The sequence below is a fragment of the Microbacterium sp. RURRCA19A genome, from assembly GCF_900156455.1.
In the GTDB taxonomy this organism is placed as follows: domain Bacteria; phylum Actinomycetota; class Actinomycetes; order Actinomycetales; family Microbacteriaceae; genus Microbacterium.
On the sequence record NZ_FTNQ01000006.1, the window covers coordinates 1 to 55,871 of the forward strand.

General features: G+C 69.6%; 57 protein-coding genes, 1 tRNA gene and 1 pseudogene. 36 read left to right on the top strand and 23 right to left on the bottom strand.

The genetic code is table 11. The annotated features are described in order from the left end of the window. Positions 1-154: 154 nt before the first annotated feature. The 8 genes from BW982_RS16255 to BW982_RS16290 form a co-directional block, all read right to left on the bottom strand. Positions 155-394, bottom strand: coding sequence for a hypothetical protein (locus BW982_RS16255; RefSeq protein ID WP_139327515.1), 240 nt, complete (start codon positions 392-394; stop codon positions 155-157). 324 nt (positions 395-718) lie between these two features. Continuing rightward, positions 719-1,468 (bottom strand): hypothetical protein, encoded by a 750-nt coding sequence (locus tag BW982_RS16260; protein ID WP_254845636.1) that lies wholly within the window; start codon positions 1,466-1,468, stop codon positions 719-721. A gap of 183 nt (positions 1,469-1,651) precedes the next feature. Next, the gene (locus BW982_RS16265; RefSeq protein WP_175611134.1) at positions 1,652-2,200 is read right to left on the bottom strand and encodes a DUF3846 domain-containing protein; all 549 of its coding nucleotides are present in this window, start codon (positions 2,198-2,200) and stop codon (positions 1,652-1,654) included. Beyond that, positions 2,197-2,739, bottom strand: coding sequence for a DUF3846 domain-containing protein (locus BW982_RS16270; protein ID WP_076495110.1), 543 nt, complete (start codon positions 2,737-2,739; stop codon positions 2,197-2,199). Before BW982_RS16270 ends, BW982_RS16265 begins: the two co-directional genes overlap by 4 nt. 208 nt (positions 2,740-2,947) lie before the next feature. After that, entirely contained in the window at positions 2,948-3,277 is a 330-nt protein-coding gene (locus BW982_RS16275) for a hypothetical protein (RefSeq protein WP_076495112.1), read from the bottom strand. Positions 3,278-3,426: 149 nt separating this feature from the next. Then, positions 3,427-3,744, bottom strand: a complete 318-nt coding sequence (locus tag BW982_RS16280; protein ID WP_076495114.1) for a hypothetical protein — start codon at positions 3,742-3,744, stop codon at positions 3,427-3,429. Positions 3,745-3,801: 57 nt separating this feature from the next. Further along, positions 3,802-4,287, bottom strand: coding sequence for a hypothetical protein (locus BW982_RS16285; protein WP_076495116.1), 486 nt, complete (start codon positions 4,285-4,287; stop codon positions 3,802-3,804). Between the two features lie 5 nt (positions 4,288-4,292). Then, positions 4,293-4,994, bottom strand: coding sequence for a TIGR02391 family protein (locus tag BW982_RS16290; RefSeq protein ID WP_076495118.1), 702 nt, complete (start codon positions 4,992-4,994; stop codon positions 4,293-4,295). A 148-nt stretch (positions 4,995-5,142) separates the two neighbouring features. On the opposite strand from BW982_RS16290, the gene BW982_RS16295 reads away from it, so the two are divergent. Continuing rightward, positions 5,143-5,955 (top strand): GIY-YIG nuclease family protein, encoded by an 813-nt coding sequence (locus BW982_RS16295; RefSeq protein ID WP_076495120.1) that lies wholly within the window; start codon positions 5,143-5,145, stop codon positions 5,953-5,955. A 194-nt stretch (positions 5,956-6,149) separates the two neighbouring features. Here BW982_RS16295 and BW982_RS16300 read toward each other — a convergent pair whose 3' ends face one another. The 3 genes from BW982_RS16300 to BW982_RS16310 form a co-directional block, all read right to left on the bottom strand. Next, positions 6,150-6,317 carry a helix-turn-helix domain-containing protein gene (locus BW982_RS16300; protein WP_175611135.1) on the bottom strand — a complete coding sequence of 56 codons (168 nt, stop codon included), beginning with the start codon at positions 6,315-6,317 and terminating at the stop codon, positions 6,150-6,152. Positions 6,318-6,698: 381 nt separating this feature from the next. After that, complete coding sequence (locus BW982_RS16305; protein ID WP_139327516.1) at positions 6,699-7,061, bottom strand: hypothetical protein; 363 nt, start codon at positions 7,059-7,061, stop codon at positions 6,699-6,701. A gap of 449 nt (positions 7,062-7,510) precedes the next feature. After that, positions 7,511-7,798 carry a helix-turn-helix transcriptional regulator gene (locus tag BW982_RS16310; RefSeq protein WP_076495126.1) on the bottom strand — a complete coding sequence of 96 codons (288 nt, stop codon included), beginning with the start codon at positions 7,796-7,798 and terminating at the stop codon, positions 7,511-7,513. A gap of 164 nt (positions 7,799-7,962) precedes the next feature. Between BW982_RS16310 and BW982_RS16315 the strand changes: the two genes are divergently transcribed. Next, positions 7,963-9,045 (top strand): hypothetical protein, encoded by a 1,083-nt coding sequence (locus BW982_RS16315; RefSeq protein ID WP_076495128.1) that lies wholly within the window; start codon positions 7,963-7,965, stop codon positions 9,043-9,045. A 268-nt stretch (positions 9,046-9,313) separates the two neighbouring features. Beyond that, positions 9,314-9,874 (top strand): hypothetical protein, encoded by a 561-nt coding sequence (locus tag BW982_RS16320; protein ID WP_076495130.1) that lies wholly within the window; start codon positions 9,314-9,316, stop codon positions 9,872-9,874. Positions 9,875-10,091: 217 nt separating this feature from the next. Here BW982_RS16320 and BW982_RS16325 read toward each other — a convergent pair whose 3' ends face one another. After that, complete coding sequence (locus BW982_RS16325; RefSeq protein ID WP_139327517.1) at positions 10,092-11,687, bottom strand: hypothetical protein; 1,596 nt, start codon at positions 11,685-11,687, stop codon at positions 10,092-10,094. Positions 11,688-11,954: 267 nt separating this feature from the next. On the opposite strand from BW982_RS16325, the gene BW982_RS16330 reads away from it, so the two are divergent. The 13 genes and pseudogenes from BW982_RS16330 to BW982_RS18710 all read left to right on the top strand — a co-directional run. After that, on the top strand, positions 11,955-12,476 hold the full coding sequence (locus BW982_RS16330) for a hypothetical protein (protein ID WP_076495134.1): 522 nt from the start codon (positions 11,955-11,957) through the stop codon (positions 12,474-12,476). Positions 12,477-12,562: 86 nt separating this feature from the next. Further along, positions 12,563-13,342, top strand: a complete 780-nt coding sequence (locus tag BW982_RS16335; protein ID WP_076495136.1) for a hypothetical protein — start codon at positions 12,563-12,565, stop codon at positions 13,340-13,342. Between the two features lie 2 nt (positions 13,343-13,344). Then, entirely contained in the window at positions 13,345-14,415 is a 1,071-nt protein-coding gene (locus BW982_RS16340) for a hypothetical protein (RefSeq protein WP_076495138.1), read from the top strand. After that, positions 14,412-15,134 (top strand): vWA domain-containing protein, encoded by a 723-nt coding sequence (locus BW982_RS16345; RefSeq protein WP_076495140.1) that lies wholly within the window; start codon positions 14,412-14,414, stop codon positions 15,132-15,134. The genes BW982_RS16340 and BW982_RS16345 overlap by 4 nt, the downstream gene beginning before the upstream one ends. Then, positions 15,131-15,754: a hypothetical protein gene (locus BW982_RS16350; protein WP_076495142.1), complete on the top strand. Its 624-nt coding sequence runs from the start codon at positions 15,131-15,133 to the stop codon at positions 15,752-15,754. Before BW982_RS16345 ends, BW982_RS16350 begins: the two co-directional genes overlap by 4 nt. Positions 15,755-15,979: 225 nt before the next feature. Beyond that, positions 15,980-16,642, top strand: coding sequence for an MT-A70 family methyltransferase (locus BW982_RS16355; RefSeq protein WP_083696775.1), 663 nt, complete (start codon positions 15,980-15,982; stop codon positions 16,640-16,642). A 3-nt stretch (positions 16,643-16,645) separates the two neighbouring features. After that, on the top strand, positions 16,646-16,864 hold the full coding sequence (locus BW982_RS16360) for a hypothetical protein (RefSeq protein ID WP_076495144.1): 219 nt from the start codon (positions 16,646-16,648) through the stop codon (positions 16,862-16,864). 163 nt (positions 16,865-17,027) lie between these two features. After that, a complete protein-coding gene (locus tag BW982_RS16365; RefSeq protein WP_076495146.1) occupies positions 17,028-17,264 on the top strand; it encodes a hypothetical protein in 237 nt (78 codons plus the stop codon). After that, positions 17,257-19,416: a type IV secretory system conjugative DNA transfer family protein gene (locus BW982_RS18330; protein ID WP_175611136.1), complete on the top strand. Its 2,160-nt coding sequence runs from the start codon at positions 17,257-17,259 to the stop codon at positions 19,414-19,416. The genes BW982_RS16365 and BW982_RS18330 overlap by 8 nt, the downstream gene beginning before the upstream one ends. A 187-nt stretch (positions 19,417-19,603) precedes the next feature. Continuing rightward, the gene (locus BW982_RS16375) at positions 19,604-20,470 is read left to right on the top strand and encodes a replication-relaxation family protein (protein ID WP_076495150.1); all 867 of its coding nucleotides are present in this window, start codon (positions 19,604-19,606) and stop codon (positions 20,468-20,470) included. Next, the gene (locus BW982_RS16380) at positions 20,467-20,784 is read left to right on the top strand and encodes a hypothetical protein (RefSeq protein ID WP_076495152.1); all 318 of its coding nucleotides are present in this window, start codon (positions 20,467-20,469) and stop codon (positions 20,782-20,784) included. The genes BW982_RS16375 and BW982_RS16380 overlap by 4 nt, the downstream gene beginning before the upstream one ends. Next, entirely contained in the window at positions 20,781-21,605 is an 825-nt protein-coding gene (locus BW982_RS16385) for a hypothetical protein (RefSeq protein ID WP_139327518.1), read from the top strand. Before BW982_RS16380 ends, BW982_RS16385 begins: the two co-directional genes overlap by 4 nt. A gap of 333 nt (positions 21,606-21,938) precedes the next feature. Beyond that, a pseudogene (locus BW982_RS18710) lies at positions 21,939-22,781 on the top strand (recombinase family protein); the annotation flags it as partial. A gap of 198 nt (positions 22,782-22,979) precedes the next feature. Here BW982_RS18710 and BW982_RS18425 read toward each other — a convergent pair. Both BW982_RS18425 and BW982_RS16395 read right to left on the bottom strand, forming a co-directional pair. After that, positions 22,980-23,603: a hypothetical protein gene (locus BW982_RS18425; RefSeq protein WP_139327520.1), complete on the bottom strand. Its 624-nt coding sequence runs from the start codon at positions 23,601-23,603 to the stop codon at positions 22,980-22,982. 115 nt (positions 23,604-23,718) lie between these two features. Further along, positions 23,719-23,794, bottom strand: a tRNA-Arg gene (locus BW982_RS16395). Positions 23,795-23,941: 147 nt separating this feature from the next. Between BW982_RS16395 and BW982_RS16400 the strand changes: the two genes are divergently transcribed. Beyond that, positions 23,942-25,438, top strand: coding sequence for an L-serine ammonia-lyase, iron-sulfur-dependent, subunit alpha (locus tag BW982_RS16400; RefSeq protein ID WP_076495156.1), 1,497 nt, complete (start codon positions 23,942-23,944; stop codon positions 25,436-25,438). Between the two features lie 106 nt (positions 25,439-25,544). Here BW982_RS16400 and BW982_RS16405 read toward each other — a convergent pair whose 3' ends face one another. The 3 genes from BW982_RS16405 to BW982_RS16415 all read right to left on the bottom strand — a co-directional run bounded on the left by BW982_RS16405 (position 25,545) and on the right by BW982_RS16415 (position 27,634). Next, complete coding sequence (locus BW982_RS16405; protein ID WP_076495158.1) at positions 25,545-25,976, bottom strand: MarR family winged helix-turn-helix transcriptional regulator; 432 nt, start codon at positions 25,974-25,976, stop codon at positions 25,545-25,547. A 228-nt stretch (positions 25,977-26,204) separates the two neighbouring features. Continuing rightward, positions 26,205-26,825: a histidine phosphatase family protein gene (locus BW982_RS16410; RefSeq protein ID WP_076495160.1), complete on the bottom strand. Its 621-nt coding sequence runs from the start codon at positions 26,823-26,825 to the stop codon at positions 26,205-26,207. A 245-nt stretch (positions 26,826-27,070) separates the two neighbouring features. Further along, the gene (locus BW982_RS16415) at positions 27,071-27,634 is read right to left on the bottom strand and encodes a hypothetical protein (RefSeq protein WP_076495162.1); all 564 of its coding nucleotides are present in this window, start codon (positions 27,632-27,634) and stop codon (positions 27,071-27,073) included. A gap of 475 nt (positions 27,635-28,109) precedes the next feature. Between BW982_RS16415 and BW982_RS16420 the strand changes: the two genes are divergently transcribed. After that, positions 28,110-29,501, top strand: a complete 1,392-nt coding sequence (locus BW982_RS16420; RefSeq protein WP_254845640.1) for an amino acid permease — start codon at positions 28,110-28,112, stop codon at positions 29,499-29,501. Positions 29,502-29,531: 30 nt separating this feature from the next. On the opposite strand, the gene BW982_RS18615 is transcribed toward BW982_RS16420, so the two are convergent. Further along, the gene (locus BW982_RS18615; RefSeq protein WP_139327521.1) at positions 29,532-31,976 is read right to left on the bottom strand and encodes a LuxR C-terminal-related transcriptional regulator; all 2,445 of its coding nucleotides are present in this window, start codon (positions 31,974-31,976) and stop codon (positions 29,532-29,534) included. A gap of 356 nt (positions 31,977-32,332) precedes the next feature. On the opposite strand from BW982_RS18615, the gene BW982_RS16430 reads away from it, so the two are divergent. From BW982_RS16430 to BW982_RS16445, 4 genes are read left to right on the top strand one after another with little or no spacing between them, the layout of a single operon-like run. Continuing rightward, positions 32,333-33,019, top strand: coding sequence for a SipW-dependent-type signal peptide-containing protein (locus BW982_RS16430; RefSeq protein WP_254845638.1), 687 nt, complete (start codon positions 32,333-32,335; stop codon positions 33,017-33,019). Beyond that, positions 33,016-33,651, top strand: a complete 636-nt coding sequence (locus BW982_RS16435; RefSeq protein WP_076495167.1) for a S24/S26 family peptidase — start codon at positions 33,016-33,018, stop codon at positions 33,649-33,651. The genes BW982_RS16430 and BW982_RS16435 overlap by 4 nt, the downstream gene beginning before the upstream one ends. A 13-nt stretch (positions 33,652-33,664) precedes the next feature. After that, positions 33,665-34,393: a hypothetical protein gene (locus tag BW982_RS16440; RefSeq protein WP_076495169.1), complete on the top strand. Its 729-nt coding sequence runs from the start codon at positions 33,665-33,667 to the stop codon at positions 34,391-34,393. Then, positions 34,390-36,129, top strand: coding sequence for a choice-of-anchor G family protein (locus BW982_RS16445; RefSeq protein WP_076495171.1), 1,740 nt, complete (start codon positions 34,390-34,392; stop codon positions 36,127-36,129). Before BW982_RS16440 ends, BW982_RS16445 begins: the two co-directional genes overlap by 4 nt. 33 nt (positions 36,130-36,162) lie before the next feature. Here the strand turns inward: BW982_RS16445 and BW982_RS16450 are convergent, their stop codons facing one another. Next, positions 36,163-36,795 carry a LysE family translocator gene (locus tag BW982_RS16450; RefSeq protein ID WP_076495173.1) on the bottom strand — a complete coding sequence of 211 codons (633 nt, stop codon included), beginning with the start codon at positions 36,793-36,795 and terminating at the stop codon, positions 36,163-36,165. Positions 36,796-36,870: 75 nt separating this feature from the next. On the opposite strand from BW982_RS16450, the gene BW982_RS16455 reads away from it, so the two are divergent. Further along, positions 36,871-38,196, top strand: a complete 1,326-nt coding sequence (locus BW982_RS16455; RefSeq protein ID WP_076495175.1) for a flavin monoamine oxidase family protein — start codon at positions 36,871-36,873, stop codon at positions 38,194-38,196. A gap of 1 nt (position 38,197) precedes the next feature. Here the strand turns inward: BW982_RS16455 and BW982_RS16460 are convergent, their stop codons facing one another. Beyond that, positions 38,198-39,058, bottom strand: coding sequence for a sulfurtransferase (locus tag BW982_RS16460; RefSeq protein WP_076495176.1), 861 nt, complete (start codon positions 39,056-39,058; stop codon positions 38,198-38,200). Next, positions 39,051-39,413 (bottom strand): carboxymuconolactone decarboxylase family protein, encoded by a 363-nt coding sequence (locus BW982_RS16465; protein ID WP_076495178.1) that lies wholly within the window; start codon positions 39,411-39,413, stop codon positions 39,051-39,053. The genes BW982_RS16460 and BW982_RS16465 overlap by 8 nt, the downstream gene beginning before the upstream one ends. A 180-nt stretch (positions 39,414-39,593) precedes the next feature. Here BW982_RS16465 and BW982_RS16470 point away from each other — a divergent pair, with 180 nt between their 5' ends. The 10 genes from BW982_RS16470 (at position 39,594) to BW982_RS16515 (ending at position 51,533) form a co-directional block, all read left to right on the top strand. Further along, on the top strand, positions 39,594-40,469 hold the full coding sequence (locus BW982_RS16470; RefSeq protein ID WP_076495354.1) for a LysR family transcriptional regulator: 876 nt from the start codon (positions 39,594-39,596) through the stop codon (positions 40,467-40,469). A gap of 85 nt (positions 40,470-40,554) precedes the next feature. Then, positions 40,555-41,697, top strand: a complete 1,143-nt coding sequence (locus BW982_RS16475; RefSeq protein WP_076495180.1) for an acyl-CoA dehydrogenase family protein — start codon at positions 40,555-40,557, stop codon at positions 41,695-41,697. 226 nt (positions 41,698-41,923) lie between these two features. Next, entirely contained in the window at positions 41,924-43,570 is a 1,647-nt protein-coding gene (locus BW982_RS16480; RefSeq protein ID WP_076495182.1) for an ABC transporter substrate-binding protein, read from the top strand. A gap of 9 nt (positions 43,571-43,579) precedes the next feature. Then, entirely contained in the window at positions 43,580-44,587 is a 1,008-nt protein-coding gene (locus BW982_RS16485; RefSeq protein ID WP_076495183.1) for an ABC transporter permease, read from the top strand. Continuing rightward, on the top strand, positions 44,584-45,432 hold the full coding sequence (locus tag BW982_RS16490) for an ABC transporter permease (protein WP_076495185.1): 849 nt from the start codon (positions 44,584-44,586) through the stop codon (positions 45,430-45,432). Before BW982_RS16485 ends, BW982_RS16490 begins: the two co-directional genes overlap by 4 nt. A 3-nt stretch (positions 45,433-45,435) precedes the next feature. Next, positions 45,436-47,055: a dipeptide ABC transporter ATP-binding protein gene (locus BW982_RS16495; protein WP_076495187.1), complete on the top strand. Its 1,620-nt coding sequence runs from the start codon at positions 45,436-45,438 to the stop codon at positions 47,053-47,055. Positions 47,056-47,084: 29 nt separating this feature from the next. Continuing rightward, complete coding sequence (locus BW982_RS16500; protein ID WP_076495190.1) at positions 47,085-48,197, top strand: LLM class flavin-dependent oxidoreductase; 1,113 nt, start codon at positions 47,085-47,087, stop codon at positions 48,195-48,197. Further along, positions 48,194-49,180: a ketopantoate reductase family protein gene (locus BW982_RS16505; RefSeq protein WP_076495192.1), complete on the top strand. Its 987-nt coding sequence runs from the start codon at positions 48,194-48,196 to the stop codon at positions 49,178-49,180. Before BW982_RS16500 ends, BW982_RS16505 begins: the two co-directional genes overlap by 4 nt. Continuing rightward, positions 49,177-50,226, top strand: coding sequence for an LLM class flavin-dependent oxidoreductase (locus BW982_RS16510; protein WP_076495194.1), 1,050 nt, complete (start codon positions 49,177-49,179; stop codon positions 50,224-50,226). The genes BW982_RS16505 and BW982_RS16510 overlap by 4 nt, the downstream gene beginning before the upstream one ends. After that, positions 50,223-51,533, top strand: a complete 1,311-nt coding sequence (locus BW982_RS16515) for an FAD-binding oxidoreductase (RefSeq protein ID WP_076495195.1) — start codon at positions 50,223-50,225, stop codon at positions 51,531-51,533. The genes BW982_RS16510 and BW982_RS16515 overlap by 4 nt, the downstream gene beginning before the upstream one ends. Here BW982_RS16515 and BW982_RS16520 read toward each other — a convergent pair. Beyond that, positions 51,527-52,036, bottom strand: coding sequence for a DUF4188 domain-containing protein (locus tag BW982_RS16520; protein ID WP_076495196.1), 510 nt, complete (start codon positions 52,034-52,036; stop codon positions 51,527-51,529). The two genes, BW982_RS16515 and BW982_RS16520, sit on opposite strands and share 7 nt — an antisense overlap. Before the next feature lie 71 nt (positions 52,037-52,107). On the opposite strand from BW982_RS16520, the gene BW982_RS16525 reads away from it, so the two are divergent. Next, complete coding sequence (locus BW982_RS16525) at positions 52,108-52,719, top strand: MerR family transcriptional regulator (protein ID WP_076495197.1); 612 nt, start codon at positions 52,108-52,110, stop codon at positions 52,717-52,719. A 9-nt stretch (positions 52,720-52,728) separates the two neighbouring features. Here the strand turns inward: BW982_RS16525 and BW982_RS16530 are convergent, their stop codons facing one another. Further along, positions 52,729-53,019: a DUF4287 domain-containing protein gene (locus tag BW982_RS16530; RefSeq protein WP_076495199.1), complete on the bottom strand. Its 291-nt coding sequence runs from the start codon at positions 53,017-53,019 to the stop codon at positions 52,729-52,731. An 89-nt stretch (positions 53,020-53,108) separates the two neighbouring features. On the opposite strand from BW982_RS16530, the gene BW982_RS18715 reads away from it, so the two are divergent. Both BW982_RS18715 and BW982_RS16540 read left to right on the top strand, forming a co-directional pair. Continuing rightward, complete coding sequence (locus BW982_RS18715; protein ID WP_083696777.1) at positions 53,109-54,080, top strand: GNAT family N-acetyltransferase; 972 nt, start codon at positions 53,109-53,111, stop codon at positions 54,078-54,080. Then, the gene (locus BW982_RS16540) at positions 54,077-55,870 is read left to right on the top strand and encodes a S16 family serine protease (RefSeq protein WP_076495200.1); all 1,794 of its coding nucleotides are present in this window, start codon (positions 54,077-54,079) and stop codon (positions 55,868-55,870) included. Before BW982_RS18715 ends, BW982_RS16540 begins: the two co-directional genes overlap by 4 nt. Position 55,871 lies beyond the last annotated feature (1 nt).

Genomic DNA, 55,871 nt, shown 5'->3' on the forward strand with positions numbered 1-55,871 from the left:
ATCCGCAACGCCCGCTCACGCATCTCCGGCGAGTACTTCCTGTTCATCGAGTTCCATCCTTGCTTGAAGAACGGAACGAAAGTCAGGCCGATTCAGACTCCGTAAGACGAGTAGCAAACGCGCCACAAGACCAGCGACGCTCGACAAACCACTTTCAGTCCCAAGCCGCAACACGCAGCCACCGCTCGCCGATGCGTTCGACGTCGACGACCACCGTCCGGTGGTCCCGATCAGACCGGGCGGTGAAGCGCCAGGCGTCCCAGAGAACGCCGTCGGCCTGCAGGGTGGGCGTATCAATGACCCGCCAACGCTCCTGCCGCCAGACGAGGCGGTGGGGTACGCCTGCCTCACACCAGAGTTGAATCTTCTCGCGGACCGGTACTCGCATCGTCATCCCCATCGCCGTAGAGATATTCGATGCTAGGACCCGTCTCGGACACCGCGGTCGTCTGTTCGGATAAGTGCGCCGCCAGGCACGACGAGCACCACCAGCCAAAGCTCCGCGCTTCGAGTGGCGATAGGCAGCCCGGGCAGTTCATCGTGGACAGCGCGAGCGGGTCGCCGGGGAACTGGATGAGCACGACATCACCGTACGCCGGGAGGCAGGTGCCCGCGGAGGTTATTCACAGCCTCTTGGCGACTCTCGAAAGTACCGCCCTCGCAGGGAGTCCGGCGCTGACGGCTGACGCCGTACTCGCACGAAACCCGAAGCGAATGGTCAAGGCTGCGTGCGCCGCCGCTCCTGCTTCAAGTTGGCGAATGGGAGTCTGCCGTAGTGCGCGGTGAACTCGCGAGTCAGCTTGGCCTCGACCGCTCCAGGATCCTCCGCTTCGACGCGCCATGCAACGAGCAGCTCATCGCTGTCCGCGAGGCACCAGATGTAGCGACCGCCCCAATGTCCGATCGGCTCCCCCGCGCCGTGGCGACGAAACTCGTCGAGGCGCTTGGAGATCCCGCGTCGGCCATTGGCACCGGGCGTGGCGACGCCGATGTAGATGACTTCGGCATCGCGCAGCCACTTGCTCTGTAGCTTCTCGAGCGGCACGGATGGGTCGCGGCGTTGGAACCACCCAGCCGGACTGACCTCACGAAACTCCGGCGGCTCGTCGTCTCGGGGACGCATGACGAGGTAGACACCACCTGCCTTGGGAACATCTGTTGCTGGTAGGTCGGCGAAGCGGACAAAGCCGTTGAAGCCGTCAGCGCGTAGTCCATCGATCGTCCAGCGGCTGGAGTCGGCGATCCACTGCCGCATGCGTCCCGTGAGTTCTGCGGGTGCGGCCTGCCGCTGGGTGATGAAGATGTTGACGAGTTGGTTGTCGGCCATCCAGTGCACGTCGCTCGACTCCTCGGGCACCGCGATGAGAAGCTCGGCGACGAACTCGTCGTAGGCCAGCGCGCGATCGAGAGAGTCGAGATGGTCGGCCGCTGCGGTGAGATCGGACACAAGCTGCCTGTTGGAGGTCACTTCCGCACTGTAGCGGCGCGAACGGACACCGCGTTCGCGCGACTGTGGCCTGTCTTGTCCATGGGACCGTACAGCGTGGCGGCGAGCGCGACGTGAAAGAAGCGGCGACCGCGCCGAACCGAGTACTCGTGGTGCTCAAGGTCCGGGCAGTCGCCGCCGCGGTGGTGGGTGTGCCTGAGTCCGTCAGGTGGCGGGTGGGTGTTCCAGGTCGACCGCGTCGGTGGCGCGAATCGGCTGGATGGTGATGCCGCTGCCCACGGGAACGACGCGGACGTCTTCTGCGTGCCTCCATCGTTCAAGCGTGACCATCGCCCAGACGAGCGCCTCGAAGTAGTCGGTGTGGGTCGCCGGGATCTGCATCCAGTCCTTCTCACCCTTTACCTTCGCTTCGACGCGCCATCTGCCCGGTTCGGTGAGGAGCCGAGCGACGTCGTTCGGGATGCTCGTGCTGTCGCCGTTTCGGTCCGGCAGCCCGACGATGAGCGCCGGACCGACGAGCATCGCCTTATGGCGGGCCTCAGGAATGAAGTACCACCAGAGGAAGGTGGCGCGGGAGTTGAATGGCAACCCGAGCACCAAGCCTTCCTCGTGGACGTAGATCGTGATCCCGAGCTCCGGGATGTCGACCGGCTCGATCCAGCCGCCCACCGCGGCCTGGTAGTCCTCCAGCTGGTGGACCTCCAGCGCGGTGATCGGCTCGTCTTGGTCGGCGGGGAGGCGCAGTGCCCTCACCACAGCAGCTCACCTCCGGAAGCGCGGAGGCCTGCGAGCAGGTCGGTGCCCGAGGTTTCCCCGACGATGCGGAAGCGGGACGCCCCGCCCATGGTCGCCCGAAACAGCGAGCACCAGACGGCGGCATCGAACACGTTGTCGAAGCGTGCCATGGTGTCGAGCCAGGTTCGCTGGTCGCCTCGTCTCGTGGCCTGCACGAGGATGCTACTCGTGCCGAGGAACCGTTCCACGAGTACCGGGACGTCACCGCCGTCTTCGTCGAAGTGCTGACCGTTGCCGGACAGCACCACGTCGCCGAGGATCAGCGGATACTCGGTCGGCACCGCGCTGCAGTACCACCAGAGCGCCGAGGCGCGGACGTTGAGCGGTTGATGTTCCCGACGTGCGCCCTCGTTCATGTAGACGGTGACGTCGAGGGTAGGGATCTCGAGCGGTTCCAGATTGCCGTCAACGGCGGTCTGGAACGCGCCCAGATCGGGTAGCTCGCACACGCGAGCGGGCCGCCGTATGTCATGCGGGATGACGATGCTTCGCACCACCTCCCACCTCCTTACTGTTGTCGCGACCGAGAACCCCGATGGGTTCCCTGACAAGTCGCGGGGCAGCAACGAGATGGGTTGCTTCAGGCGACCGGCCCGGAGGCAGTGCGCTGAAGCACTCGACCTCCGGGACAGCCGCCCTCTCCCGAACCCCCAGTGACAAGGGAGGGAGTGCTGGCCGCTCAACCGAGCGCGGACGAATGTCGTCCTACGCGGGAGCAGCCTTTCCGCGACTCGACGGAGCTTTCGCTCCGGAATCGGCGGCGCCGAAGATGGCCTCGATCGCGCTCTGCTTGGTCTGTGCCTCGCGCTCGATCTCTGCCCGCACCGTCTCGGCGCGCTGGAGCACCTTCGGATCGGACTTGGAAGCCTCGATCCAGGACTCCAGTGCCAGACGGATCTCTTCGGTGACGGTGCGGTCGTTCAACTGGGCGATCACGTCCAGCTGTGCCCGCAGGCCGTCGGTGATGCGAACAGCCAGTGTCCGCAGGGGCCCGAGGGCCGTGGCCGGCACCTCGCGCAGTTCATTCTCAGCCATGCTGAGCCTCCTCATCGGAAGCGACGGACGACCCCCGGGTGGGGTCCTCTCTGCGTCGCAGCCCGGCGAGGCGGATGAGCGATTATGAACGAACGATCTGGAAAGTCAATACCCGTTGTTCATTCCACAACGAGCTACCTCTGATGAGGTCAGGAGGGCTCGGGCGTCCGATTTACGAAACCGGCGATGCTTCGCTGGGCACCGTCATACGCGTGTGTCCAGCGCTGGGCTACCGCGACGTCGGGCTCGAACCGTTGCACAAGCAGCTCGCAGATCGTCTTGGTCGCCTCGATGGTGTACATGCAGTACTCCATGAGCATCTTGTCGTCGCGGCGGATGCGGCCGGATTGGAAGTCATAGAAGTTCGCCGTCGCCCATTCGTTGGCGTGCGCCGCTCCGGACAGGCCCGAGTAGGTGTACGCGCCGTGACTCGGATACATCGACTCCAACAGTGCGATCGCGAGCACGCCTGGCGCACCACCGCCAAGCGTGACGCCACGCGCTTTGGCCCAGACCGCAAGGCGCTATCGATGCTCGTCGACCGGCTTCGTCGCCTCAGTTTCAAACGGGAGCCGCCGAAGGAGCGCGCCCACCCGCTCCGGGTATGACAGCGCCAGATACTCCAATGACGCGAGGCGGCTGATGCACTCCTCGACAGTCTCGGCACTCAGGAGCCAGTAGACGCGTCCATACGCCTCGATGGCAGCCCGGGTAACCGTCGCCAGCGGCACCGCGAGTTCGCGACGGGATCGAGCCAACTCGAAGAGCGCGAGTCCGTGCTCGCGGGCGGCCTCGGTGCCGCGCGCGATGTCACCGCGTAGCCGCGAATGGAGCACGTTGCCGTCCCAGGCAGGCGCGAGGTTGAGGTTCGACGCCGCGATCTCGGCCGACCAGCTCCACGCAGTCAGCGGGCCACGGACGCAGTCCTTCGTGAGAGCCTCGGCTGCTTTCAGCACCCGGAGAAGGGCCGCCGTGAGGGTGTGGCGGTGCTCGGGCTCCATCGCCAGCATCGCGGCTACGCCGCTTGCCGCCGAAGGATCCGCAGAAGGAGGTCGGCCAGCAAGATGACCTCGCTCGCTTCGCCTGGATCCTGATAGTCCACTCGGCGGTGCGACGCCGGATTCTTGAACAGGCCCATCGCGCCGGCAAAGAGGTTCATCTGTGCGACTGACTCCGCCGGATGCACCTCGGAATCGTGGAGCGGCCCGCCCTCTCGGAAGGCGTTCTGCATCAGTGCCACACCAACGAGATCCGTGCCAAGACCGCCCTTCTCTCGGACTGCAATCTCCACTTCACGCATAGCAGCGAACGCCGCCAGCTCGAAGTCTCCGAGCAAGAACTGGGGACGCACCTTCTGCTCCAGTGGCTCCACCAGCTCGACATCGAGACGGATCGCCGCGCGCACGTACGGCAGGCCTCGTTCGAGCGCCTGGCGCCCCGCCCGCGTCACACGAAAATCGTGGAAGTCGTACGAGCCGCCCGTGCCCTTCGTCGAGATGAGGGTCTTTGCCATGAGCCAGCCCCACGCCTCAGCGATCGCGTTCTGCGCGTCAGCCAATCCCTCGCGGGGGCGGTCTTGGGCGAAGCCGAGCGCCCAGTTGCGCCAATTCCACGTACTGACTCGAAGGGCATCGTCGAGCACCAGCAGCGCCAGGCGGTCGACGGGAACTTGCGTGATCTCGTCGTTGCTCAGCGTGCGGACATCTGCGGCTGTCACGACGCCGGTACACGAGAGAAGTGTGTCTCCATGGCGATCAGGGTATTGCGCAGCGCGGACACTCAAAGCCAATGTGCGCGCACGTTGGTGTGCGACGCCCGGTCGGTGGCGGATAGCGTGAGTGAGCACGTGACGAGGAGACCCGCCCATGCCACTGACGCTTGGCCCACTGCTGATTGACGCCGGCATCGAGCCCGCACAGGCGCTCGTCATCCGGCACGCATTTGTGACCGAGCCCGAGGAGAGCGGCCTCACCGGTCTGCACGCGGACTCGACGCATGCCGAGATCTTCTCGTACACCGGGACACAGTCCTCTGACACGAGGCGCTTTCCGGCACTGCCACCGCGGTACTGGGTCGTGTTCATCAAGGAGGGCGGCGATCAAGCGCGGCTCTGGTCCGTCGTGGAGAACCGCGGCGAGGTCTCCCGCGACGAGATCCGCCGGACCTTCGACATCGTCGAGACCGAGCACATGGAAGACCTGCGCGCTCGCCTCGTGATTGGTTGGAAGTCTCCCCGCACTTGGCGGATGAACGCGTCCACCGCAGCGAGCTACCCGGTCGTGGGCATCGCAGACGCCGAACCCATACCGTTTCCGGGATTCGACCGACTCGTGCTGAGCCACGTCCAGCTGCAAGCCGTCATGCGGGAGCACCGCTACGCTTCGTGGCGCACTGCGCTCTCCTCGGTCTTCGGTATCTACCTCATCACGGACACCCGCGACGGTCGGCACTATGTGGGCAAGGCAGACGGCGAAGAGAGCATCCGGCAGCGCTGGCACGCCTACGCCACCAACGGCCACGGCGGCAATGTCGAGCTGAAGACGCTCGACCCCAGCAGCTTCCGCTTCTCGCTGCTCCGCGTCTTCGACCCCTCGACGCCGAGGGCAGATATCAACGCGGCGGAAGGCCATTTCAAGGTTGCGCTCGACTCGGTGCAGCACGGGTTGAACCGAAACTAGCGCCGCCGTGCGGCGTGCGTCGGTACGGACTGCGCGCAGATAAATACCAGGCTAGGCCGGAAAGTGCTCTAGAGGGATCCGAACCCCGACCCGCTCCTCAGCACGGAGTGACTCTTGCAGTGAGCGTCAGAGGCCAGCGCTAAAGCGAAGCGCGCCGGAAGTGGGCCGTTCCGGCGCAGAGATCACGGCGCGAGTCAGCTCGACGAGTAGCCGCGGTGGGTGTTCGTCGCGATGAAGCTCATGAGGTGCTCACGCTGGATATACTTCCTTGAGCCCATCTTCGTGTACTCGATGTCGCCGCGGTTGGTCAGCTCGTAGAGCGCTGAGTAGGGAATGCCGAGCGCAGCTGCTGCATCTTTCAAACTGAGCAGCATGGGGCCTGACTCGGAGAGCTTGCTCGGATGGATGACGGTGGTCTTAACGAGCTAACTGGGTGCCGCGCTCGGTTTAGCACACCGCGCGCTGGGGAACGCCGCAAGCTCCGAACCGAACGTCGAATGGGTAGCTCGAAAGCCGAATTCGCCAAGTGTCAGGATCGCATTCTCTTCCAAGCAAACCAGGACCCGGAGCTCAAGAAGCGTTTGCTGGCCATCGCCAGATTCTCGGCAGACGACGAGTTTCAGCGCTTGGGAAGGCGTCTCCGAAGCACTACCTCATCTTCGAGCTGAAAGAAGAGCCCGCCGAGCGGCGGAAGTCGCCCGCGCGGGCTCTTCTTTTCGCTCGAGGCGGGCTCGAGTTGATGGTCAGTTGACCGTCATGCCACCGGAGAGGACTCCGCGGCTGATGTGCGCGTAATGCTGCAAGAGCACTCCGCCGTTGACGCGCGCGTCACCATCGATTCGGGCGTGATGGGCGAGAGAGGCCTGCCCGCGGACGAGTGCCTCACCGCCGATGCTCGCATTCTCGCGCAGCGTGACGCTGTCGGCCACGAGGGCGGTTCCTTCGATCACGGAGCGGTCGAACAGCCGGACGGATCCGACAACGATCGCGCGGTCTTTGACCATCGCGTTCGGTCCGACGAAGACGCTGGGAGCGACAACGGCGTGACGGCCGACGAGACCGCCACCGTGTACGTGCACGCGGTACTGCTGATCGCCTACGCACACGTGCGCATCATCGAAGGGTATGGTCCACGGCTCCGTCAACGAGACGCTCGCTTCTAGCCCGGTAGCGTCGATCTTCGAGCCGGGGTTCGACCCTTGTCTCGGCCGAGAAGTTGTCGGCATTCTGCTCTCCTGGTTTGTTCGGATTCCAGTTCCTGCGGTTGCAGGAGTGACCGCACCAGCTCCGCAGCACTGCCGCGATGATGTCGCCACTCCCGCACCCGAGAGGCGGGTGGAGAGCTATCCCGAACGCATCACGTAAGCGAGAAGTCGATGAGCGTTCTTGTCGAGTGTTCTCGTATCAAATGAGACCTCGACTGGCCGCTAGTATCGCATATTTGTTCGAACGTGTCAATAGCAAATAGCGCCGGTCGCGTCGGAGTGAGCGCTACAGATAGCGCTCATGGCACCGCGGCAGGCGATTGCACCGACGAGCGCCGACCCGTCTGGGCTCACTCCGCGCGACCTGCCGACAGATCCGGCCAAGGCTGCGGGGCGAGATCATCGAGGGTCATGCCGAGGACTTGGGCGATGGCCATTATGTTGCGCAGGCTCGGGTTGGCGGGCGTGTCCGGCATGGACTCGCCCTTCTCGAACTTCTGGAACGTGTAGCGGCTCAGCCCGGCAGCGTAGGCGACCTGCTCTTGCGAGAGTCCGCGCTCTAGGCGGGCGCGGTGGATGTTCGTGCCGACTGTGCGCGCATACGCCGCCCAAGCCCCCTCAGGTCGTCGTTTTGCCATTTTTTCAGCATGAAAGCCTCGGCATTTGCAGGTGGCCTCCTGTATATGGCATCGTGTGAGCGACCTCCACCAAGAGGCTCAGCCCGTCCGCTGGCGTGCCCTCCCGCACGTCACCTAAGCCCCAATCCAGGAGCCTCATCGTGGGACGTTTCCGCAGCAGCCGCATGTCCACCGTTCTCATCGCGGGCACGGTCGCCGCTTCCTCGGCGCTGTTCGCAGGGTGCGCCTCAAATAGCGCTCCGCCGCCCAGCAGCTACTGCGACACGGAGCGTGACGCGTATGTCGATTTCGTCACACAGGTCACCGCACTGCAGGAGGGAGGCTCGACGGAAGGGCAGCACACCTCGGACGAGTTCGCCGAGATGTTCACCACGTTGTCGGAGGCGATCTCAGATAAGGACGTCTCGTCCTTGTTCTCAGACATGGCAGACTTTGCCTCCCGTACCTCTGACGGAGGCGTGGAGGCCGCAGCGTTTGGCGACATGAGCTTCTCGTGGCCGCATGCGGACACGTTCATGCGGGCAGCGTGCACCGGACTCGAGCCCGATCTCAGCGCGATCAGCACGCCAGAACCTACCGAGGAGCCTCCCGCCGTCGCAGAACCCTCGCCGTCATTCGGCGTGATGACTGGTGGTGGCTACACCTACACAATCGCGGTCGACACCTTCAGCGCCAGCGCGACAAGCAGCGTCACGCACGCTCCTCCCGGCAAGACCGACCTCACGATCGACTACAACTTCACCGCGACATTGACGAACACGACGGCCGGACGGACGCTCGGTGAGCTCTACCTACCAGTCATCGCCCTCTCATTCCCCGCGTCGTCCGCGATCTGCACAACTCCGCTCGAGCAGCAGGGGTCCGTCGGCGGCACAACCGCTGCGCGCACCCTCACCGTCTCCGGGACAGGGTGCACCCTCGTGCTGAACACCGTCTCAGCACCAAGCGCGATGCCAACAGTCAATCAGAGCGTCACGCTGCACTCTTCCGCCTCCCCGTGGAAGACGGACGGTGGCGCCGCGTCAACCTCCACCATGTTCTACCGTGTCGATGAGGCCGTCGCGCCGACGCTCGCGAATGAAGTCCAGGGCGCCTCCCTGGTCGTTGGCTACACGAGCCAGATGGTCGGGCAACGTAGCCTCAGCTTCACGCCGGAGGCCTGCACCGCCGAGATCTCCAATGCCACAAGCGCAGGCAGCTTCACGGCCCGCATCGGGCTGCAGGGGAACGTGCAGATCTGCCAGTAGCAGGTCGAGTGAGCGGCTCCGGGTTCAATCAAGATCACATTTGGCGGGTTCCTGTTGTGGAAAGCACATCGGGCGGGCCACCCCTGTTGACGGCGGCCCAACGCACGCGCGTCTCTTTACAAATGAGGTCGAATGTGTCATAACAAGGGCTGTCCTGCGGGACGTGAGGGTGACCCCTCGTTGCTGACCATCAGCGGCGAAGCGCCACTCTCAACCACCCTGTGTGTGTTGGGCGTCGGCATTACCGACACACGAAAGGACTATCACCATGCCGACACACCATGGCCTTCCGCCCGTACCTCGCCCCGATCAGACGATTGCGGAGTTCATCCGCGAGCACAGTGCCGAAGAGTTTGTCGAACTCGTCGGCGCACTGATCGACTGGGACACCGACGAGGAGCCCAGGCTCTTCATTGATGAGCTCTGCGAGCACGTCGCGCCCCATGACCCCGAGTTCGCAATGCGGGTTGTTGAGCTGCTGCTCGTCGACACCGTTCAGCGCGAACGACCCCTCCTGATGCGTCGACTCATCGTTGATCTCTTCCCCGGACTGCTGTGCCGCGGAATCGATCGCATCGAGGAGATCGCCTGGGCCCTCCTCTTGGAGGACCCCGATGATGACGTCTTCGAGGCCACGTACTCCATGCTCGAGATGACCACGCGGGACGAGGTCCAGCTCAGCTGGACGACAGAGACGTACGACCACCTCTACGGCGGCAACGCCACTCCGCAAGTAGGGAACTGGAGTACGCGCCTGACCCACATCCTGAAGCTCCGTCGAGCTCGCGCCCGGCACCAAGCGCTTCAAAGCCCCGCCACATCGAACTGACAATGCTCCCGCCTGGCCCTCGCGGTTCGCGGTCGCAGCACCGTCACGGACGTGGGCGGGGCATTGTCATTTCCTACCACCAGCACCTCGGCCGGCGCCGAGGTGCTTTGGTATCCCAGCCCAGGTCACGCCGCCGCCTGCGCACTACTCGATACCGCAAAGCGCAACGACCGAAGCGACTACTGCCCCTCGCGTCCCGGCGGCCCTGCGGGCTCGCTCAGTCCGCAGTCGCCCGCTCTCCACCTTTCAACAACCAGATGATGGCCATAATCGTTGGCGCGACCCGTCGCACCTCGCTCGCGCGCGTTGCCCCGCCCCTGATGACCTGTCGCATCGCGATCGCTTCGGCCGGGTTGGCGGTGATCGCCGCATCCCATTGCCGCAGGACGGAGAGCTCGACGTCGCGAGGGTCAAGGTCTGGCTGGTCTTCGAGCACGGCCGCGATGGTTTCGTTAAGGATGCCTTGGAGCGCGAGGTCCGTCATCCGGGCGCGCAGGCGAACCAGCTCGACGAGATCGTTGACGTACGGACCATCGGCGGCGACTGCTTCAAGCGTGGCGTTCAGCGCGTCGAGGGGCTGGCTGGCGAGCTCGCCCCACACCCAGCATCCGAGTATTCGCTCGATCGCTCCGAGGGAATCGTCGACGGTGCGCCACGCGTCGGCTACCGAACTAAGCCTCAATGGCACCGTCGGACTGTCGATTCCGACTCTGGTCTGCTGCCAACTGGCCCGCACATCAGCGGCGCGGGAGAGGGCATCCCCCATATCCTCGACGTGCATGCCAGGGCGCAAGTACTCTTTCGCTTCCCGTCGAAGCGCCCGGCGCTGCGTCATCGTGAGAGGAGGAGCGACCACGCCGGTTTGGTAGGCATGAAGAAGCCGATCGAGGGGTCGATCGAAGATGGCCGGCGTGAAGAGGTCGAGCGTTTCGCGCACGCGAGCGAGCAGATTGAGTCGGACACCAAGGTCTTTGACAGATCCGAACGCAGCAAGGCCGGCCTCTTCTACGAGCCGCGTCCCAGACTCGATGAGCGACGGAAGCGAACTCCACGCCAATTGCCCCGCCAGCAGCTGCACCTCGTGAAACTTCGCGGCATGCTCCAACTTTGCATTGCGCCACGGCGAGTCCGTAGGCGGCCCCTTGGGCGGGCGCGCGAGGCGGGACGTCGCGCGCGCCTGCGCGCCGCGGCCGCCTTGGATAGTCGCATCCCGAGGCCCGTCTCGGCGCAGCGTATTGCTGTCCGGATCCCAGAACTCGAAGCCCTCGCCATCCTGCGTCACGGCCAGGAGGAACGCCACGAGCGCGTCTTGGATGCTCGTCTTGAACGGCTCTCGGCGGGCGTTGTCGTAGTCCGCACTTTCCAGCGACTGCGACCCGCGTCGGCCCTCCACATGCTGGCGATACTCGAAGCCCGCAGCGGAGTGGCGGAAGGAGCGCTGGTGAGTATCGGCGTGCGCGCCTCGTAGCGACCGGAGCTTCGCGGTACGCACATGCGCCGCCCATTGCCTAGCCATCTCCGATAGGTCGCTGATCGCCCACCAGGCAGCGGCAGCGGCCAGCCGAGCGCGGAACTCGTCGTAGCGCCAGTTGCCCGCGAGCGCCTTGTTCAGCGCACCCACCGAGTACCGCACTTGCTGCAGGAGCGCATCGCTTCCCGCGCTCGGGTGCACACCGAGTTCCCGAGCGAGCGCGGGAAGCGTTGCCACGGAGAAGCTCCCGATGCGGTGACCCCTGCCAGTCGCGATAGCGCGCAGCTCTCGCTCCCATGCAGGCAGAAGCGCGTCGACATCCCCACGCTCAGCTTGCTCCACCCTCTTAGCGTATCTGCGCCGTGACAACCGGCCCCTGTCTGCCGCAGCGCGCCCACGAAGGTGCGCGCCGCGGGCACCACTTCAGCGCCCGACCAGGGGTTTCCAGATTTTCCCCCAGGTTCCGAACCAGCGCGCTCCCCAGGTGCCCAGCTTTCACCCCGGACTGCGTTCGACACCCCTGAGCCGTCGTTCATAGCGTCAATCCTGTTCGGACCGGAAGCCCTCCGGAACACCCCGACGAAGCCGCAAAAAGGATCCAGACACCTCATGACCGCCGCCACCATTCCCAGCGCACAGCTCCAGGCGATCACCCGCCTGGAGCTTGCCTCCGACGCACTGGACAAGGCGCTTCGCGCCGTGCAGCATCCCGACCTCGAGTTCGGCGGCAGCGCCCTCATCGCACCGTCCGGGCTCAAGCACCTGGGCGCGATCCGTCAGACACTGCACGCTCTCGAGTCCGCGATCCGCTCCGCTGGATTCGCCACGCCTGAGACGAAGATGGCACCTCTCCCGGTGCCCGCGGCTGATGTGGAGGCGAACACGGTGCGCTCATCCCTTAGCCCGCTCGGCCGCCGCGTCGCTGACAGCGTCGACCTCGGGCTGGCGACCGACCTGCACGAAGCGTTGGCGGCTGCCCGCCAGCAGCTCAACCTCGTGCCGGAAATGCAGGCAGATCCCGAGCTGCGCGCCCGCGTCCTGGACTCGGCGCTCCGGGAGGGCAGCCGGCTTGGCCGACGCATCTACCACGCCCTCCAGGACGACCCGCGGAGCCACCCGTCCACCCACTAGAGCGGGGCGATCCAGCGCCAACTGGACCGCCCCCGTCACGAAGCACCCACCCATCACCTGCAAAAGATCAAGGAAAGGAAACGTCCATGACATCCTCAGTATCCCGCCAAGGGACTCACCTCGGCATCCTCGTCAGCGTCATCATCGCCCTCGCGGCGATGCTCCTGGCAGGCTGCACCGCCACCCCGCCCGGCGACCTCGGGCGCCTGCAGTCTCTGCTGGCGTCGTGCCCGGACGGTAAGAAGATCAACGACTACGAGGCCCTCGACGGGTCGGGCACAACCCAGAGCAAGGAGATCGCGCGGGAGTACCTCGCCTATGTCAAGTCGCGCATCGAGCGCGTCGCGGTGTGCGGTGGCCACACCCAGATTGTGGCCTTTGGCACCAACTCTGTGACCGTCCCGATCTACGAGGGCGACCTGCAGGTCGAGGGTGCCACCGACCTGGCCCGGCTTCGCCGCGTCCCGGCGCTGGTCGACGAGGTGATGGCCGAGGTCACGAAGCACTACCAGTCGGCCGTCGTACTGCTCCCCGAGGGCGGCACCGACGTCACCGGCCTGCTGCGGCTCCTCGAGGAAGCCCAGGCGCTCCGTCCCGACATGGAACTCGAAGCCTCGATCTTGACGGATGGGCTGAACAATCAGGGCGTCGTCATCGACCGCGTCCTCTCTCCGGAGGAGGCGACCGCCTTGGCCGACACCGTGGCGGTGCCGCAGCTCTCGGGGTCGGTCGCGATCATCGGGATCGGCCGGGTGGCCGGCGACCCGCTTCCGAGCGACTTCATCGCCGGGATGAAGGTCTTCTACACGCGGCTGGTGGAGCGCACCGGTGCTTCGAGCGTCCTCGTGATGACGGACGGCCGCTAGGAATGGCCCGGGAACTGGATCCGCTGGCGGGCGCCAGCGCGGCCGACGCACTGGCCGAACAGATCGCCCTGCAGCGCGTCGACGAGGCCGGGGCAACACCCCAGCCGAACTCGGTCGCGAAGCTCTGGGTCAGCCCCGAGTACGACGAACTCACCAGCGAGCAGCACGACCTGTTTGAGGCCCTCGGTGTCGAGCAGTCCCGTCAGGCCACAATCGAGGCGGCGGGTCTTGCCCTCGCCGCCACGGCAGACCAGTGGCTCGTCGAGGGGCAGCGCGTCGTGGTGGAGACCGTCAAGGCCACCTACGTCACGGTGCTGGCGGTGCTCACGCCGTACCGGCGGCGGCCACCGATAGCCAAGCGCTGGCATCTGCTGGCCAAGGCCGCCTTCCTGGTCGGGGACATCGCGGGTATCGCCACCGCCGCCATCTGGCTCGGGGAGATCCCGGCCATCGCAGTGATCATGGCGCTGTCGGCAGCCGCCGCCACCGTCACGGCGGGGCTGTCGGGCTCGGAAGTCCGGGACGTCAGGGACTGCATCCGGCGGGCCGTCCTACTGCCCGATCTCCCGGATGCACTCCTCCCGTACCGCCATCTGTTCGAGGCACCCGAACGTGCCTGGCCGTACGTCAAGGCACTCCTCTGGGTGTCCGTATCCGTCGCAGCGACAGTGGCCTGCGCAATCTTCGCGCTGCGGGCCAGCATCGAGGATCCGCTCGTTGGGCTGGTCTTCGGTGGGATCGCTGCGGCGATCGCGGCAGCCAGCTGGATCGAGAGCTTCTGCTACGCCGACGCCGTCGCCGACCTCATCGACAACGCCGACGCGGATTACACCCGAGAAGTCGCCAAGCATCAGGAGCTCGCCGCCAGCGCCGCGCTCCAGCGTCACAACGAGGCGCTCGCGACGGCGACATCGATCCAAGCGGAGCAGTCCCACCGCGGTGACGCCGCAGGGCACCACATGCAGGCGCTGCTCTACGGGATCCTCCGGAGAAACCCGCAGACCGCCGGGAACGGGCCAGCCGCGGAGCCAACCACCATCGGGCAGACAACTCGTCGAGGAGGCACCAAATGACCCCGTACCTCCAGCCCTCCGGCATTCTCTCGGGCGGGCTCATCCCGGTGCGGGACTTCCCAAGCGAGCAGGAGCCCTGGATCGAACTCGGCTGGCCCGGGCTCGAGTCGAAGCGGCCGTGCCTGGTGATGCTGAACTTCGACAGCTCAGGCTCGGTGATCGCGCCGCAGGGCAACGACCCGATCGGCAATCGCTTCAACGAGGCCCGGCGGGCGATCAGGCTCGTGGCGGACTGGACCTACACCAGCCGGTCGAAGGTCGCCGTCCTGCACTTCGACCACCCGCTCGGCGCAAGCGGTGTCGTGTCCTTGAACGACCGACGTCTTCTGCAGCGGCTCGACCCGTCCCTCCAGAACCCTGGCGGGCGTGGAATCAGCGACCTGCTGCCCAGCCTGTCCGAGATGGAACGACTCGCGGAGGCGCACCCGGAGCACGACCTCATCGGGGTCATCGTGTCGGACTTCGAGCTCAGCGACGTCGACCTGTCCGAGGTGTTCACCAGGCTGCGGGCCTTCCCCGGGAGGATCCACGCCGTCGTGCTCGGCGGGCAGGTGCCACCGGACCTCGTAGGCGCCGACAACGTCACCGTGACAACGCTCAGCGCCGGGGACCCTCCCGGAGCGTTCGCGGCGGCACTGCACAGGTCGCTGACGGCGACCCGCGTGGCGGCGCGCCATTCGCTGCTGCACGGCCCGGCCGGAAAGCAGGTGCTGTCGTGAGCAGGCGGGCGACGTTTACGGAGTCGGAACTGCAGGCGGCACGGGAGACGCTGACCGCGTTCGTGTGGGAGCGGGCCGAGGTGACCCGCGCCCGCGCCGGCGTGGACTGGGTCTTCACCCCGGACGCCCCGAACACCTATACCGAGCTGCGTCAGGCGTGGGAGGTATCGCTGTCCACAGGAGCGCCACTCCCGGTCCTGAACGACCACTCCGAGAGCGTCATCTTCACCGAGCCCGAGGGCAACTTCGTCTACCGGTACTGGCACGACGTGACGCACCTGGAGCGGGAGCGGAACTTCTCCAACCCGCACGAGTTGGACATGGCGATGTTCCACCTCTGGGACGCCGAGCAACACGGCCTGTCCCGGGGGTCGCTGCCGTGGCGGCTGCTGCACGCCGATGCGATCGGGAACGTCCTGCACTGGTCGGTCTATCGCGACTACGTGCCGGATCAGCGGGTGTTCGTCGAGAACGTCGTGTGCTTCGGGCTCGAAGCCGCGCTGCTCGGTGAAGCCGCGCGGCGAGGGCTGTTCAACCCGCAGGTACTTCCCGCGGGGATGGACTACCAGACCGGCTCGATCTGCCCGTCGCATCCGTCGCACCTCGCGCCGTCCATGTAGGTGAGCGGTCTGGCCCTGGGTGTCGTCGATTCCACAACACGCACATCCACAGCCAAGCGGCTCGCCCATCCTCCTCTGCCCGTGACCGTCCGCCCGGATGTCTCGTCGCTTCGGCGCCGGAGCGACCGGACGGTTGACGTCCCGACTCGAATCCGTCACAACTATCCGTCCCCTCCGACCTGGACCAGCAAGCGTTCGGCGGACGGGAGGAAGGACCACCACATCATGACCACCACCACGAAGCCCTCCGTAGCGGAGGTGAAGGCCTCCAGCGAGGCGCCGTTCCGACAGCAATGGGACGCCTGCCTCGCGGATCCCCCTTGGCCCAAGCAAGGCGGCGAGAGGCATTACGACACGATGTCACTCGCCGAGATCCAGGCGATGACGCCGGCCATCCAGGCGCTCATGAAGCCAGATTCCTGGATGTTCATGTGGACCACCGTTGGCCTGGAAGAGATCTCCAAGCAGATCCTGGGCAGCTGGGGCTACCGCTACGAGAACCGCATCATCTGGTGCAAACCCAACCGCTTCGGCTTCGGCGATCCCCGCATCGGGATCCGCCGCTCGACCGAAGTGCTGCTCGTCGGCACCCGCGGTAACGTCCGCAGCCACTTCCGCTCCCAGCAGGACTGGTTCATCTCACCGGCCGGACTCCACTCCGAGAAGCCGCTCGAGCAGTGGGCGATCCTGCGCCGGATCGTCGGCCCCGACGCCCGCGTGCTCGAGCTGTTCTCGCGCCAGCGGTTCCCCGACGCTCGTCACGGGTTCTGGGGGCAGGAGTTGGAGACGTGCGACGTCTCGCTTCTCCCCTGGGGCTACGCCGTCCCGGCGGACTTCACTACGCCCGATCCCGGCTCCATCGCTGAGCCCTTCACCTCGAAGGAGTGACCGATGTTCAACGAACCCAAGCACGACGACAAGGAGCCCGTACCGATCATGAAGCGCTTCCTCTACGGCTGCCTGCTTGCCCTCGCCGGCGTTATAGCGCTCTGGCTCGCGCTGCAGCTCCTGGCGCAGTTCTGGGGCTGGTTGCTGCTCCTTGCCGCCATCGCCAGTCTCATCTACGCCGCTGTCCGATTCGTCCGGCGGCGGCGAGATGGGCGGTGGTGAGCATGAGCACGATCACCCCTGGCGAGACGTTGTGGAATCGTCAACGTAGGTTGACAGAACGACGGCAGTGCCTCATAGTGCCGCGTCCCCTCCGCGATCACAGGCGCTTTCACGGCGCATCGGCGGGAGCACATCAACAACTGAATAGAGAGGAGGTAGCCCTGTGAGCACCCCACCGAATCGGGCAGGCCGACGCCGGTATCGCAAGAGTCGCGACCGCCGCGTCTGGGTCTTCTCCGAGCTCAATCACGACCTGCGCCCTGAGCAGATCGCGAAGATCCTCGTCAGCGGCGGTCTGGAGCAGGCGCGGCGTGAAGCCGAAGCCCGTGCCGAAGAAGAAGCCCGCCTCGCGACCGAAGCCCGCGACGCCTCGACGGGCGAGGAGGACGGCGATGCCTGAACCGTTCGTCTTCACCCGCCTGCATCTTCCTCGTCCAATCTCGCCGGACATGGCCAGCGCCCTGCTGAGCCGCTTGGCGGGAACCGACGTACCGCGCCCGCTCTCGTTTGAGGTGCGGGCGAGCGACGACGGCATCCAGCACGTCCTCGGCTGCGCCAAGACGAGCGCCCACTACCTGAAGCACCTGCTGAAAGGGCACGTGCCGGGCATCGTCTTCGAGGCGGCCGCCCGGGCGCCGCTGGTGTCCGCCGGACGCGTCGAGGCTCGCCAACATGGCCTGCCGACAGGCTCCCCCGATCCCGAGCAGCTGACCGCCGCGATCTACAACGTCCTGGCGGCACGAAAGGACGGCGAATCCCTCGTGCTCCAGGTAGTGCTGGGACGGGCGTTCGCTCCGCAACTCGTCCGTGCTGATGCACCTGATCCGCTCCAGCCGCTCACCTCGAGACTCTGGCATGGCGTCAAGAAGGCATCGCTCGACACTCGACGGAGGCTCCAGGAGCACGCCGCCGAAGTGCGTCGCCAGGTCGTCGTCCGTATCGGCGTCGACGGGCCGGATGCAGGGCGCCGCGCGCTGCTGGCCCGCAGACTGTTTGGCAGCCTGCAGGGGCTCGAGGCTATCGGGGTCACCCTGTCACTTGTACGCGAGGCTCCGACCAACCTCCACTTCGCAAGTTCTGTCCGGGCACGCCTCGAACTGACCGCCTCGGAGCTTGCGCCGCTCCTCGGGTGGCCGCTGGGTGAGCAGGACCTGCCCGGCATCGAACCGCTCCATCCGAAGCGCCTGCCGGTACCGAAGGGCGTGTCGAGGACGGAGAGCGTCTTCGCCACGGCGAGTGGGCCGGGGCCGGAGCGGCTGATCGGGTTCGCGCCCGACCAGCGCCTTCAGCACTCCGTCGCGCTCGGGCCCACGGGGTCGGGTAAGAGTGTGCTCCTGGAGCACCTCATCCTCAGTGATATCGCTGCGGGACGTGCCTGCGTCGTGGTCGAGCCGAAGAAGCAACTCATCGACTCGATTCTCGACCGGGTGCCCGCCTCGGACGCGGACAGGATCGTCGTGCTGAACGCAGCGGACGAGTTCCCGGTCGGGTTCAACCCGCTGGAACTCGGCGCCGATGATGACCCCTACGTCGTCGCCGACAACCTGCTCGCCGCCTTCGCCGCGCTCTTCCAAGACGGCTGGGGACCACGCACCGAGTACCTCATCCAGGGCGCGCTCGTGACCCTGCTGCTCGCTGGGCACCGGCGCGGCATCCCGTACACGATTCCGGACCTGCCGCTGCTGCTCACGGACGCCCCGCTGCGGCTTGAAGCCGTCAAGTACGTCACCGACGATCCATCGCTCGCGGTGTTCTGGAGCGAGTTCGAGGACATGCCGGTGCGCCAGCGCGTCAACCAGATCGCAGCACCGCTGAACAAGCTCCGCAAGATCGTGATGCGCAAGAACCTTGTCGCCATGCTCGGACAGCCGTCGCCCCGCTTCCGGCTCCGCGATGTCTTCCGTGAAGGCAAGACCGTCCTGGTGCCGCTCAACGAAGCGCTCATCGGGAAGGGCGCCGCCAACTTCCTCGGCAGCCTCGTGCTCGCCGAGCTGTGGACCGCCACGCTCAAGCGCGCGAGCGAGAAGGAACCCTGGAAGCGACCCGGGATGATCTTCGTCGACGAGGTGCAGAACTATCTCCACCTCCCGACCGACATCGGTGACGCGATGGCGACCAGCCGCTCCTACGGGGTCGCGTGGCACGTGGCGCACCAGTACCGGACCCAACTCCCTCCGGCGATGCGAGAAGGCTTCGACACCAACGCCCGCACGAAAATCGTGTTCGCCCTCGAGCACAAAGACGCCTCCGACCTCGCCAAGCGCGCGCCGGGCCTCACTACCGAGGACTTCCAAGGTCTCGGCAAGTACGAGATCTACGGACGTCTAGTGGCGGGCGGTGCCCCGACCGACTGGTTCTCCGCCCGCACGCTGCCACCCGCGCCGCTCGTTGGTGCCGGTGAGCAGATCCGCGCTACCAGCCGCACCATGTATGGGCTGCAGCCCAAGTCCGTCCCAGATGCCCTCGTCGACGCGCCACTCGCTACGCCAGCCGCAGCACCCGCCGCGCCACAGGCCAAGCGTCCTCGCGGGCAGAAGGCGAGGCGCTCATGAGTCTCGGAAGATCTCCCGGCTACCTCTGGCGAGGAACGTCCGGTCGCCCGTCCGCTCGGCCGTCCACTCACATCCGGCAACGTGCCTCGCACCCCGCCCCTTTCAGGCCCGTACGGCCCCTTTCGGGCGGGGACTCACCCTGCTTTGCAGGGATGGTTCCACTGCCTTCCCGCATCCGGAGGCGGCCATGACCGACACTCCGCGCACCTGGAAGCCCAGCCGCATCCGTGAGCTCGAGCAGCACCTCACCGAGCGCGACGTCGCACTGCTTCACGACCTCGAGCGGTTCCGGCTGCTCCGAAGCAGCCAGCTCCAGCGCCTCCACTTCGGAGTCACCCCACTCGGCAAGCACGCGACCGAACTCGCAGCAGTTCGCGCCACCAACCGCGTGCTCACCCGACTCCAGCGTCTCGGCGTCATCGAACGAGTCGGGCGGCGGATCGGTGGCCCACACCACGGGTCGAGCGCCACCATCTGGCAACTCGCACCTGCTGGTGAACGGTTCCTGCGCGCCCTGCGAGGAGACCCGGACCGCCGCAAGTTCGGCACACCCGGAGCGGTGTTCATCTCACACACACTCGCCGTCGCCGACGCCGCGATCACCGTTCTGGAGCACGCCCGCTCCGGCCGATACGAGGTGTTGGAGCTGGAGACCGAGCCGGACTGCTGGCGCAGCTTCCAGGCGGGTGGTTCCGCCCTGGCACTGAAGCCTGACCTGCTCATCGTCACCGCCGATACCCAGACCGAGACGCACACGTTCGTCGAGGTCGACCTCGGTACCGAGCACCTGCCCGCCATCCGCCGAAAGTGCGACCTTTACCAGCGCGCCTACCTGGGTGGCAGCGAGGAGCGCGCCCGTGGCCTCTTCCCGGCGGTTGTCTGGATCGTCCCGGACAACAAGCGCGCCGCGTCGCTACGCGCCGGCATCGCCACCCACAGGTCTCTCGATCCCGACCTGTTCACGGTCGTCACCACCCACGAAACGCTCGGCACCCTGGCTCCCTACGAGCCCACCACCAACCACTTCCCTCGAAAGGAGGACCCCACACCATGACTTCATCAACACAACTCGCGCTGGATATCGACAAGATCGTCCCGGCCAGCCTCGACCAAGCGGAGACCGCGCTGCGGATCCTCGAGGACTGGGCGGACGGCGACAGCACCGACATCGACGAGGGCATCGCTCGGCTCCTCGCCGCCACCATGCACAGCGGGCCGGACACCGCATTGCACCAGTTTGCAAGCACCGGCGAGCTCATCGCCGACCAGGCACTCGCCGAACTCGGCGACGTCGAAGTACCGCTGGAACGCGAAGCCTGGGTCGACGCCCTTGGTCGCTACATCATCAGCGGAGGGCGCCGCTCATGAGCGAACACGAACCGCACATGGCCCCAGAACCCCGTCCCGCACAGCAACGCGAGACGCCGGACTGGCGGCGCCTGGAAAGCGCCACGAACCGCTTCGCGCAGCTCGTCGTCGACGGGATCGCCGAAGCACATGCTGAGGGGCGGGAGATCGATGCGTCGACCGCTCGTTGCATCGCCCACGTGCTCGGCCGCGCCTATGGACGCGAGAGCGCGCTGGCGGGCTTCGGCCGCACCGGCGAAGGATCGTACTTGTCGCTTCGCGACGAGTACCTCGACCTCTACGGAGACGAACGCGCTGGCACAGTCATCAAGGAGATGATCGACTGGCTCGGCACGTACCTCGTCCAGCAAAAAGGCACGGGATCCGGCCGTCGCTTCATGAACGAGCACCTGCCACCCAAGCTCGACCAACTTCTCATCCGCACCAGCGTGCCCGTGGCAGGCCAACGCTTCACCGTCCACATCCCCGCCAGCTGGCACAGCGGCCACGAGGACGAACTCATCGAGCTGCTCACGACGCTCCAACTCCCCGAAGACGAAGCCCTGCAAGCGTTCCTGTCGCTGCCCGACGTCAACGTCGGGACAGACGACATCATGAAGAGCTTCCACGAAGCCTTCGCCGGAACCTACCGGGACGAGGACGCCGCACTGCGAGCGCTCAGCCCACTCGAGGACTGGGAGAACAGCCTCGCGGACTGGTGCATCGACAACGCCGTCGAACCCGAGGCCCTCGACTGGAACTACGAACCGCTCATGGAGCGGCTCCGTGGCATCTACGACGTCGTCGAAGGCAAGGAGGTGCTCCATGTCTTCATCAGATAGCGGCCCGCCACCTCAGATTCGCGGACCAGCCGAGTTCGCCCACGGCAGACAGCGGCCGTTGCCGATTCCACAACAGGAAAAGCCAGATAAGGCGGTAAAATTAGAGGGTAAACGGAGCACACCCCGCATGTCGCGATTCAAGACTACGGGCCCGCGTCCCGGCCCGAGATACTCGGGGGCGCACACTCCACCACATCTCTCTCGAAAGCTCGCCGCAGTCGCGGTCGCAGCCCTCACCGACACGGAAGGAGGGCAACGATGAGCATGCCCGAACTCGACACCACCGCTGCGTTCCTGACCGCCCCGCCACCACTGCGGAGCGCCAAGATCGAGATGACCGAGGACGAGGTCGTCGCAAGCATCACCAGCGATAACCCGCTGGTGCCGTCCAGCCTCCCGAAAGGCACGCGCGCCGTGCTCTACCTCCGCGTCTCAAGCAAGGGCCAGGTCGACACCGACTACGACCCCGAGGGCATCTCGCTTCCCGCGCAGCGCATCTCCTGCGCGCGCAAAGCGGAACAACTCGGGTTGACCGTCATCGGCGAGTACGTCGAACCCGGACGCAGTGCGACCGAGATGACTAAGCGCGTCGCCTTCCAGGCGATGCTGGAGCGCGTCTCACGCCAGCACGACGTGGACGCGATCATCGTCCACGACCTCAGCCGCTTCGCCCGCAACCGCATCGACGACGCCATCGTCATGGCCGACCTCCGTAAGCGCGGCGTGACCCTGATCTCCGCCACCGAATCCATCGACGCGACCCCGGTCGGGCAGCTCATGCACGGACTCTTGGCTGCATTCAACGAGTACCGCAGCGCGAAAGACGGCGCCGAGGTGTCCTACAAGATGGGGCAGAAGGCGATGAACGGCGGCACGCTAGGTCGAGCACCGCTGGGCTACCTCAACGTCACCGACAACATCGAGGGGCGCAAGATCAACACGATCGCGGTCGACGAAGAGCGAGCACCGTTCGTGAAGCTCGCCTTCGACCTCTACGCCCGCGGCCAGATGACCTTCCAGGACATCGCCGACGAGCTCACCGACCGGGGACTCCTGACCAGGGCGACCGCCCGCTGGCCAGCCGGCCCCGTCTCGGACTCCAAGATCCACCAGATGCTCCGCGACCGCTACTACCTGGGCGAGGTGCGGTATCGGGGCGAGTACTACGAGGGTCGCCACGAAGCACTCATCGACGTGAAACTCTTCGACCGCGTGCAGGAACTGCTCGACACGCGCGGCTACTCCAGCGAGCGCCGACGCAAGCACGATCACTACCTCAAGGGCACGATCTGGTGCGGGCGGTGCCGACTCGAAGCCGACACCAACCGCCGCATGATCCTCATGCACGTCAACAGCAAGACGAAGGCGACCTACTCATACTTCTTCTGCCGCGGCGTGCAAGACCACACCTGCGATGCCCCATACTCCAATATCGACCGCATCGAGGAAGCCGTCGAACGGCACTACAAGACGCTCTCGCTCCGGCCGGAGTTCGTCCAGGCCGTCCGCACCCTCATGGAGGCCGCCGTCAACGACCAGATCGGTGCGCAGAAGATGCTCCAAGAGCAAGCGAAAACCCAGCTGCAACGGCTCGCGACCCAGGAAGATAACCTCATCGACCTCGCCGCAGACGGCGGCATCGACACCTCTCGCGTCCGCAGCAAGCTGCGCGATATCGCTCGGCAGCGTAAGGAACTCGAAGTCGAACTCGCCTCCGTCACGGACGACATCGCGCCTGGCATGGCGTACATCGACGCTCACCTGGAGTTGCTGACTCAGCCGTACGAGCTGTACCGCTACGCAAGCGACCAGACGAGGCGCATGCTCAACCAGGCGATCTTCAGGCACGTCTATGTCGTGAACGAAGAAGTAGTCGGCGACGAGCTCAACACCCCGATGCGGGAACTGCTCGCCTCCCAACGCGGCTGGAGCGTCTTCGAGGACACCGGTGACGACGTTCTCGCCCGCGAACTCGCCACCGCTGAAGCACAGCGTCACGCAGGCGTGGGTGAAACAAAGCAGGCCACCGTTTCCGGTGGCCTGCTTGATGATTTCATTCCGGCCCTACTGACCGACCGTGCGGAAACGGTTGGCATTTGCAGTAAGCCATCTATGGTGCGCCCGAAGGGACTCGAACCCCTAACCTTCTGATCCGTAGTCAGATGCTCTATCCATTGAGCTACGGGCGCAGGGCCTCCGCGCGAAACGGCGCGCAGGCCGTGGTCCAGCATAGCCCGGACCCGCGTCGAGGTCTAATCGGCGCCGGAGGCAACGCATCCCGGGCGTGGCGAGCGCGTGACGAGGCGATGAAGACGCGCCGAACGTAGGCTGATCGCATGAGCGCCTACGTCTCGGCGTTCGAGCTGTTCTCCATCGGTGTAGGACCCTCGAGCTCCCACACGGTCGGCCCCATGCGGGCCGCCGCAGAATTCGCCGCACGCCTGCGCTCCACCCGAGCGCTCGACCGCGTGGCATCCGTCTCCTGCGCCCTGTACGGGTCGCTCGGCGCGACCGGGATCGGGCACGGCACACCGGATGCCGTCGTCGCGGGCCTGCAGGGACTCGAGCCCGAGACGGTGGAGCCGGATGCCGTTCGCCGGGCGTGGTCGGACTGGCCCGACGGGCAGACGCTCGCGCTGGCCGGGAGCCATGGCATCCCGTTCTCGAAGGGTGACATCGTGCTGGCGCCGCGCACGCGGCTGCCCGGACACCCGAACGCGATGACGCTCTTCGCGCGCGACGCCGGCGGCGCGATCCTCGCCGACGAGACGTACTACTCCGTCGGCGGAGGGTTCATCCGCCGGGACGGGGAGCCGCCGCGGGTCGCCGCAGCCCCCGTGCCGTTCCCCTACACCGACGCCGCGACGCTGCTCGCGCTGTGCGACGAGCACGGCATCACCATCGCGGAAGCCGCGCGGCGCAACGAGGAGGCGCTGCGCTCCGACGAGGAGATCGCCGAGGGGCTCGACCGGATCTGGGATGCCATGGCCTCCTGCGTGAACGCCGGACTGCAGAACGACGGCGTGCTCCCCGGCATCCTGAAGGTCAAGCGGCGGGCGTCGGTCATCCGCGCGCAGCTCGAGGAGATCCAGGCCGAAGGGCACCGCGAGCTCCCCGGGGAGTGGCTTGGGGCCTTCGCGCTGGCCGTGAACGAGGAGAACGCCGCCGGCGGGCGCGTCGTGACGGCTCCCACGAACGGGGCGGCCGGCATCCTCCCCGCGGTGGCGATGTACTGGTGGCGCTTCCTCGCGGATTCCGGACTCGGCGTGGGGAACGCCGTCACCCCGCACGGGGAGCTCGTCGGCAGCGCGCTGCTCGGGTTCCACGGGCACGCCGCGACGCGCGCCGAGGCATCGGGGTGGGACGACGCGCAGGTCGCCGAGGCGAACCGGCGCCGTGGCATCCGTCGCTTCCTCCTGACGGCGGCGGCCCTCGGGTCGCTGTTCAAGAACAACGCCTCGATCTCGGGAGCCGAGGGCGGATGCCAGGCCGAGGTCGGCTCCGCGTGCGCCATGGCCGCGGGCGGGCTCACGGCGGTCATGGGCGGGACGAACCGGCAGATCGAGAACGCCGCGGAGATCGCGATGGAGCACCACCTCGGGCTCACGTGCGACCCGGTCGGCGGGCTCGTGCAGATCCCGTGCATCGAGCGCAACGCGATCGCCGCGTCCACCGCGGTGACCGCAGCCCGCCTGGCTCTGCGCGGCGACGGCACGCACTACGTCTCGCTCGACACGGTCGTCGAGACGATGCGGCAGACCGGCATCGACATGTCGACGAAGTACAAGGAGACGAGCGAGGGCGGCCTCGCGGTGAACGTCATCGAGTGCTGACGCGGGGTGGTCGGCGTCGCACCGCGCGCCAGTGTCCAAGACACGCCGATGCGGCGCGCGCGGAACGGCGTGTCCTGGACACTCGACCCGCGAAACGCCGGGCGCGTCAGCGCGTGTCGCGGAGCTTCGCCGTCAGCGCGTGGAGCTGGGTGAGCTCGGCGTCGTCGAGTCGCGCCATGCGCTCGGCGATCGACGTCGCGTGCGCGGCGGCGAGCTGCCGGAACGCCGCGGCGCCGGCCTCGGTCGCCGTCACGAGCGAGCCGCGGCCGTCCTCGGGGTCCGCGCATTTGGTGAGCAGGCCGCGGGCGACCATGCGCTCCACCAGGCGCGAGACGCTGGGCTGGCTGATGAGCATGTTCGCCGTGACGTCGCGGAGGCGTGCGGTCATCCCGCGGCGACGCGTCACCGTCAGGAGCACGTCGTACTCCGCCTGCGACAGCTCCGTGCCCTCGAAGTCATTGCGCAGATCCTCGAACACCTCGTGCTGCGCGCGGAACAGGCTCTCCCAGGCGCGGACGGCGAGGCGGCGATCGGTCATGCACTCAGGGTAGGGCGTCCCGACCCGACGGGGGCGGAGCCACGTCCATGTCGATGAATACAGGAAGGGCCGGTCGAAGCGGCATCCGACCGGCCCTCTGCACCAAGAGTGTCCTGCAATCACATGTCGGTAACCGCCACAGCAAAACAGCTACCGTGCGATGACTCTATAACGGTGAGGTAACGGAAGGGAAGAGGTTTCCGTGACCTTTTCGTGATGCGCGTCGGCTCAGCGTCCGCGCACGTGGTTCCACTGCGTGATGACCTCGGAGCCGTGCTCGAACCCGAGCTCGCTGACGGCGGACGTGCCGAGGACGAAGTAGCGCCCGCCCGCGGCCGTCAGGCCGAGCCACGTGCCCGCGAGGGCGCGGAGGAAGTGCGAGTGCGAGAACAGCAGCACCTGTTCGCCGGCGCGTACGCGCGGGCGCAGCTCGTCGAGGAGGGACTCGGCGCGGGCCGTGACCTGCGCGACCGTCTCGCCGGGGGTGGCGCCCGCGGGGGCGCCGGCCTGCCAGATGGTCCAGTCGTGGCCCAGCCGAGCGCTGATCTCCGGGGTCGTGAGGCCCTCGTAGGCGCCGTAGTCCCACTCGACGAGGCGCGGCTCGATCTCGGCCTGCGGGTAGCCGGCGCGGGCCGCGGTCTCGACCGCACGCTCGAGGGGGCTCGTCAGGACGAGATCCCAGTGCCGTGTCGCCAGCAACGTACCGGCGAGCTCGGCCTTGTACGCGCCGGTCTCGGTGAGCGGGATGTCGGTGAGCCCGGTGTGGCGGCCGGTGCGGCTCCATTCGGTCTCGCCGTGGCGCACGAGCACGAGGCGCCCGTCGGGGTCGGTCAGATCCTCGTCTTTCACGTGCCCATCCTCCCGCGTTCCGACCCGGCGGTCGCCGACGGGGCCGAGAGCGGACGAAGGGCCGGTCGAGGAGTGTCGACCGGCCCTTTTCCCTGCACCAGAGTGTCCTGCAATCACATGTCGGTGGCTGCCACAGCAAAACAACCACCGTGCGATGACTCTATAACGGTGAGGTAACGGAGCGGAAGGGGATGCCGTTATCTTTTCGTGACTTCATAGCTGCTTCATCAGTTCCGTTGTGCCGGTCACGACAGCCAGGTGTTCCAGCCGACCCGCACCGGCGACGTGATGGTCGAGGTGCGACTCTCGACGGCCTCGCACGACGGACCGTAGAGCGTTTCGGTGCCCGTCACCGTGACGGTGTACACGCCGTACTGTCCGTTGCCGGTCTGCCCGGGCGGGATGTCGATCGTGATGTCGTTGCCGAGGCCGGCCGTGAGGCTCGCCGAGAACGACGTGCCGTAGGTTGCGGACATGCTCGCGAGCTTGGCATCCAGGCCGACGTTCGCACTTCCGCTGACACTCGCCTCCACCGTCGCAGAGGCCTGCGCGCTGAACGTCGTCGACGCCGTCGATCCGGTGCCGTTGTAGTTGGACTGCGGCGGCCCTGCCGACACGAGCGACTCCGCGCTCTTCGTCTCCGGGCTGAACAGCCACTGTCCCGACTCCTCGCACGCGGCCTGAGCGGGGAGGGATCCGGCTGTCAGCATCGCGGTGATGAGTCCGACGGACGCGGCCGTTCCCCCGAGCAGACGGCGTCGACGGCGGGGGGAGCGGGTCTCGGTTGCGGTGGTCTGGCTGTCGGTCACGATGTCTCCGATCGTCGTGCGGATCCGAGGATCCGTCGTTCGTTCTGCCGACCGCCCCGTCGTCTGTGCGGGACGCGTTGCATTCGACGTTTCTCCGCCGACCGGCTCGGATCAACCGGCCTCGCGAGTTGGGAGCGCTTTCATGGCACGACTCTCATCTTCCGCTGGGTGCCGGGTGTGAGCCTTCTGGACAAGCCCGGTGAAGGCGCCCGTTGCGATCGGGGGAGTGGTTCGCTTCCGCCCCGGTCCACGCGGCGCGGCAGGTCGTCTCCGGCTCCTCGGCCGAGGGCTTCCCGGCATCCGTTAGCCTGACGTGCGCCGCGATTCGGGCCGAGGGTCGAAAGGTCGGCCGTGCGAGCCCCGGTTCCCGGTCTCTCCACGATTGCGAGTCCACATGACAACCTCCCCGGGTTCGTCCGCCCTGCCCACCGAGATCCCTGCCGCGACGGCGCCCCCGCGCACTCTGCGGCGCGCGATGGATGCCAGGCATCTCGTCATGATCGCGCTCGGCGGGGTCATCGGGTCGGGACTGTTCCTCAGCTCGGGGTACACGATCCACCAGGCGGGCCCGCTCGGTGCCGTGATCGCGTACCTGCTCGGCGCGTTCGTCGTGTGGCTGGTCATGGTGTGCCTGGGCGAACTCGCCGTCGTCTACCCCGTTTCGGGGTCCATCCACGTCTATGCGGCGCGCACGATGGGGCCCGCGACCGGGTTCGCGACCGCGTGGCTGTACTGGCTGTGCTGGGTGGTGGCACTGGGGTCGGAGTTCACCGCGTCGGGGATCCTCATGCAGCGGTGGTTCCCCGGCGTGGACGTCTGGGTGTGGTGTCTCGTCTTCGCGGCGGTGCTGTTCACCCTCAACGCCATCTCGGCGCGGGTGTTCGGTGAGACGGAGTTCTGGTTCTCGCTCATCAAGGTGCTGGCGATCGTTGCTCTCATCGTGCTCGGCGGCCTGGCGATCTTCGGGTTCACCCCGCTGTCGTCATCGCCCCACGAGGCCGTGCTGTTCAGCAACTTCCTGACCCCCGAGGGTCTGCTGCCCGCGGGGCTCGGGGGAGTGCTGATCACCTCGCTGGCGGTGTTCTACGCCTTCAGCGGCGCCGAGCTGGTCGGGGTCGCCGCGGGCGAGACCAAGGACCCCGGTCGCAACATCCCGCGCGCACTGCGCTCGACCGTGCTGCGGCTGCTGGTGCTGTTCGTGCTCTCGATCACGGTGATCGCCGCGCTCCTCCCGTACGAGCGCGCCGGTCTCAGCTCGAGCCCCTTCGTCGACGTCTTCGAATACGTCGGCGTTCCCTACGCGGCGGACATCATGAACTTCGTCGTGATCACGGCACTGCTGTCGGTCGGGAACAGCGGGCTCTACTCGTGCGCCCGCATGCTCTTCTCGCTCGCCGAGGAGGGCTACGCGCCGCGCGCGTTCACGCGCCTCACCCGGCGTGGCATCCCGATCGTCGCGCTCCTGGTGAGCCTGGCGATCGGACTCGTGTCGTTGATCTCCAGCGTGATCGCGGCCGAGACGGTCTATCTCGTGCTCGTGTCGATCGCCGGTTTCGCCGCGGTGGCCGTGTGGATGTCGATCGTGGCGGCGCAGTTCTTCCACCGCCGCCAGTTCCTGCGGCGCGGGGGCGACCTGTCCGCGCTGGCCTATCGGACGCCGTTCTACCCGGCGGTGCCGATCCTGGCGTTCGTGCTGCTGACGGCCTCGATCGTGGCCATCGCCTTCGACCCCGCCCAGGCGCCCGCGCTGTACTTCGGCATCCCGTTCGTCCTGCTCTGCTACGCGTACTTCTGGGTGCGCTACGGCCGCCGCGGCGCGCGCCCGGTCCCGCTGGACGAGGAAGCGCTCGTCGACTCGCGCGAGTGATCTCCGACGCGCGTGCGACGGCACCGAGGATCAGGGGAAGGTCCCGCGGTCGCTCGCACGGTCGCCGAGGTCGCGGCGGGACCGGGCGCCGACCTTGGCCCGCGCCTGGTAGATGTGGGATTCGACCGTGCGCACGGACAGGAACAGGCGATCGGCGATCTCGCGGTTCGACATCCCCGCGGCGATCAGACCGGCGATCTCCCTCTCCCGCCGGGTCAGCGACGACGCGTCGGTCGTCCTCGACCCCGGGGGAACGGCGGGCGACTCCGTCGGCGGGTGCGAGGCGGAGCGCGGCACGAGCGTGCGCACGAGGGCGTCCCGGAGATCGGAGTGCCGGCGACCGGCGACGAGAGGGACCGGCGCATCGTCCCAGATCCGGCGGACGGATGCCGTGGACCCGGACAGCAGGCGACGGATCTCGTCCTGGAGATCCTGCTCCGCCACCCCCAGCGTCACCGCCCGATGGAGATCCCGCACCCGCAGCATCGGTGCGGGTCGCTCCGTCGTCAACGACAGTGCGTGCCGAGCCGCCCGGGCGGCGTCGTCGTAGCGCTCGTCCAACGCGTCGACCATCGACCGCGCGGCGACGCAGTCGTGACGGAGGCTCAGAGGTCCGTCCGCCCAGAGGCCCGAGACCCGGTCGACGATGCGTCGTGCCTCCGGGATACGGCCGCGGACGGCGACGAACTGCGCGATCAGCAGCTTCACGCCCGCCACCGCCATGTCCTTGCGGATCAGGTGGAACCGCCCCCGCGCCGCGTGGAGATCGCGGAGGGCCCCGTCGTCGTCCCCGGTGACGGCCGCCGACAACGACGCGGCCAGTCCGGCCACCCCCAGCGCGCGGTCATCCCCCTCCCGCGCGGCTCGGCGGCGCTCATCGGCGATCCGTTCGTGGATCAGCGGCACGTCGGAGCCCAGCGTGAGGTGCGTCATCAGGGAGACCGTCAGCGCCCACGCCCGTTCCGCTGTGCCGAGACCGGCGACACCGCTCTCGTAGACGAACTCCTCGATGCGAGCCGACAGCCGATCGGCACCGTCCGCGTCCCCCAGATGTGCGCGGGCGTACGCCTCCCGCAGCCACGCCCAGACCCGCCGGGAGCCCGAAGCCGTGCGGGCCGTCTGCTGCGCGACGTCGCGCGCGAGCGGCCACTGCAGCGCGAACCCGAGAGTGTCGACCCGTGCGGAGGCGGGATCCTCTTCCGCACTCGGTGCGCGACCGCGGTCGAGCGCGGCATGCAGGGCGCGGGAGGCGGAGGAGAATCCGCGCATCTCCCACGCCGTCGCGATCTGCTGCGCCCGATGCCTGTCCCTCTCCGACGCGACCACCGGCGGCAGGGGGCTCTCCGTCTGCGGCGCGCCGACGGAGACCCGCGCGTGCGCGAGTTCCAAGCGGAGGGCCCCGTCGTCGGGGTCGCCGGCGAGCCCGGTCGTCGCGAACGCCTCCGCCGTCGCGAAGCGCCCCTGGTCGTTGGAGTGTCTCGCGGCGTCGAGCAGCGCGCGCCGACACAGATCCTCGGTCGCCGGGACGGGCGGGGGATCCCCGCGCAGGAGTGACTCGGCCACGACGGCCGCGATCGGCGGGCTCCACCATCGGCCGCCGGCCTCGAACATCTGCGCCGCTGCGGCCTCGACGATGTCGCGGACGTGCGCGTCCCCGAGGCTGCGCGTGGCCTCGGCGGCGAGCACGGGATTGGCCCAGAGGGCACCCGCATCCGAATCGTCTCTCCAGATGCAGCCGTACGCGCGGAGCGTCTCGACCTCATGACAGGGGCGGATGCGGGCCGCGTGCGACGACGATATGCCCGGGAAACGCCCTACGGCCACCAGCGTCGAGAGATGCTCGACGTCCAGGGCCGACAGATGCGTGCGCACCGCGTCCCCGAGTCGCGTCCACATCGGAGCCTCCCGCAGGGCGGCGAGCGGATCGCGCCCATGTCTCGCGGCGTGGGTCGCGACCTCGGCGAACTCGAAGAGCAGGGCGCGCGAGCCGTTCGCCATCCACACCAGCGCGTCCTGGGTCACGCCGTCGAGCGCGTCCGCCCCGCACTCGCGCAGGAATGCAGACGCCTCCGTCTCTCCCAGGGGCTCGAGGTCGATGCGGAGTGCGAAGCCGCGGCTGCCCAGCTCCAGCAGCGAGTGCGTGAGATCGTCGGATGCCGGGCGCGTGAACCGTGGCGTCTCCACCGCGATGCACGCCGTGACGCGGCGATGGCACACCGCGCGCAGGAGGGTCGCCCCGGAGCGCTCGTCGAGAGCGTGGGCGTCGTCCACCAGCAGCGTCGTCCCCGGCGCGGGGAGGTCCTCCATCACCGCGGACCCGGCCTCGGGGGTCAGCTCCACGCCGCGCACGAGCTGGGTGGGGACCTCCCGCCGCGTCAGCGCGTGCGCGACGCGGCTGATCGTCACGGTCTTCCCGACCCCCACGGGCCCGACCAGGATCACGGGAGTCCCGGCCGCCAGATGTCGCGCGATCACCTCCGGGTCCGCCGCATGTCGAACGGTCCGCGGAGTGCTCTCCCCACCGCGGAAATCTGCGATCGCCCCCATTGCCACCCCCTCGTGGAATCGGTCCCACATCACGATAGCCGCACCCACGCAGACCGGGTCGGGCGTCGATACGGAGGACTACCCACTTTCTCGGCTCAGTAGTCGCCGGGAAATACGGGGTTCTCATCCGAATGGACGAGCGCCCATCGGCATCCCACTGGTGTTCGCTCTGGTTCGCGTCTCCGGACCTTGGCGCGCCCTCCACGCGCCGAGAGGCTCGCCATCGCGGGGTCGTCCCGCTCGCTGGGCATCGGCCGAGCGGTCCTGAACCAATGGGGGTTTCCATGGAGAAGCAGAAGCACCGGGTCGTCCGGCGCCGGATTTTCGCCGTCGCCGCGGGAGGCGCGGCTCTCGGGGTCGGCGTGGCCGCCACCCTCGCGGCCTGGACGGACACCGAGTGGGTGTTCGGCGGGGACGGCACGGGGGGACCGGGTGTCGGGACCTCCACCTTCGCGATCGAGCAGAACACGGACCCGGGCTTCGACGAGGCCGCCTGGACCGATGAGCCGGACAACCCCGGCGGCGAGATGGTCTTCTCCGCCGCAGGGCTTCTCGGCACCGAGCTGACGCCGGGTGACAGCGTCTACGCCGCGGTGGCGCTGCGCACCAAAGCCGCGTCGATCGCGGGCGACGTCGAGCTCCAGCCCGCCGTCACGGCGGCGGGGATCGCCACCGTTGACGACGGCGACCGGCTGTTCGACGCCCTGGATGTGCGCGTCGCCACCGCGACCGCGGCCTTCACCTGCGACGCCTCGGCCTTCACCGGCGGTGCGACCATCATCGCCGACGGTCCGCTGTCCGGCACCGGCGGGTCCGTCACGCAGTCGCTCGCGGCGGCGGCCGGCTCGGTGCAGTACTACTGCTTCGAGGTCACGCTCCCCGACCCGATCCCGCTGGCTCCCGGATTCGACGCCGCGGACTACATGGGCCGGACCATCGCCCCGGCCTGGGAGTTCGTGGCCACCTCGTGAACGATCTGGTCACGGCATCCCGGCCGATCGCCGCACACGCCTCCGGCGCCCGGCACAGGTCATCCTCTCGAGCGTCCGCCGTCGGAACGGTCGCACCGATCGAGCGGGTGCGGGATGCCGTGACCATCTTCGTCGGATGCCTCGGCATCCTCACCGTCGCCTGGTTGGCGGCGAGCGCCGTGTGGGGGCTGGGGATCATCGTCTTCGTGACCGGGTCGATGTCCCCCACGCTCCCCACGGGGGCCGCCGCCATCACCCGCACGGTCGACGCCGTCGATCTCGCCGTCGGCGACGTCGTGACCGTGCGACGGCCCGGCAACGGGGCCCAGGTGACCCATCGCATCATCGACATCGCGCCCGTCGCGGGGGACCCGCAGGCCCGCAGCCTCACCCTCCGCGGCGACGCGAACGACTCCGCCGACCTCCGGCCGTACGTCGTCACCAGCGCCCCTCGGGTCCTCGTCGGCGCACCCGGCGCGGGGTCGATCGTCACCGCCGCCAAGACGCCGGTGGCCATGCTCGGCGGGTCCGTGCTCGTCGCCGCCGTGATCGCGTGGGCCCTGTGGCCCGCATCGGTCCGGACGCGCGCCGACGACGCGGACCCGCAACCCTCTTCGCTTCCTTCCCGCTGATCCCAGGAGACCCATGTCCCTCTCTCCCCGCGCCGGTCGTCGGCGCGTCAGCGCGGTCCTCGCCGCCGCCGCCTCCCTCGCGCTCGTCGGCGCGGGAGGCCTGTTCGTCGCCGATGCCGCCCGTGCGGCGTTCATCGACGTCCCGCCCACCGGGGCGCCGGGACGGCTGGTGCTCTCCTCCGACCCGTACCCCGCGGAGTTCCTCGATCTCAGCCCCGGCGACCCCGCTTTCTGGCAGATCCGCGCCCGTCTGGAGGACGCCACCCGGGCCACCCTCGCGCTCGAGCTGCGGAAGAGCGGTCCGCTCGCCGAGGCCCCTCGCGGCTTGAATGTGCAGGTGGACGTGTGCGATTCGCCCTGGGCGGGGGTGCCCGAGCAGCCCACCTGCGCCTCCGGGAGTCGTGCGGTGACCCTGGCCACACCGGCCGAGGACTACACGTCGTCGTCTCCGTCGTTCGAGTTGCGTCCCTTGACGCCGTCGGCGCCGCAATACCTGCTCGTGACGCTCTCCGTGGAGGATTCCGCCGCAGCACAGGGGGACACCGCCCTCATGGGGCTGCGCGGTCGGATGGGGATCGGTCTGACGGCCACATCGATCGACGACGTGGCCGTGCGACCGCCGGGCCGCCTGCCGGCCACCGGGTTCGACCCCATGGCTCTGATCGGCGTGGGCGCGCTGGCCGCGGGCCTGCTCGGGCTCGGGGCGTCGCTGCGGATCGCGCGGAACGGAGGACGACGGTGAAGACATGGATGCGCGCGGCACTGGCCGCGTCGATGGGCGCGGCCCTCGTGGTGCCGCTCGGCATCACTGCCACGACCGCCAGTTGGAACGACACCGAGTGGGTCCATGAGGATGCGCTCGGGACGTCCACTCTCGACTGCGCGCAGAGCCCGGCGCTGGAGAGCCGCTCGCGCGGCACGTTCCTCGCCGGGGAGCTGCTCGGCGTCGACCTCGACACCGTCGCCGCGCTCGAGGACATGCGCCTGACCGTGCAGGCGGACGGCACCGCCGTGCCCGACCCGTCGAACGCGATCGACCTCGGCTCGACACCGCCGACGTCCACGTATGCGAATCCTCTGGAGGTCACGGCCCTGGGCATCGTGGGCGTGGACCTGACCGGACTCGCCGTTCCGCTGCCCGGTGCAGCCCTCGGTGCGGCCAACCAGTGGGCGCAGGGATCGAGCGGCGGGCGCGCGGCCGGCGCGGCCGGGCTGATCAACGACTCCGGTGGCGTTCTCGTCTCGGACACCACCCCGGACGACGATCTTCCGCGGCCGGCGACGATCGACCTCACCGCGTTGCTGCCCTCCGTCGTGGGGCTGGACACGGCGACGCTCGAGGTCGGTGCGGTCGCCGCGAGCTCTCAGCTCGACGGGTGCGCCGCCCTCCTGCAGCAGGTCTGGGGGGTCGCTCCGACGCAGCCGACGGTCGAGCGCGACTACGGCATCGCTTCGCTCGGGGTGGTGCTGGACGCCCCCGCGGTGGGGGCGCTGACGGGTGCCGTGACCACGACGGTCGGGCAGCTGGAGACCGCGGTCGCCGGACTCGTCGGGCAGAACGGTCTGATCGCGCAGAACCTGCGCACTGCCCTGGCCCTGCGGGTGCCCGGGATCGCCGCGGCGACCCTCGCGGGTACGGTCACGATCACCGGACTCGACCTCGGGGCGACGGTCGCCCCTTTCCTGGGCCTCCAGCTGGAGGGCGACGGCTTCACGATCGATCTCGCGAGCGGGCGGATCCTGGTCGACATCGCACGACTCACCGGTCCGCTCAACGACGCGGCGCCGAACACGGAGCTCGTGCTGAACGCGGGGGTCGTGAACGCGATCGTCGCCGAGGCCGGGACGCTGCTGGACGACTGGGCCGAGGACGTCACCGATGCGCTCAGGACCGCGATCCGGAACGCACAGCTGAAGATCGCCCTGACCACCTCGGTCTCGGCCGCCGGGTACACGCTCGCCACGGTCCAGCTGGGTCTGGATGCCACGATCGGGGCCGTCGTCGACGGCACCGCCACGATCGGGGTGACGCTCTCGAACCAGCCGACGGGGCTGATCGTCGCCACCATCAACACGGCGCTGGCGGCCCTGGGACTGCCGACGCTCACCTCGATCCTGTCCACCCTCACCTCCTCCGGGTCCGCTCTGACCACGAGCGTGGCGAACCTCCTCACGACGCAGCTCTTCGACCGCGTGACCACTCTCGGCGCCACCCTGTCGACGCTCTCCGCCCCGGTGGTGACCGTGCTCGCCACCGTGCTGAACGCGCTCCCGACGGTGGTGTCCCTGATGGTCAACGTCCAGCCGGACCAGCCCGGTGCGCCGCCCGGATCGACCTTCACGGCGGCGACGTCGCGGTCGACGGCGGAGTACGCGGTCACCGCGCTGCGACTCGGACTCGCCGACTTCGCCGTCCCCGACGACGTGGCTCACGTCCTGTTCGGCACCGGATCCGCGGGTCCCGTGACCCTGCCCTGAGCGGGTCGCGGCGGTGAGGGATCACCGCCGCGGCTAGCTCTTCGCTCCGGTCAGCGCCAGCGCCCCGCCGAGCCCGATCATCATGACCCCTCCGGCTCCCGCCAGCCCCGAGATCCGCCGCGGGGACCGCGCGAACCAAGCCCGGGCCGTCCCGGCCGCGAGCGCCCACGTGCTGTCGCAGACCAGCGCCATGGCCTGGAACAGCAGTCCCAGCGCCAGCAGCTGAGCCCAAACGGGCCCCGCCGCGGGTGAGACGAACTGCGGCAGTACGGCGACGAAGAAGGCGATCGTCTTGGGGTTCGTCACCCCGACGACCATCCCCTGGCGCAGCAGTGTCCAGGTCGACCGGGTCCCGACCGCGGCGAAGGCGGCGCCGTCCCGTCGGTGCCGGATCGCCTGGACACCGAGCCAGACGAGGTACACCGCACCGACGATCTTGATCACAGTGAAGGCCACGACGGACGACGCGACGATCGCCCCCACGCCGAAGGCGACGGCGATCACGGCCGGGATCGTTCCGAGGGAGTTCCCGACGACGCTCAGCACGCCGGCGCGCCGACCGAGGGCGATCGACCGGCCGATGACGAACAGCACGCTCGGCCCCGGGATCACGATGATCACGGCGGAGGCGAGCACGAACGCCACCAGGTTCTCCCACGGAATCATGCGCTCACCGTATCCCCGCGGGCGTCGGCGTGACGACTACTCTCGTGACACGGTCGTCTACCCGAGGGAGCCGTCATGCAGGAGCAGTTCGACACCGTCGTCGTCGGAGCCGGAATCGCGGGTCTGTCCGCGGCTCGGCTCCTCGCTCGCGAAGGCCGTCGCGTCGTCGTCCTGGAGGCGCGCGACCGCGTGGGCGGCCGCGTGCACTCGCAGCGCGACGGGCACCACGTCACCGATCGCGGGGCGTCGTGGATCCACGGCATCGACGACAGTCCGGTCGAGGCCGCCGCCCGGAGCTTCGGGATGCCGATGGCGGAGTTCACCGTCGGCGGCTACCAGCCCGACAGCCGCCCTCTGGCGTACTTCGGGCCGGATGCCGCGCGCCTCGCCCCCGACGAGGTGCGGGTGTTCGCCGATGACGTCCGCGCCCTGAACGCCGATCTGGTCGACGTCATCGCCCGGTCGGCTCCGGATGCCACGTACGCCGACGTCGTCGAGGAGGCGCTCGCCGCCCGCGACTGGGCGCCCGAGCGCGCGCAGCGCGTCCGCGAGTACAACGGCCGCCGTGCGGAGGAGCAGTACGGGGTCCACATGTCCGTCCTCGGGGCGCACGGCCTCGATGACGACACCGTCAACGGCGACGAGGTGGTTTTCCCCCGCGGATACGACGAACTCGCGACGAACCTCGCCGTCGGCCTCGACGTGCGGTTCGAGCACGTCGTGACCGCGATCGACTGGTCCGACGCCGGGGTGACCGTCACCACCGACCGCGGCACCTTCCGGGGCGCGACCGCCGTCGTCACGCTCCCCATCGGCGTCCTGCAGTCCGGTGATGTCGCGATCACGCCGCCGCTGCCGGACACCCATCAGCGGGTGCTCGAGGTGCTGGCATCCAACGCCTTCGAGAAGGTGGTGCTGCGCTTCCCCGAGCGGTTCTGGGATGCCGGGGTGTATGGCATCCGTCAGTTCGGCGCCGAGGGGGAGTGGTGGCACTCCTGGTACGACCTGGGACGGATCCACGACGAGGCGGCGCTGCTGACGTTCGCCGCCGGTCCCGCCGCCGTCGCCACGCGGCACTGGAGCGACGAGGAGATCACGGCCTCGACCATGGCGCAGTTGCGTCGCCTGTACGGCGAGGAGATCCCCGACCCCGACAGCGTGGTCGTCACGCGCTGGCAGGACGACCCGTTCTCGCGGGGGTCGTACAGCTACATGAAGCCCGGCTCGGTCGGCCCCGACCACGACGAGCTCGCCGCGCCGATCGGGGGAGTGCTGCATCTCGCCGGAGAGGCCACGTGGGGCGACGACCCCGCGACGGTGCCCGGTGCCCTGCTGTCGGGGCACCGCGCCGCCGAGAACGTGCTCGGCCGCGCGGTGCCGATCGAAGAGCTCTGGGCCTGACTCAGCGCGCCTCGGCGCCGGTCGCGACCGGCAGCTCCGGGTGGTTCGACCACTGGCTCCACGACCCGGGGAACACGCGCGGCGTGAACCCGGCGAGGGTCAGCGCGACCGCCTGGTGCGCCGCGGTGACGCCGGACCCGCAGTACACGCCGACCTCGACCTCGGGGGTCGCGCCGAGCGCCGCGAAGCGTTCCCGCAGCGCCTCCGGGTCGAGGAACCGCCCGTCGGCGCCGACATTCTCGGTGGTGGGGGCGCTCACGGCGCCGGGCACGTGCCCGGCGCGGGGGTCGATCGGCTCGACCTCGCCCCGGTATCGTTCGCCGGCGCGCGCGTCCAGCAGGAGCGCCCCGTCGGCGAAGGCGGCCACCTCGTCGAGCGGGAGCACGGGCAGCGCGCCGTAGGCCAGCGTCACCGACCCGGGCGCGGGGGGAGTGACATCCCCCGTCTCCACATCGAACCCGGCGTCGGTCCACGCGCGGAGCGACCCGTCGAGCAGACGCACGTCCGCGACGCCGGCGTACCGCAGCAGCCACCAGGCGCGCGCGCTCGAGAGGTTCTTGAGGTCGTCGTAGACCACCACGGTGTCGCCGTCGTCGATGCCCCACCGTCGGGCCGCCTCCTGCAGCGCCTCGACGGGCGGGAGCGGATGCCGCCCGTCGGTGGGCTCCCCGTGCGCGGCGAGCTCGTGGTCGAGGTCGACGTACTGCGCGCCGGGGATGTGCCCGGCGCGGTACTCGGGCCGCCCGTCGGGGCGGTCCAGGCGCCAGCGCACGTCGAGCACGCGGACCGGGCCGCCGTCGGAGAAACGCCCCGCGGCGAGGGCGTCGCGCAGTTCGGTCGCGGTGACGAGGGCGTCAGACATGCGCGTGCACCGCCTCGGCGTCGTGGATGCCGGACAGCTTGAATGCCAACCGACCGTGCGCGAACCCGCCGCCGGCGCGGATCGCGGTGGCGACCCATGCGGCCTCGGCGAGCTCGGCCTTGGAGGCGCCGGCGCGGACGGCCGCCTGCGAGTGCCCGTCGATGCAGTACGTGCACTGCGTGGTGATGCCGACGGCCAGGGCGATGAGCTCGCGGAACTTCAGGGGGATCTCGCGCCCTTCGGGCGCGAACACGCTGTCGTTGAACGCCGTGAACGCGGCGAGCACGTCCGGCGTCGTCTCCTTGTAGTCGCGCGTATAGGCGCGGTCTCCCTCGCGGTCGAAGAAGTCGCTCATCTCTCACTCCTCGTGGCGGCGCCGATCGGATGGTGCACCGGTCCGAGCCTAGGAAGACCGCGCGCGGGCGAGCAATGCCGGGTCCGTGATGAGCACCCATCGCCGTGCCCGATGGATGCCATGTGAACCCGCGTGACCGTCGCCGAGCGGGCGGGGCGCGCGGCCGTCTATCGTCCAGGCATGGCCGAGACGCTCGACATCATCCAACTGCGCACGTTCGTCGCGATCGACGAGTGCGGGGGATTCGGCCGTGCCGCGGTGGCCCTCCACATGTCGCAGCCCACGGTCAGCCAGCACGTGCGCTCCCTCGAGAAGCGGCTGCAGCAGCCGCTGGTCGAGCGGGACGGCCGGCGCGCCCGCTTCACGCTGGCGGGGGAGAAGCTCCTCGCCGAGGCCCGCCGCATCCTCGCCGTCCACGACGAAGCCCTCGCGCGTCTGGACGTCACGCGCGCTCGCACGATCGTCGTGGGGTCCACCGAGACGGCCGCCGAGCAGATCCTGCCGGAGCTCCTCGGGACCCTCCGGCGCGCGTTCCCCGACCGCCAGGTGCAGTTCCACATCGACCGCTCCACCAAGATGACGGAGGCCGTGACCAAGGGCACCATCGACCTCGCCGTCGTGCTCGACACCGGATCGACCGTCGCCGGCGTCGAGGTGGGCGAGCTGCCGCTCAACTGGTACGCGTCGCCGTCCTGGCAGCCGCCGGGGCACGGCGAGGCCGTGCCGCTCGTGGCGTACGTCGAGCCGTGCGGCATGCGACAGCGCGCACTCCAGGAGCTCGGCGACATCGGTGCCCGCGTCGACATCGCGGCCGAGTCCGGCAGTCTCGAGGGCGTCATCGCCGCAGCCCGTGCCGGCCTGGGCGTCGCCGTCCTGCCCACCGCGGGTCGTGCGCCCGCCGGTCTCGTGGTGCGGCGCGACTTCCCCGACCTCGGCCGCATCTTCGTCCGGCTCATCACGCGGCGGGGCCTCGAACCCGACGTGGAGCAGGCGGCGCTGGCCTCCCTCGACGGGTTCTTCGCGGTCCGACGCCACATCCACGCCGTCTCGGCGTGACGTCCGCGCCCATCGGAATGCCCGATGGGTGCGGTTCGAGGATCGCTGTTGGACGCGCGCGGCCCCTCCCGCGGAGCATGGGGGCATGACTGCCTCTCCGACCCTCTCGCGCGTCGACCTCGGCGCCCTCACCGCCGCCGTCGCTGAAACCGCGGAACGCTACGACCGTTCCGGTGACTTCCCCACCGACGGTCTCGCCGCCGTCCACCGGGCCGGAGTGTTCCAGGCGGTGCTCGGAGAACGTTTCGGCGGCGATCAGGTCGACGCCCTCGAGCGCCTGCGCATCCTGCAGGCGATCGGTCGCGGCGATCCCTCGGTGGCGCTCATCGTCGCGAACACGCTGGCGACGCACATCGCCCAGATCGACCGGGACGTCTGGCCGGCGCACCTGTACGAGAGGGTCGTCGCCGAGACAGCCGAGCGTCCCGTCTCCATCAACACGGCGCGCGCCGAACCGGAGCTCGGCGCCCCGGCCCGCGGCGGTCTCCCCGCCACGACGGTCCGCCGCACCGCGAACGGCTGGGCCGTGACCGGACGGAAGGCCTACGTCACCGCGAGCACCGGGCTCGACTACCACCTCGTGTGGGCCAAGACCGACGACGCGGAGCCGCGGGTGGGGCACCTGATCGTGCGGGGCGACGCACCGGGCCTCACGATCATCCCCACCTGGGACCACCTGGGCCTGCGGGCCAGCTCCACCCATGACGTCGTCTACGACGGCGTCGAGGCCCCCGAGGACCACTTCCTCGAGATCCCCTTCACGGGGGTCTACCGCGACCCCGCGGCCCAGGCGAGTGCCCTCGGCCTCACGCACGCGGCGCTGTACGTCGGCGTCGCCCGCGCGGCGCAGGACTTCTTCATCCGTTTCGCCCACGACCGGGTCCCGGCGGGGCTCGGACGCCCGATCGCGACCACCGATCGCATCCAGACGGTCGCCGGCGAGATCGAAGCGCAGCTCGTGCAGGCCGAGACGCTGCTGTACGGGGCGACCGAGAAGGCGGTGGCGGGCGATGCCGACGCCGTCGCGCGCGTGCCCCTCGCGAAGATCCTCATCGTCCGCTCGGCGATCGCCGCCGTCGAGGCGGCCGTGGCCGCGCTCGGAAACCCGGCCCTGAGCCGGACCAACCCCCTCGAGCGACACCTGCGCGATGTCCTCTCCGCGCGCGTGCACCCGCCCCAGGAAGACCAGGCGCTCCTCGGCGCGGGGCGGAGAGTCCTCGGCGTCTGACGCAACACGGCGTCATCGGAGCCGCCCCCGCCGCGCGCGCCACACCGGCCTCCGACACCCCGAAACCCCCGGAATCCCGCGGATCCCGGGGGTTTCGGCATCCATCACCAGGACCGATCGTTTCCGATCCGCCGTCGTCGTTGGACGCTCACCCGCGGCCCGCTGAGACTCGCTGAAGAGTTCCCGACCGCGCCCGGCGGTCGGTCCCGACCAAGGAACACAGCCCATGTCCTCATTCCCGAAGCGTCGACGGCGAGCCGCCCTCGGCGCCGCCCTCGCCCTCTCCCTGACCCTCCTCGCCGGCTGCGCCGGCTCCACCACGGCGACCGCCCCGACGGACGCAGCCCCCACCGAGGGCGGCGACGTCGTCTTCCTCATCAACTCCCTCGGCACCAGCTGGGTCCCCAACGAGAGCTCGATCTCCAGCTACCAGGGCAACATCTGGGGCCAGGTCACCGACAAGCTCGTCTACGTCGACGACAAGGGCGCGGTCTCGCCCTGGATCGCCGAGAGCTGGGAGCAGAACACGGATGCCACCGAGTTCACGCTGCACCTGAAGGACGGCGTCACGTTCTCCGACGGCACGCCCCTCGACGCCGCCGCGGTCGTCACGAACCTCGACTACTGGGCCTTCGGCAGCGCCGACAAGGGCATCGCCCCGATCGGCCTGTTCCCGAAGACGTACCAGAAGGCCACGGCCGTCGACGCGAAGACGGTCACGGTCACCTTCTCCGCGCCGGCCCTCGGCTTCATCCCGACCCTGGGCTACCACGGCTCGATCCTCGTCTCCCCGAAGACGCTCGCCCTCAGCAAGCAGGACCAGGGCAACCTCGACAACTTCTCGGGCTCGGGTCCGTTCACCATCAAGAGCTGGGCGGACGGCGACGACGTCGTGCTCGAGAAGCGCGCCGACTACAGCTGGGGTCCGGAAGCGCTCGGACACACGGGCCCGGCGTACCTCGACACGCTCACCTACAAGCAGGTCGCCGAGTCGAGCACCCGCATCGGCGCGCTCACCTCCAACCAGGCGCAGGTCATCTACAACGTCCAGCCGAGCGAGATCGCGAGCCTCACCGACAAGGGCTTCGTCGCCGGTCTCCCGCGCTATCTCGGCTTCACCAACGGGTACGCCGTCAACGTCCAGGCCGCGCCCTTCGGCGACGTCAAGGTGCGTCAGGCGCTCCAGCACGGCATCGACCGCCAGCAGATCCTCGACACCGTGTACACCGACGGGTGGCAGGCCGCGGAGGGCTTCATCCAGAGCGGTGTCCCCGAAGCGACCGACCACTCCGCGGACTTCGCCTACGACCCGAAGGCCTCGGCCGCCCTCCTCGACGAAGCCGGATGGGTCGAGGGCGCCGACGGCAAGCGCACCAAGGACGGACAGCCGTTGGCGGTGACGCTCTACGCCAACCCGTACCTCGCGACGTCCGCCTCGATCGACGAGCTCGTCTCGCAGCAGCTCGGCGACCTGGGCTTCGACGTCACGGTGCAGACCTACGACGTCGCGACCTTCGGCGAGAAGGTCAAGATCGGTCCCACCACGCCGCTGTACGAAGTGACCCGGTCCTTCATCGATGTGGGCACGGTGGCCGGCATCCTCACGAACGCCAACAAGGGCGAGGACTGGTTCGGGCTCGGCGAGACCGACCCGACGCTGAACGACCTGCGTGACCGGATCGCCCGGGCCACCGACAAGGACACCCGCGCGACAGCCGTCGACGAGCTGCAGACGTACGTGCTCCAGCAGGGGCTGTTCGTGCCGATCACGCAGATCGTGCAGCGCATCTACGTCCAGAGCCCGAAGCTGCAGGGCGTCACCTACAACGGCGTCGCGATCGCCGACTACGCGACCGCGTACCTGCAGAAGTAGGCCTCCGACATGAACTCCGCCTACCTGATCTTCGCGGCCAAGCGCCTCGGCCAAGCGGTCGTCGTGGTGCTGCTGGCCTACGTGCTGACCTTCGTGGTGATCAGCGTGCTCCCCGGCGATCCGCTGTCGAGCACCCTGCGCAACCCCGAGAACGGCTTCACCGAGGACCAGATCCAGAAGATGGTGGAGTTCTACGGACTGGACCGCCCGGTGTGGGTGCAGCTGGTCGAGGCGCTGGGGCGCTTCGTCCGCGGGGACCTCGGGATCTCGCTCCGGTCCAGCCAGCCGGTGGCCACCATCGTGGGAGACGCCCTGCCGTCGACGTTCGCCCTGGCGGCGTCGGCGCTGGGCGTCGCCCTCGTGCTCGCGTTCGCGATCGCCTACGGCACCCAGGTGCTCCCGCGCCGAGCGGCGCAGCTGCTGCGCTCGGTTCCGGCCCTGTTCCTCTCGGTGCCGAACTTCGTCATCGGCCTGCTGCTGCTGAACGTCTTCGCGTTCCAGCTGAGCCTGTTCTCCGTGATCGACCCGGACGCCCCCGTGGCGACCTTCTTCGCGGCGGTGGCGCTCGGCATCCCGGTGTCCGCCCAGATCGCGCAGGTCCTCATCACCGGACTCGACCACGAGTTCGGCGAGGACTACGCGGTCGTCGCCTACGCCCGGGGGCTCGGGCGGGCGCGCCTGTTCTTCGCGCACCTGCTCAAGCCCTCGGCGCTCCCGGTCGTCACGATCATCGCGCTCACGGTGGGGGAGCTCCTCGGCGGCGCGCTCATCACCGAGACGGTGTTCGGCCGTGCGGGCATCGGCAGCGTCGTCCAGACCGCCGTCGCCACGCAGGACCTCCCGGTGATCCAGGCGGTGGTCGCGCTCGCGGCGGTCGTCTTCGTCGCGGTGAACCTGATCGCGGACCTCCTCTACCCCGTGCTGGACCCGCGCGTCTCCCTGCTCCAGCCGAATCGTCCCGCGGTCTCCTCTCCGGCCGCCGATCCGGCTCCCCTCGAGAAAGCGACCGTTCGATGACCGCCGTCCTCTCGCCCCTCCTCGCCGGTGCCGACGCGACGGCTCGTCGTCGTCGCCGCATCCCGGTCGCCGTCGTCGTGTCCTTGCTCGTGATCGTCGTCGCCGCGGCGTGGGCGGTCGCGCCCGCCCTCTTCACGGGCTACGACCCGATCGTCGGCGACACGAGCGAGAAGCTGCTGGCCCCGAGCGCGGTGCACTGGTTCGGCACCGACAACCTCGGCCGCGACGTCCTTGCGCGCGTCATCTTCGGCACGCGCTCGTCGGTGCTCAGCGCCCTCATCGCGGTGGGCATCGCGGTGGTCGTCGGCGGGCTGCTCGGGCTCGTCGCGGGCTTCTTCGGTGGCCTCGTCGACGTCGTCACGGCCCGCGTCATCGACGTGCTGCTGGCGATCCCGAGCTTCCTGCTCGCGGTGGTCGTCGTCAGCTCCCTGGGCTTCCAGACCATCAACGCCGCCATCGCGACCGGTGTCTCGGCTGTCGCCGTCTTCGCGCGCGTGATGCGCTCCGAGGCGCTGAAGGTGCGCGGCACGGTCTACGTCGAGGCGGCGGAACTCCAGGGCGGGTCGCGCGCGCACGTGCTGCTCACGCACGTCCTGCCCAACGCCTCCCGGTCGGTCCTGTCGCTCGCGGTCCTGCAGTTCGGGGTGTCGATCCTCGTCATCGCGGGACTCGCGTTCCTCGGCTACGGCGACCCGCCCCCGGCATCCGACTGGGGACTCCTGGTCTCGGCCGGGAAGGACTACCTCGTGTCGAGCCCGTGGCTCGTCTACGCCCCCTCGGCGGTCATCGTCGCCGTCGTGCTGTCGATCAACCGGGTCAGCCGCTGGCTGCGAGCGAAGGACTGAGCCATGACAGACACCCTCCTCTCCGTGCGCGACCTGTCGGTGTCGTACGGCGGCCGTCGGGTCGTCTCCGACGTCTCGTTCGACCTGCACCGCGGCCGGAGCCTCGCCCTCATCGGCGAGTCCGGCTCGGGCAAGTCGACGATCGCGAAGGCCGTGCTGCGGCTCCTCCCGCGCGACTCCGGTCACGCCGAGGGTCGCGTCCTGCTCGAGGGCGACGACGTGCTCGCGCTGCCCCTCGCCCGCTTCCGCCGGTTGCGCGGCCGCCGCCTCGGCTTCGTGCCGCAGGACCCCGCGTCGGCCCTCAACCCCGTCCGCACCATCGGCAGCCAGGCGCACGAGGCGGCCGCCCTCACCGGGGAGCGGGATGCCGCGCGCCGCCGCGCCGCCATCCTCGAGGTGTTCGAACGCGTGGGGCTCGCCGATCCGGAGCGGGTGTACCGGTCCTACCCGCACCAGCTCTCCGGGGGCATGCTGCAGCGCGTGCTGATCGGGCTCGCGGTGCTCCCCGCGCCGGCGCTCCTCGTCGCCGACGAGCCCACGAGCGCGCTGGATGTCACGATCCAGAAGCGCATCCTCGACCTGCTCACGGAGCTGCGGACGTCGCTGGGCATCGGGCTGCTGCTCATCACCCACGACCTCGCGCTCGCCGCCGAACGCGCCGACGACCTGGTCGTGCTGCGCGACGGCGTCATCCAGGAGGCCGGTCCCGTGGCCGAGGTGTTCGCCTCCCCCCGGTCCGAGTACGCCGCAGCGCTGCGCGCCGACGTCCCCGCGCTGTCGCCCGACCGGTATCGGGCCGTGCTGGCGGAACGGCGGATCGACCGTGCCCGTCCCGCCGTGCAGGTGTCGGACGTCGTGAAGACCTTCCGGGTGGGCGGGGAGGAGCTGCGCGCGGTCGACGACGTCTCGTTCGAGGTGGCGGCCGGCAGCACGCACGCGCTCGTCGGCGAATCCGGGTCGGGCAAGACGACGACCGTCCGCCTGCTCCTGGGGCTCACGTCCCCGGATGCCGGTGACCTCCGCGTCGCGGGGGAGGCCGTGCACGGGCGTTCCCGCACGGACCTGCGCACCGTGCGGCGACACCTGCAGCTGGTGTACCAGAACCCGTTCACGTCGCTGGATCCGTCGTGGCACGTCGAGAGCCTCGTCCGCGAGCCCCTCGACCGCTATCGGGTCGGCGACCGCCGGGCCCGCCGCGCGGCGGCCCGAGCCGCCCTGACCGCGGTCGGGCTGCGGGAGCACCTGTGGCGGCGCCGCGCCGCGGCCCTCTCCGGCGGCCAGCGCCAGCGCGTCGCGATCGCCCGCGCCCTCGTGCTCGAGCCCGACGTCCTCGTGCTCGACGAACCCACCAGCGCGCTCGACGTCACCGTGCAGGCCGAGATCCTCGACGTGCTCGCGCGGCTGCAGGTCGAGCGGGGTCTGACCTACCTGTTCGTCTCCCACGACCTCGCGCTCGTCCGGCAGATCGCGGACACCGTCACCGTCCTCCGTCACGGACGGGTCGTCGAGCACGGTCCCGCCACCGAGGTGCTCGAGAAACCGCAGCACCCGTACACCCGCTCCCTCGTCGCCGCGGTCCCCGATCCGCGCGGCATCCGACCCGCCGTGCCCGTCACGGCCTGACCCCTCCGTCTCCCGCGAAAGGAACTCCCATGCCCGTCGAATTCGTCAACATGGTCGGCAGCCGTCCCCCCGGATCCCCCGCCCCGGGCGGCACCACCTTCACCACCCCCATCGACGTGGACTGGCTCCGCCACTACGCCCGCACCATCGAGGCCTACGGGTTCGACTACACGCTGATCCCGTACGCGTCGGCCAGCGCCGACCAGTACGCGCTCGCCGCGACGGTCCTCGCGGCGACGCGGCGCCTGAAGACCGTGGTGGCGGTCCGACCCAACTCGGCGTTCCCGACCGTCGCCGCGCAGGGGCTGTCCACGCTCGACCAGCTGTCGGGCGGGCGCGCGCTCGTCCACATCATCTCCGGCGGCAGCGACCAGGAGCAGGCCCGCCAGGGCGACTACCTCGACAAGGAACAGCGCTACCGCCGCTCGTCCGAGTTCATCCAGCTGCTCCGGCGCGTGTGGACCGAGAAGGAGCCGTTCTCCCACGACGGCGAGTTCTACCGTTTCGACGGGTTCGGCCCGGGGTACGCGACCCATTCGGGCGGGGCGTTGCCGGTGTCGCTCGGCGGGTCGAGCGAGTTCGCCTACTCCTCCGGCGGCGCGCACGCCGACATCTTCGCGCTGTGGGGCGAGCCCCTCGCGCAGACCGCGGAGCAGATCGACCGGGTCTACGCCCACGCCCGCGCGGCGGGACGCACCGACCGCATCCGGTTCTGGGTCACGTTCCGCCCGGTGGTCGCCGCCACCGACGCGCTCGCGCGCGAGAAGGCCCGCGGCATCCTGGAGGCGGCCCGTCCGTTCTACGAGAAGGTCAAGGACATCAACAGCACGAACGTCGGGTCGGTGCGGCTCCGCGAGATCTCGGAGCAGTCCGAGGAGCACGACGGCGGCGTGCTGTGGACGCCCCGCGGCGTCGCCGGGTCGGGCGGCGCATCGTCGCTGCTGGTCGGGTCGCCCGAGACGGTCGCCCGGGCCATCGTCCGGTACGTAGAGCTCGGCGCCGACATCGTCTCGCTCCCCACCCTCGGCGACCTGAACGACGCGGTGGATGCCGGCCGACTCGTCATCCCGCTGGTCCGCGAAGAGGTCGCGCGCCGCGGCATCGATCCCGAGGTCGTGTTCGGGCAGCGGAACGTCGCGTGAGCGGACGTCGACTGATCGTCGGGGCGGGCGCCCTCGGTGCGCTCCTCGCCGCGCAGTGGCGGGCCGCCGGGGTTCCGGCCGTGCTGATCGCCCGGGGCGCCGCGCTCGAGGTGATCCGTGCGCGCGGTGTGACCGTCCGACGCCCGCACGGGGACGAGACGGTGCCGGTGGACGTCGTCGGCGCGATCGACGAGACCGAGCCGGCGGTGGGCGACTCCGTCGTGCTCGCGGTGAAGGCGCAGGATGCCGAGCAGGCCCTCGCCGCGATCGCGTGGCGCCCGCTCGCCGGGGGTGGCGCGGTGGCGGACCTGCCCGTGGTGACGCTGCAGAACGGCCTGTCCGCGGAAGCCGTGGCGACGCGGCGGTCGGCCGCCGTCGTGGGGGTCTCGGTCGGGATCGCGGCGAGCCACCTGCGTCCGGGCGAGGTCGTCTCGCCGTCGTGGCCCACGATCGGTGTCGCACGGGTGGGCGCGGCGACGGTCGCGGGCGCGCCGTTCGTCGAGGCCGTGCGGGAGGATCTCGCCCGCGCGGGCTTCGCGGCATCCGCGGTGGACGACATCGCCGCCACGAAACGGCGGAAGCTCCTCGGAAACCTCCGCAACGTCGTCGAGGTCTTCGACGTCGAGGCGCCGGAGCGGGATGCCGCGACGGACGCGCTGCGCCGTGAGGCGGAGGCGCTCTTCGCACGGCTCGCCCTGCCCGTCGCTCCGGCCGAGCAGGGGTTCCTCCCGGTCGAGGACGTCCCGGGCCACGTGCCCGGGCGGCTGTCGACGTGGCAGAGCCTCGAACGCGGCACGAGCGTCGAGAGCGACTACCTCGTCGGCGACCTCGTGCTGCTCGCCCGGCAGGCCGGGGCCGCCGCGCCGCTGGCGGAGGCGATCCAGCGCGCTCTCGGCCTCCTCGCCGCCCGAGGCGGTCGTCCCGGGAGCGTCCCCCTGCCGGCCGAGATCATCCACGCCGTGCGGGCCGGAGCCGCTTCGTGAGCGCGCCCGCGCTCGCCGTGGCCTCGGCCGGTGCGTCGAGCCGCGACCTGCGCGTCGGGTTCCACACCCGGGTTCCGTTCGAGACCGGACAGGCGGTGGAGGGGCTCCGGGACGGGATCGCCCTGTTCCGCGAGGCCGAGGGCCTCGGCTTCGATCGGGGCTGGGTGTACCAGCGGCACTTCGACAACTACCTCGCCGCCCCGCTGGTGTTCCTGCCGGTCGTCGCCCAGCACACCGCCCGCATCGGACTCGGCACCGCGATCATCGGCATCCGCTACGAGGACCCGATGCTGCTGGCCGAGGCCGCCTCGACCGCCGACCATCTCAGCGGTGGTCGGCTGGAGCTCGGGTTCGGCACCGGGCTCGGTGGCTTCGACCGCGCGTTCGGGCAGGAGCCGAACGACGGGCGGCGGCACTCCCTCACGCGGCTGGACACCTTCCTCGCGGCGCTGCGCGGCGAATCCGTGGGCGCGGCGCCAAACGGCGATCCCCTCACCGTGCGGGGCACGAACCCCGATCTGCTCCATCGCATCTGGTACGGAGCGGGCTCGATCGCCTCGGCGGAGCGCGTCGGGCAGCGCGGGATCAACCTCATGCTCAGTACGATCCTCACCGGCGACATCGCCGAGTACGAGGCCGAGCAGCGGGCGGCGATCGAGGTCTTCCGGGGCCTGCACCCGACCGCCGCGCGTGCTCGCGTGTCGGTGAGCCGGTCGATCCTGCCCACGACCTCGCCGGAGCGCGCGCGCCGCTACGCCGCCTACGACGCCGATCGTCGGGCGAACGGTCCGGCGGCGTCGCGCCCGCGCGGAGCGGTCGCGCCGACGGCGGCGCCCCCGGGCGCCTACACGATGAGCCCCGCGATCCACGGCGAACCGTCCGCGGTCGTGGACACCCTGCTCGCCGATCCCGCCGTCGCCGAGGCGGACGACCTCATCGCGTTCCTCCCCCCGGAGTTCGGTCTCGCCGAGAGCACGCGCCTGCTCGAGGACATCGCCGAGCACGTCCTCCCTGCGCTCCGCGCCGAACGAAAGGTCCGCGCATGACGCTTCCCACGACCGAGATCGACCGGGCCCTCGACCGCTCGGGACTCCAGCCGCAGGGGCGACCCGCCGAGATCGTCCTGGCCCGGGATGTCGCGGATGTGCAGGAGACGGTGCGCCGAGCCTCGGCATCCGGTGTTCCGCTCATCACGCGCGGCGCGGGATCGGGCCTGGCCGGAGGGGCGGTGGCGGGGGAGGGGGCGATCGTGCTCGACCTGTCGCAGCTGAACCGCATCCGGGCGATCGACCCGGTCGACGGCACCGCCGAGGTGGAGGCCGGGGTGATCACGGCGGATCTGGATGCCGCGGCCCGCGCGAACGGCCTCCTGTACGCGCCCGACCCCGGCAGCGTCGGCATCTCGACGATCGGCGGCAACATCGCCACCAACGCCGGAGGACTGCGCGGGGCGAAGTACGGGGTGACACGGGATGCGGTGCTGTCCGTCGACGTGGTCCTCGCCGACGGCTCGCTCGTGCGCCTCGGCCGCCCCACGATCAAGGGCGTCACCGGGTACGACCTCGCGGGCCTCGTGGTGGGGTCGGAGGGGACGCTCGGCATCGTGGTCGCGGCCCGCGTGCGCCTGCTGCCGGCTCCGCAGCGGGTGGCGACGGCCTCCGCGTTCTTCGCGACGCTGGAGGACGCCGCGCACGCGGTCGCGGCGATCGCGGTGAGCGGGGCTCGCCCCGCGGTGCTGGAGATCCTCGACGGTGCGACGCTCGCCGCGATCGACGACGCCTCGGGCACGGCGCTCCGTGCGCAGGGGGAGGCGCTGCTGCTCGCGCAGACCGACGGGTTCGGTGCCGCGGAGGAGATGGCCGTGGTCCTCGCGGCGGTCGCCCCGACGGCGACCCGCCACGAGTGGACCGAGGATGCCGAGCGCGCCGCCGATCTCCTGTCCGCGCGGCGGCAGGCGCTCCCGGCGCTGGAGCGGATCGGTCGACCGCTGATCGAAGACATCGCGGTTCCGCGGAGCCGGCTGGCGGAGGCGATCAGCGGCATCCGGCTCATCGCGGATCGGCACGGGGTGCCGATCTTCGTCTTCGGTCACGCCGGCGACGGCAACCTGCATCCGATCATCGTGGTCGAGCCGGGCGACGGAGACCTGCCCGAGACCGCCGTGCGCGCCGCCGACGACATCTTCGCCCTCGCCCTGTCGCTCGGCGGCACGGTCACCGCGGAGCACGGCGTCGGGCGTCTCAAGCGCGAGTGGGCGCGGCGCGAACTGGGAGACGACGTGGTGCGGCTGCACGACGAGATCAAGCGCGTGTTCGACCCCCGCGGCATCCTGAACCCCGGCAGCGGCTACTGAGCGGGCTCGACCGGCGGGCGTGCGGAGGTGCGCCCGTCGGCCGCGCGCGCCGCCGCCCGGTCGTGTCGTGAGCCCACCGGAACGATCGCGGTCGCCTTCGGCAGTCCCATCGGCGGGGTGGCCACGAAGATCGACTCGGCACGGTCGACGAGGTACGTCTCGTGCCAGATGCCCACCGCGCCCGCGGCCTTCCGCGCGCGCTTGTTGAAACGGGTCCAGGCCGGGCGGTGCGCCTGCGCGGGGGCCGACGCGTAGGCGTACAGCTTCTCCAGCGACGACCAGTACTGCACGAGGTACGGTCCGCGGGCCCCGATGAGGGTCGTGAACCCGAGCAGGCCCGAGTCGGGATCGCTGCTGAGCTCGCGCAGCATGGGCCCCATCTCGGCGGAGATGGGCAGCCAGAGGTCGGGCCGCCACCACCGGTTGATGGTCATGCCGATGTGGAAGACGACGAGTTCGCCGTCGTGTCGGTGGGTCATGCGACCCGGGTGGAGGGATGCCATGGGCTCGTCCTAACTGGATAGTGTCACTATCTAGTGTTGGATAGTAGTGCTATCCAGTCAAGGGGGAATCCATGCGCATCTCGGAACTGTCCGCTCGCAGCGGAGTCTCCGTGGCGACGATCAAGTACTACCTCCGCGAGCGCGTCCTCCCCGAGGGGGAGCGGACGTCGCCGACCCAGGCGACCTACGGCGAACCGCATCTGCGCCGGCTCGGCGTCATCCGGGCCCTCGTGGATGCCGGCGTCGGCATCGCCGGGGTGCGCAACGTCATCTCCGTGCTGGAGAACCCCCCCGAGAGCCCCGGTGCCCTCCTCGGCGCCGCGAGCACCGCCGTGAACCCCGACACGGACGACGCACACCTCGACCTGGAGCCGGCGCGCGCGCTCGTCGCCCGCTTCGGGGGCGCGGCGGACGACTGCGCGCCGGGTCAGGTCGCCGCCGTCGCACGGGCCCTCGCCTCGCTCGACCGTGCGGGCTTCGCTGTCCCCGAGCCGGTGCTCGCCGCCTACGTCGAGCATCTCGCCGCCATCGGCGAGGCGGAGCTCCAGGCCACGCCCGCGGACTCCGCCGACGAAGCCGTCCGCTATGTCGTCCTCGGCACCGTGCTGGTCGAACCGCTCATCCTCGCTCTCCGGCGCATCGCGGAGCAGACAGCCGCTTCGCGCCGGTTCGGGAGCGGCTGAGCCGTCCGGTCAGCCGTGGGGATTCGTGGCGGCGCCGTCGAGCCAGAGCGTGTCCGTCGGGTCGCTGTGCGTTCCGCCGGAACCGACGTGGGCGGCGCTGATCCGCGGCCCCTTCGTGATGACGTGCACGAGGGCCATCCCGTGTCCGCGTCCGACGTCGTAGTCCGTCTTCAGCCACTCCAGGATCGGGGTGGCCTTCGTGTCGGGGCCGAACCCCCGTTCCGCCGCGAGGTCGACGAGCTGGCGCGGCGTCAGTCCGGTCTTCTTCTCGACCGCGTCGAGGTAGGCCTGGAAGGACATGGGATCTCCTGTCTCGGGGCGGGCGTCGGGGCTGGCGGGCGACCGGCGCTCGGGCTCAGGCTAGCGACACGGCGCGATAGCGTCGAGGGATGGCCGTCACGTTCCATCGCGCGCCCGTCGCCGAGATCGCCCCGCTCACCCTCTACCGCCTGCTCTGGCTGCGCGTGTCGGTATTCGTGGTCGAGCAGGAGGCTGCGTACCCCGAGATCGACGGCCGCGACATCGAGCCCGGCGCCGAACTCCTGTGGGCGCAGGACGAGGCCGGAGCCGTGCTCGCGACCCTGCGCCTGCTGCGGGAGGAGCGCAACACCCGCATCGGGCGGGTCGCGACGGCCGCTTCCGCGCGCGGGCGGGGACTCGCCGCAGACCTCATGCGCACGGCCGTCGCGATCCTGGACGCCGAGGCTCCCGGCATCCCGATCCTCCTCGACGCGCAGGCGCAGCTCGCCGACTGGTACGGCCGATTCGGGTTCGTCGGGTCCGGAGAACCCTTCTCCGAGGACGGCATCCCGCACCTGCCGATGCGGCGGACGCACCTGACCACGGCGCGGCTGGTCCTGCGGGAGTGGACCCGCGCCGACGACGACCGGACGTTCCTGTTCGACATGTACCGCCGACCCGAGGTCCGTCGGTACATCGGCGACGGTCGGACGATGACGGATGCCGCCGAGGTCGACGCCCTGCTCGATCGGTGGAGCAGTCGCGGCGACGGGGTCCTCGGCATCCGGGCCGTGACCCGCGCCGACGGGGAGCGCCTGGGCGCGATCCTGCTGAAGCCGATCCCGTGGTCGGCGGGGGTCGGCGGCGACCGGGCCGACGACATCGAGATCGGCTGGCACTTCCACCCCGACGCCCACGGCGAGGGATACGCGACCGAGGCCGCCGCCGCGATGCTCGCCCTCGCGCACGCGGCCGGCATCCCGCGCGTGGTCGCGGTGACCCACCCCGACAACCGCGCCTCGCAGGCCGTCGCCGAGCGCATCGGCATGCGCGCTGAGGGAGAGACCGACGCCTACTACGACACGACGTGTGTGCTGTTCGTCTCGGATCGGCCCTCGTGAGACGTCCCGCCGCAGCGGCCGCCGTGCTCGTCGCGCTCCTCGTCCTCCCGGGGTGCGGACTCCAGTTCTCGCTCGGATTCGGCACCGGGTCGGACGGCCGGTTCGAGGGCAGCGAGATCACCGTGCCCGTGCTGTACGCGAGCGGGAAGAAGGGCGTGCTCGCCAGCCAGCGCATCACCGCGGCCTCCGCCGAGGGCGGCGGCCTCAGCGTCGACATCACCGAGAACGACGTCAGCGGTGTCGATCCGGTCACGCAGTCCGCGACGTGGACGGCGGTCACCGCCGCGACCCTGCTCACCGGGGCGCGGCCGGACACCGCGTACACCTTCGGGTTCGACACCCGCCTGGCGACCCCGGCGGCGGGCGCCGTCACCGCGGTCGGCGTGCTCGCGCTCTACTACGGCACCGAGGTCCAGTCGGGAGTCGCCCTGTCCGGCGCCGTCACCCCGTTCGGTGCGATCCGGCCCGTGCCCGGGCTCGCCGAGCAGGTCGCCGCCGCCGTCGAGGCCGGCGGGATCGACACGATCCTCGTTCCCGCCGGGCAGCGGACGGTGCGCAACGCCCAGGGCGAGACGGTCGACCTCGACCAGCTCGCCGCGACCGGCGGCATGACCGTGACCGAGGTCGCGGACGTCGCCGGAGCGTACGCGGTGATGACGGGGGAGGAGCTGCCCGAGGCCGCATTCCCCACCCCTCCGCCCTCGCCGTCGCCCCTCGCGACGGTGGACGGCGACCCCGCACCCGACGACCCGCTCGGTGTCGCCGCGGGCGACGTCATCGAGACCGCATCCGCCGCCCTGGACGCGGCCGCCGACCCGGCGGTCGCCGACGCGGCCCGGGACGCGCTCGAGCGTGCTTCCGCCCTCCGCTCGGACGGAGGCGCCGGCGCGGCGTTCGCCGCCGCGACGACCGCCGCCGATCGGGTGGCCCTCGCGGTGGCCCCGCAGATCTCCCCCGACGAGGCCGGCGCGGATTCCGCGCGGGTGCGCGATGCCGCCGCGGCGCTGCTCGACGACCTCGACCGCCGTTCGCCCGAGACCCTCGACGACCTCGACGCGGTCCTCCGCGCCGCGACCGCCGCGACCGAGGCCTTCGCCCTCGCCCGCTACGCGGAGGACATGTCCGCCGACCCCGCGGACGACGTCTCCGACTCCGTGGCGACGACCGCGGTCGCGCTCGCACGGTCCGCGCTCCGAACGGCCGAGGCCCTCGGCGACCTGCCCGCGGGCGGCGGGGGGCGGCTCGACGGCGAGGCGGACCTCGCCGGGGTGGCCTCGCTGCTCCGACGGGCCGGCATCGCCGCGAGCGACGCCTACCGGTCGCGGGTGATCGCCTCCCGGGCCGACGCCGACGGAATCTCCGTCGACGCCGCCGAGGCGCGGGTTGCGGCAGCCGACCCCGCGGCGCTCCGCGCGCTCGCCCTCGACCAGGCGCGCGACGAGCTCGCCGAACGGGCGCCCGACGACCGCGGATGGGCCGCGCTCGGTCTGGCTCTCTCCGGCTACACCCACGTGTCTCCCGTGCTCGCGGCGACGCAGACCGTGCGCCCGCCCTCGGACACGGATGCCGCGGACGCGGCGACGCGACGGATCGCCGTGGCCGACGAGTACACGGTGTCCGCCGTCGACGCGCTCCTGGCCACGGGGGCGGCGGTCCCGATCGTCCGCGGCGCGCTCGCGGAGGCGGCGACGGATGCGGGGGCCGCGCCTGCCGCCGGGGCGGTCGGCTACGTCACGCCCTTCGTGACCGCCCGCGTCCTCGCCTTCGCCGCCGGGGTCGAGCGTTCCTGAG

Excerpts from the sequence above, each read along its gene's own strand:
- BW982_RS16255 (WP_139327515.1), bottom strand. The coding sequence starts at position 394 with ATGACGATGCGAGTACCGGTCCGCGAGAAGATTCAACTCTGGTGTGAG.
- BW982_RS16320 (WP_076495130.1), top strand. The coding sequence starts at position 9,314 with ATGCCGACACACCATGGCCTTCCGCCCGTACCTCGCCCCGATCAGACG.
- BW982_RS16310 (WP_076495126.1), bottom strand. The coding sequence starts at position 7,798 with ATGGCAAAACGACGACCTGAGGGGGCTTGGGCGGCGTATGCGCGCACA.
- BW982_RS16285 (WP_076495116.1), bottom strand. The coding sequence starts at position 4,287 with ATGCTGGCGATGGAGCCCGAGCACCGCCACACCCTCACGGCGGCCCTT.
- BW982_RS16405 (WP_076495158.1), bottom strand. The coding sequence starts at position 25,976 with ATGACCGATCGCCGCCTCGCCGTCCGCGCCTGGGAGAGCCTGTTCCGC.
- BW982_RS16420 (WP_254845640.1), top strand. The coding sequence starts at position 28,110 with ATGGATGCCAGGCATCTCGTCATGATCGCGCTCGGCGGGGTCATCGGG.
- BW982_RS16525 (WP_076495197.1), top strand. The coding sequence starts at position 52,108 with ATGCGCATCTCGGAACTGTCCGCTCGCAGCGGAGTCTCCGTGGCGACG.
- BW982_RS16470 (WP_076495354.1), top strand. The coding sequence starts at position 39,594 with ATGGCCGAGACGCTCGACATCATCCAACTGCGCACGTTCGTCGCGATC.
- BW982_RS16275 (WP_076495112.1), bottom strand. The coding sequence starts at position 3,277 with ATGGCTGAGAATGAACTGCGCGAGGTGCCGGCCACGGCCCTCGGGCCC.
- BW982_RS16380 (WP_076495152.1), top strand. The coding sequence starts at position 20,467 with ATGACTTCATCAACACAACTCGCGCTGGATATCGACAAGATCGTCCCG.
- BW982_RS16335 (WP_076495136.1), top strand. The coding sequence starts at position 12,563 with ATGACATCCTCAGTATCCCGCCAAGGGACTCACCTCGGCATCCTCGTC.
- BW982_RS16480 (WP_076495182.1), top strand. The coding sequence starts at position 41,924 with ATGTCCTCATTCCCGAAGCGTCGACGGCGAGCCGCCCTCGGCGCCGCC.
- BW982_RS16400 (WP_076495156.1), top strand. The coding sequence starts at position 23,942 with ATGAGCGCCTACGTCTCGGCGTTCGAGCTGTTCTCCATCGGTGTAGGA.
- BW982_RS16315 (WP_076495128.1), top strand. The coding sequence starts at position 7,963 with ATGTCCACCGTTCTCATCGCGGGCACGGTCGCCGCTTCCTCGGCGCTG.
- BW982_RS16375 (WP_076495150.1), top strand. The coding sequence starts at position 19,604 with ATGACCGACACTCCGCGCACCTGGAAGCCCAGCCGCATCCGTGAGCTC.
- BW982_RS16485 (WP_076495183.1), top strand. The coding sequence starts at position 43,580 with ATGAACTCCGCCTACCTGATCTTCGCGGCCAAGCGCCTCGGCCAAGCG.
- BW982_RS16385 (WP_139327518.1), top strand. The coding sequence starts at position 20,781 with ATGAGCGAACACGAACCGCACATGGCCCCAGAACCCCGTCCCGCACAG.
- BW982_RS16530 (WP_076495199.1), bottom strand. The coding sequence starts at position 53,019 with ATGTCCTTCCAGGCCTACCTCGACGCGGTCGAGAAGAAGACCGGACTG.
- BW982_RS16345 (WP_076495140.1), top strand. The coding sequence starts at position 14,412 with ATGACCCCGTACCTCCAGCCCTCCGGCATTCTCTCGGGCGGGCTCATC.
- BW982_RS16330 (WP_076495134.1), top strand. The coding sequence starts at position 11,955 with ATGACCGCCGCCACCATTCCCAGCGCACAGCTCCAGGCGATCACCCGC.
- BW982_RS16490 (WP_076495185.1), top strand. The coding sequence starts at position 44,584 with ATGACCGCCGTCCTCTCGCCCCTCCTCGCCGGTGCCGACGCGACGGCT.
- BW982_RS16465 (WP_076495178.1), bottom strand. The coding sequence starts at position 39,413 with ATGAGCGACTTCTTCGACCGCGAGGGAGACCGCGCCTATACGCGCGAC.
- BW982_RS16355 (WP_083696775.1), top strand. The coding sequence starts at position 15,980 with ATGACCACCACCACGAAGCCCTCCGTAGCGGAGGTGAAGGCCTCCAGC.
- BW982_RS16295 (WP_076495120.1), top strand. The coding sequence starts at position 5,143 with ATGCCACTGACGCTTGGCCCACTGCTGATTGACGCCGGCATCGAGCCC.
- BW982_RS16455 (WP_076495175.1), top strand. The coding sequence starts at position 36,871 with ATGCAGGAGCAGTTCGACACCGTCGTCGTCGGAGCCGGAATCGCGGGT.
- BW982_RS16500 (WP_076495190.1), top strand. The coding sequence starts at position 47,085 with ATGCCCGTCGAATTCGTCAACATGGTCGGCAGCCGTCCCCCCGGATCC.
- BW982_RS16440 (WP_076495169.1), top strand. The coding sequence starts at position 33,665 with ATGTCCCTCTCTCCCCGCGCCGGTCGTCGGCGCGTCAGCGCGGTCCTC.
- BW982_RS16495 (WP_076495187.1), top strand. The coding sequence starts at position 45,436 with ATGACAGACACCCTCCTCTCCGTGCGCGACCTGTCGGTGTCGTACGGC.
- BW982_RS16460 (WP_076495176.1), bottom strand. The coding sequence starts at position 39,058 with ATGTCTGACGCCCTCGTCACCGCGACCGAACTGCGCGACGCCCTCGCC.
- BW982_RS16515 (WP_076495195.1), top strand. The coding sequence starts at position 50,223 with ATGACGCTTCCCACGACCGAGATCGACCGGGCCCTCGACCGCTCGGGA.
- BW982_RS18715 (WP_083696777.1), top strand. The coding sequence starts at position 53,109 with ATGGCCGTCACGTTCCATCGCGCGCCCGTCGCCGAGATCGCCCCGCTC.
- BW982_RS16475 (WP_076495180.1), top strand. The coding sequence starts at position 40,555 with ATGACTGCCTCTCCGACCCTCTCGCGCGTCGACCTCGGCGCCCTCACC.
- BW982_RS16520 (WP_076495196.1), bottom strand. The coding sequence starts at position 52,036 with ATGGCATCCCTCCACCCGGGTCGCATGACCCACCGACACGACGGCGAA.
- BW982_RS16430 (WP_254845638.1), top strand. The coding sequence starts at position 32,333 with ATGGAGAAGCAGAAGCACCGGGTCGTCCGGCGCCGGATTTTCGCCGTC.
- BW982_RS16450 (WP_076495173.1), bottom strand. The coding sequence starts at position 36,795 with ATGATTCCGTGGGAGAACCTGGTGGCGTTCGTGCTCGCCTCCGCCGTG.
- BW982_RS18330 (WP_175611136.1), top strand. The coding sequence starts at position 17,257 with ATGCCTGAACCGTTCGTCTTCACCCGCCTGCATCTTCCTCGTCCAATC.
- BW982_RS16340 (WP_076495138.1), top strand. The coding sequence starts at position 13,345 with ATGGCCCGGGAACTGGATCCGCTGGCGGGCGCCAGCGCGGCCGACGCA.
- BW982_RS16360 (WP_076495144.1), top strand. The coding sequence starts at position 16,646 with ATGTTCAACGAACCCAAGCACGACGACAAGGAGCCCGTACCGATCATG.